General features: G+C 65.2%; 40 protein-coding genes, 2 tRNA genes and 1 rRNA gene. 28 read left to right on the top strand and 15 right to left on the bottom strand.

Features of this window, described 5'->3' with window-relative positions:
- Positions 1-184 precede the first annotated feature (184 nt).
- Positions 185-301: ribosomal RNA gene (gene rrf, locus ASG84_RS16545) — 5S ribosomal RNA — on the top strand.
- Positions 302-627: 326 nt separating this feature from the next.
- Here rrf and ASG84_RS16540 read toward each other — a convergent pair.
- The gene (locus tag ASG84_RS16540) at positions 628-2,217 is read right to left on the bottom strand and encodes an adenylate/guanylate cyclase domain-containing protein (protein WP_057478140.1); all 1,590 of its coding nucleotides are present in this window, start codon (positions 2,215-2,217) and stop codon (positions 628-630) included.
- Between the two features lie 42 nt (positions 2,218-2,259).
- Between ASG84_RS16540 and nucS the strand changes: the two genes are divergently transcribed.
- Positions 2,260-2,931 (top strand): endonuclease NucS, encoded by a 672-nt coding sequence (gene nucS / locus ASG84_RS16535; RefSeq protein ID WP_032394670.1) that lies wholly within the window; start codon positions 2,260-2,262, stop codon positions 2,929-2,931.
- A 41-nt stretch (positions 2,932-2,972) separates the two neighbouring features.
- Complete coding sequence (locus ASG84_RS28235) at positions 2,973-3,290, top strand: ATP/GTP-binding protein (protein WP_082521041.1); 318 nt, start codon at positions 2,973-2,975, stop codon at positions 3,288-3,290.
- A 27-nt stretch (positions 3,291-3,317) separates the two neighbouring features.
- On the opposite strand, the gene ASG84_RS16530 is transcribed toward ASG84_RS28235, so the two are convergent.
- The gene (locus tag ASG84_RS16530; protein WP_057478132.1) at positions 3,318-4,268 is read right to left on the bottom strand and encodes a hypothetical protein; all 951 of its coding nucleotides are present in this window, start codon (positions 4,266-4,268) and stop codon (positions 3,318-3,320) included.
- A 59-nt stretch (positions 4,269-4,327) separates the two neighbouring features.
- Complete coding sequence (gene mce, locus ASG84_RS16525) at positions 4,328-4,810, bottom strand: methylmalonyl-CoA epimerase (RefSeq protein WP_442970969.1); 483 nt, start codon at positions 4,808-4,810, stop codon at positions 4,328-4,330.
- Positions 4,811-4,914: 104 nt separating this feature from the next.
- Here mce and ASG84_RS16520 point away from each other — a divergent pair, with 104 nt between their 5' ends.
- From ASG84_RS16520 to ASG84_RS16510, 3 genes are all read left to right on the top strand, one after another.
- Positions 4,915-6,105: an acetyl-CoA C-acetyltransferase gene (locus ASG84_RS16520; RefSeq protein WP_057478131.1), complete on the top strand. Its 1,191-nt coding sequence runs from the start codon at positions 4,915-4,917 to the stop codon at positions 6,103-6,105.
- Between the two features lie 67 nt (positions 6,106-6,172).
- Complete coding sequence (locus ASG84_RS16515) at positions 6,173-6,544, top strand: DUF3817 domain-containing protein (protein WP_200936609.1); 372 nt, start codon at positions 6,173-6,175, stop codon at positions 6,542-6,544.
- Positions 6,545-6,648: 104 nt separating this feature from the next.
- On the top strand, positions 6,649-7,536 hold the full coding sequence (locus ASG84_RS16510; RefSeq protein ID WP_057478137.1) for a tetratricopeptide repeat protein: 888 nt from the start codon (positions 6,649-6,651) through the stop codon (positions 7,534-7,536).
- Between the two features lie 5 nt (positions 7,537-7,541).
- On the opposite strand, the gene ASG84_RS16505 is transcribed toward ASG84_RS16510, so the two are convergent.
- The 3 genes from ASG84_RS16505 to ASG84_RS16495 are packed head-to-tail and all read right to left on the bottom strand — an operon-like array spanning position 7,542 to position 13,210.
- Entirely contained in the window at positions 7,542-8,990 is a 1,449-nt protein-coding gene (locus ASG84_RS16505; protein WP_057478130.1) for a hypothetical protein, read from the bottom strand.
- Positions 8,991-11,192: a 1,4-alpha-glucan branching protein GlgB gene (gene glgB / locus ASG84_RS16500; RefSeq protein ID WP_032376027.1), complete on the bottom strand. Its 2,202-nt coding sequence runs from the start codon at positions 11,190-11,192 to the stop codon at positions 8,991-8,993.
- 11 nt (positions 11,193-11,203) lie between these two features.
- A complete protein-coding gene (locus tag ASG84_RS16495) occupies positions 11,204-13,210 on the bottom strand; it encodes an alpha-1,4-glucan--maltose-1-phosphate maltosyltransferase (RefSeq protein ID WP_057478129.1) in 2,007 nt (668 codons plus the stop codon).
- Positions 13,211-13,414: 204 nt separating this feature from the next.
- On the opposite strand from ASG84_RS16495, the gene glgP reads away from it, so the two are divergent.
- A complete protein-coding gene (gene glgP, locus ASG84_RS16490) occupies positions 13,415-15,937 on the top strand; it encodes an alpha-glucan family phosphorylase (protein ID WP_057478128.1) in 2,523 nt (840 codons plus the stop codon).
- Between the two features lie 11 nt (positions 15,938-15,948).
- On the opposite strand, the gene ASG84_RS16485 is transcribed toward glgP, so the two are convergent.
- Together ASG84_RS16485 and ASG84_RS16480 are read right to left on the bottom strand one after the other, a co-directional pair.
- Positions 15,949-17,997: an ATP-dependent DNA helicase gene (locus ASG84_RS16485; protein ID WP_057478127.1), complete on the bottom strand. Its 2,049-nt coding sequence runs from the start codon at positions 17,995-17,997 to the stop codon at positions 15,949-15,951.
- Between the two features lie 50 nt (positions 17,998-18,047).
- Entirely contained in the window at positions 18,048-19,304 is a 1,257-nt protein-coding gene (locus ASG84_RS16480) for a nicotinate phosphoribosyltransferase (RefSeq protein ID WP_235581696.1), read from the bottom strand.
- 151 nt (positions 19,305-19,455) lie between these two features.
- Between ASG84_RS16480 and clpS the strand changes: the two genes are divergently transcribed.
- From clpS to ASG84_RS16440, 8 genes are all read left to right on the top strand, one after another.
- The gene (gene clpS, locus ASG84_RS16475; RefSeq protein ID WP_200936608.1) at positions 19,456-19,815 is read left to right on the top strand and encodes an ATP-dependent Clp protease adapter ClpS; all 360 of its coding nucleotides are present in this window, start codon (positions 19,456-19,458) and stop codon (positions 19,813-19,815) included.
- A gap of 37 nt (positions 19,816-19,852) precedes the next feature.
- Positions 19,853-20,422, top strand: a complete 570-nt coding sequence (aosR, locus tag ASG84_RS16470) for an oxidative stress transcriptional regulator AosR (RefSeq protein ID WP_057478125.1) — start codon at positions 19,853-19,855, stop codon at positions 20,420-20,422.
- Between the two features lie 9 nt (positions 20,423-20,431).
- The gene (locus ASG84_RS16465) at positions 20,432-21,517 is read left to right on the top strand and encodes a P1 family peptidase (RefSeq protein WP_057478124.1); all 1,086 of its coding nucleotides are present in this window, start codon (positions 20,432-20,434) and stop codon (positions 21,515-21,517) included.
- A 59-nt stretch (positions 21,518-21,576) separates the two neighbouring features.
- Positions 21,577-22,206 carry a rhomboid family intramembrane serine protease gene (locus tag ASG84_RS16460; RefSeq protein ID WP_057478135.1) on the top strand — a complete coding sequence of 210 codons (630 nt, stop codon included), beginning with the start codon at positions 21,577-21,579 and terminating at the stop codon, positions 22,204-22,206.
- Positions 22,207-22,318: 112 nt separating this feature from the next.
- Complete coding sequence (locus tag ASG84_RS16455; protein WP_200936607.1) at positions 22,319-23,077, top strand: cyclic nucleotide-degrading phosphodiesterase; 759 nt, start codon at positions 22,319-22,321, stop codon at positions 23,075-23,077.
- Positions 23,078-23,098: 21 nt separating this feature from the next.
- Complete coding sequence (gene rph / locus ASG84_RS16450) at positions 23,099-23,884, top strand: ribonuclease PH (protein ID WP_057478123.1); 786 nt, start codon at positions 23,099-23,101, stop codon at positions 23,882-23,884.
- Positions 23,877-24,491 (top strand): RdgB/HAM1 family non-canonical purine NTP pyrophosphatase, encoded by a 615-nt coding sequence (gene rdgB, locus ASG84_RS16445; protein WP_057478122.1) that lies wholly within the window; start codon positions 23,877-23,879, stop codon positions 24,489-24,491. Before rph ends, rdgB begins: the two co-directional genes overlap by 8 nt.
- Positions 24,492-24,494: 3 nt before the next feature.
- Positions 24,495-25,304, top strand: a complete 810-nt coding sequence (locus ASG84_RS16440) for an esterase/lipase family protein (RefSeq protein ID WP_057478121.1) — start codon at positions 24,495-24,497, stop codon at positions 25,302-25,304.
- Between the two features lie 2 nt (positions 25,305-25,306).
- On the opposite strand, the gene ASG84_RS16435 is transcribed toward ASG84_RS16440, so the two are convergent.
- The 4 genes from ASG84_RS16435 to ASG84_RS16420 all read right to left on the bottom strand — a co-directional run bounded on the left by ASG84_RS16435 (position 25,307) and on the right by ASG84_RS16420 (position 26,951).
- Entirely contained in the window at positions 25,307-25,660 is a 354-nt protein-coding gene (locus tag ASG84_RS16435) for a DUF3817 domain-containing protein (protein WP_057478120.1), read from the bottom strand.
- A complete protein-coding gene (locus ASG84_RS16430; RefSeq protein ID WP_057478119.1) occupies positions 25,657-26,058 on the bottom strand; it encodes a hypothetical protein in 402 nt (133 codons plus the stop codon). The genes ASG84_RS16435 and ASG84_RS16430 overlap by 4 nt, the downstream gene beginning before the upstream one ends.
- 88 nt (positions 26,059-26,146) lie before the next feature.
- Positions 26,147-26,806 (bottom strand): maleylpyruvate isomerase family mycothiol-dependent enzyme, encoded by a 660-nt coding sequence (locus ASG84_RS16425; RefSeq protein ID WP_057478133.1) that lies wholly within the window; start codon positions 26,804-26,806, stop codon positions 26,147-26,149.
- Between the two features lie 63 nt (positions 26,807-26,869).
- Positions 26,870-26,951, bottom strand: a tRNA-Leu gene (locus ASG84_RS16420).
- Positions 26,952-27,034: 83 nt separating this feature from the next.
- Between ASG84_RS16420 and ASG84_RS16415 the strand changes: the two genes are divergently transcribed.
- The gene (locus ASG84_RS16415) at positions 27,035-27,823 is read left to right on the top strand and encodes a TetR/AcrR family transcriptional regulator (RefSeq protein ID WP_057478118.1); all 789 of its coding nucleotides are present in this window, start codon (positions 27,035-27,037) and stop codon (positions 27,821-27,823) included.
- Here the strand turns inward: ASG84_RS16415 and ASG84_RS16410 are convergent.
- On the bottom strand, positions 27,790-28,521 hold the full coding sequence (locus tag ASG84_RS16410; protein ID WP_156399559.1) for a hypothetical protein: 732 nt from the start codon (positions 28,519-28,521) through the stop codon (positions 27,790-27,792). The two genes, ASG84_RS16415 and ASG84_RS16410, sit on opposite strands and share 34 nt — an antisense overlap.
- Positions 28,522-28,956: 435 nt before the next feature.
- On the opposite strand from ASG84_RS16410, the gene ASG84_RS16405 reads away from it, so the two are divergent.
- Entirely contained in the window at positions 28,957-38,262 is a 9,306-nt protein-coding gene (locus tag ASG84_RS16405; protein ID WP_057478116.1) for a type I polyketide synthase, read from the top strand.
- Positions 38,262-38,654, top strand: a complete 393-nt coding sequence (gene acpS / locus ASG84_RS16400; RefSeq protein ID WP_008715184.1) for a holo-ACP synthase AcpS — start codon at positions 38,262-38,264, stop codon at positions 38,652-38,654. Before ASG84_RS16405 ends, acpS begins: the two co-directional genes overlap by 1 nt.
- A gap of 73 nt (positions 38,655-38,727) precedes the next feature.
- Here the strand turns inward: acpS and ASG84_RS16395 are convergent, their stop codons facing one another.
- A complete protein-coding gene (locus ASG84_RS16395) occupies positions 38,728-39,366 on the bottom strand; it encodes a TetR/AcrR family transcriptional regulator (protein ID WP_442970970.1) in 639 nt (212 codons plus the stop codon).
- Positions 39,367-39,714: 348 nt separating this feature from the next.
- On the opposite strand from ASG84_RS16395, the gene ASG84_RS16390 reads away from it, so the two are divergent.
- Both ASG84_RS16390 and ASG84_RS16385 read left to right on the top strand, forming a co-directional pair.
- Positions 39,715-41,046 carry a hypothetical protein gene (locus tag ASG84_RS16390; protein WP_156399558.1) on the top strand — a complete coding sequence of 444 codons (1,332 nt, stop codon included), beginning with the start codon at positions 39,715-39,717 and terminating at the stop codon, positions 41,044-41,046.
- Between the two features lie 74 nt (positions 41,047-41,120).
- Positions 41,121-42,485 (top strand): dipeptidase, encoded by a 1,365-nt coding sequence (locus ASG84_RS16385; protein ID WP_057478113.1) that lies wholly within the window; start codon positions 41,121-41,123, stop codon positions 42,483-42,485.
- On the opposite strand, the gene bcp is transcribed toward ASG84_RS16385, so the two are convergent.
- The gene (gene bcp, locus ASG84_RS16380) at positions 42,474-42,947 is read right to left on the bottom strand and encodes a thioredoxin-dependent thiol peroxidase (protein ID WP_057478112.1); all 474 of its coding nucleotides are present in this window, start codon (positions 42,945-42,947) and stop codon (positions 42,474-42,476) included. The two genes, ASG84_RS16385 and bcp, sit on opposite strands and share 12 nt — an antisense overlap.
- A 77-nt stretch (positions 42,948-43,024) precedes the next feature.
- Between bcp and ASG84_RS16375 the strand changes: the two genes are divergently transcribed.
- The 8 genes from ASG84_RS16375 (at position 43,025) to ASG84_RS16340 (ending at position 46,904) form a co-directional block, all read left to right on the top strand.
- Positions 43,025-43,246, top strand: coding sequence for a DUF3618 domain-containing protein (locus tag ASG84_RS16375; RefSeq protein WP_057478111.1), 222 nt, complete (start codon positions 43,025-43,027; stop codon positions 43,244-43,246).
- A 92-nt stretch (positions 43,247-43,338) separates the two neighbouring features.
- A tRNA-Lys gene (locus ASG84_RS16370) sits at positions 43,339-43,412 on the top strand.
- Positions 43,413-43,792: 380 nt separating this feature from the next.
- Entirely contained in the window at positions 43,793-44,005 is a 213-nt protein-coding gene (locus ASG84_RS16365) for a helix-turn-helix domain-containing protein (RefSeq protein ID WP_057478110.1), read from the top strand.
- The gene (locus tag ASG84_RS27500) at positions 44,002-44,142 is read left to right on the top strand and encodes a hypothetical protein (protein ID WP_156399557.1); all 141 of its coding nucleotides are present in this window, start codon (positions 44,002-44,004) and stop codon (positions 44,140-44,142) included. The genes ASG84_RS16365 and ASG84_RS27500 overlap by 4 nt, the downstream gene beginning before the upstream one ends.
- A complete protein-coding gene (locus ASG84_RS16360) occupies positions 44,139-44,804 on the top strand; it encodes a hypothetical protein (protein ID WP_057478109.1) in 666 nt (221 codons plus the stop codon). Before ASG84_RS27500 ends, ASG84_RS16360 begins: the two co-directional genes overlap by 4 nt.
- Before the next feature lie 114 nt (positions 44,805-44,918).
- Positions 44,919-45,254 carry a hypothetical protein gene (locus ASG84_RS16355; protein ID WP_057478108.1) on the top strand — a complete coding sequence of 112 codons (336 nt, stop codon included), beginning with the start codon at positions 44,919-44,921 and terminating at the stop codon, positions 45,252-45,254.
- Entirely contained in the window at positions 45,247-45,483 is a 237-nt protein-coding gene (locus tag ASG84_RS16350; RefSeq protein ID WP_057478107.1) for a hypothetical protein, read from the top strand. Before ASG84_RS16355 ends, ASG84_RS16350 begins: the two co-directional genes overlap by 8 nt.
- Before the next feature lie 698 nt (positions 45,484-46,181).
- Entirely contained in the window at positions 46,182-46,904 is a 723-nt protein-coding gene (locus ASG84_RS16340) for a hypothetical protein (RefSeq protein WP_156399556.1), read from the top strand.
- The last annotated feature ends 84 nt before the right edge of the window (positions 46,905-46,988 follow it).

Genomic DNA, 46,988 nt, shown 5'->3' with positions numbered 1-46,988 from the left:
TACAGCAATGTATGCAGGTGACTGGTACTAATAGGCCGAGGACTTACCACAAAGAAGCTACGCGTCCACTGTGCAATATCTGAAACAACACACGAGTTGTTCAGTAACACAACCGAATACACGAATCCGCCACCCCACCGTATGTGTGGGTGACAGGTTCGCTCGTGACACTGTTTCGCAGAGTTACGGCGGCCATAGCGGAGGGGAAACGCCCGGTCCCATTCCGAACCCGGAAGCTAAGCCCTCCAGCGCCGATGGTACTGCACTCGACAGGGTGTGGGAGAGTAGGACACCGCCGAACACAACTTGAACCGGACAACCCCCGACCATCACGGTCGGGGGTTGTCCGCATTCGAAACCAATACTGCTGCAACATTATTCGCCGTGTGGGCCGTCCGATCGTGGAGGGCGTCGAACGTCCACAGCCGACGATCCTGACTGCAGTGTCTCGAGACTGCATATCGGAGCGCACAGACCGAAACGCTGCCGGCTCACCCAGGGAACGCAATCGTCAACGCCATCGTGAGCGTCCGGCACGCGAAGCAGCCGGGCAGAGGTCGCCCCAGCCGTCGATCATCAGACCAGCGGGGGCGTGGCCTACTTGGCCGGACTCACCGACTGGGTGGATCAGGCGTGAACGGCTTCGGGCTCATCCGCCGAAACCTTGACGTCCTTCGGATTCGCGAGGATCGTCTCCGCAGATCGTCCGCGAAGGGTGACTGCATCACCGAATTCCCAACGATCGGCTTCGGCATCGGCTGCACCTTCGACGGCAGTCTTAGAGGCCAGGATGGCTCCGGGCGCGTTCTTTGCCAGTTCGGAGAGTCGAGCGGCCTCGTTCACCGGATCTCCGATGACGGTGTACTCGAATCTGGATTTTGCGCCGACATTGCCGGCAACCGCGCGTCCAGCGGCGACGCCTACAGCGGCGCTGCATTCGGGAACCTCGATCAACAACCGTCTGGCAATTGCTCTTGCCGCAGCCAGTGCGGAGCCACAGTGGTCGGTAATTTCGTTCGGGGCCCCGAATATTGCGAGCGCTGCGTCGCCCTCGAATTTGTTGATGAAGCCGCCGTGTTCGTCCACCTCGTCGACGACGACTGCAAAGAAGCGGTTGAGCAGGTCCACCACCTCGGTCGGCGGTCGAGAGGCAGCCAATTCGGTCGATCCCACCAGGTCGATGAAGAACACTGCGATGTCGCGCTCCTGGCCGCCGAGTTCACTCTCGGATTGCAGCGCCTTCTCGGCTACTTCGTGTCCGACGTGTCGACCGAACAGGTCGCGGATCTTCTCGCGATCCCGCACGCCGTCGGCCATGCGGTTGAATCCGCTCTGCAGCTCGCCGAGCTCGGTGCCGTCGTACACAGCGAGTCGGACATCCATGTTGCCCTTCTCTACCTCAGCCATACCCGCACGAACGTTGTTGATCGGGGAGGTGGTTGCGAAGCCGCCCAACACGGTCAACGCGAAGCCGAAGACGATGGTGATCCCGCCGAGGGCAAGTATGGACACTGCGAGCTGGGTGGCATCCGTCTCGGGTCGAATGAATCGGAACACCGCGATCATCATCAATCCTGTGACCGGGACGCCGGTCCCCAGCAACCACGACAGGATGGAACGTCCCATGACACCGGCGATTCGGATGCGTCGTGGGTCGCCTGCTTGTAGGGCACGAGCCGCGATGGGCCGCAGAGCGAACTCACTGAGCAGGTAACTGAACGCGCACACGACTGTGCCGCCCGCGGCAATGGTGAAAGCCACCTTGGGGATCGCCTGGGGGTCGATGATGCCGTCGATCGTCGTCAGCAGGATCAGTCCACCGGTCCACAATGCGACCTGCATGCGAGTCAGACGCCACGGCATAGCAAGGGTCGCGACCTGCTCGGACCGAGTGGGCTCGCGATCCTCGATGCCCCACCGCAGACTGCTCAGGGCGCGCGTGGTGCCCCAGACGACACCGACCAGGAACGCGAGGAAAATGTATACCGGAGCGACGATGTAGTTGACCCACCAGTACTTGTCAGGATCCAGTACGTTCGGACCCGGAACGACGACACTGATCAGAACCCCGACTATCACCGCGCCGATCAGGTTCGACAGCACCAGGAACACCGTCAGCAACAGCTGGATGCGGATCCGGCGTCGACGTGGTGATTCGGAGGTGTCGCCGAGCAGTCGGGAACCCAGGGGAGCGGCAGATCGTCTCAATTGCGGCATGGTCGTCACAGACTAACGGGGCGCCTGCCTTATGGTGGTCGAGTGCGTTTAGTTATTGCTCGTTGCCAAGTCGACTATGTCGGCCGCCTCACCGCACACCTCCCGTCGGCTCGGCGTCTGTTGCTCGTGAAGTCCGACGGATCGGTCAGTGTGCACGCCGACGACCGGGCCTACAAGCCGCTCAACTGGATGTCTCCGCCCTGCTGGACGGTCGAGACCACCGAGGGCGAGACGATCAAATGGGTCGTCACCAACAAGGCCGGCGAGGAGCTTCGCATCACGATCGACGATGTGGAGCTCGACTCGAGTCACGAGCTCGGCATAGACCCCGGTCTGGTGAAAGACGGTGTGGAGGCCCATCTTCAGGAGTTGCTGGCCGAGCACGTCAGCACCTTGGGCGACGGCTACACGCTTGTACGACGCGAATACATGACGGCCATCGGCCCGGTGGATCTGCTGTGCCGCAACGCCGATGGCGGAACTGTGGCCGTAGAGATCAAGCGACGTGGTGAAATCGACGGCGTCGAACAGCTGACTCGGTATTTGGAACTGCTCAATCGTGATCCGCTGCTGGCTCCGGTCAGCGGAGTGTTCGCTGCGCAGGTCATCAAGCCCCAGGCGAAGACGTTGGCCACCGACCGCGGCATTCGTTGTCTCACACTCGACTACGACGTCCTACGGGGAACCGACAGCACCGAGTTCCGGCTTTTCTGACGACTGTCGGCACTGACCGGCCTGTTCTCTACACTGGACGTGTGCCTCGTCGTAACCAACCCCGCCGACCGAATCGGAGCGGCCCGAGTGATCTCGGTCCGGCAACCGACTCGGTACTTAGTGGCAACCGAGTCGAGGTAGGTCCGGATGGTGACACGTACACCTCTCGGATGGTCCCGGGTGCCAAGGCCGTCAAAACGTATCGCTGCCCCGGCTGCGATCACGAGGTGCGGCCGGGCGTCGCGCATATCGTGGCGTGGCCGTCGGACGATTTCGGGGGCGCGGACAACCGCAGACATTGGCACACCGGATGTTGGAACGGCAGAAACACGCGAGGCCTCACCCGTCGTTGGTCTTGACGGGGAGGCCTCGCGTGTACTGCTGGGTCAGGACGCCGAGTCGGCCGATTCCTTCTCGTTCTCGGCCTTTGCGGCTGCCTTTTCTTCTTCCTTCTTGAGAATTGCCGTCGGGTCGGGATTGTCGAGCAGTTCACTCTCCCGGTTGACCGACGCAAGCATGGCCGGAACCGAATCGAGCTGGCCACGGATTCCGAGCAGCTGAGCGAGTACTCGGCTGCGCAGCACGCGCAACTCCTCGGCCAGTTCCTTGGAGTGCGCGATCCGCCGTTCGGCCTGTTCGCTGGCGGACTGAAGCCGTCGAGCGGCCTCGGTCGTTGCCTCTTCGATGCGGCGAGCGGCATCGGCTTTGCTCGACGCTTCGAGTTCTTCGAGCGCCGACAACACCTTGGTACGGCGCTCCGCCATCGTGATCTCGAAATCTTCCTGAACCTCGGCGCGCTTGGCCTCGGATTCCGCGGCCAGCTTGTCGCGCTCGGCCTGCGCGGCCTCGACCACGCGGGCTGCCTCGGTGCGCGCCTGAGCCATCGTCTGCTCGTGCTCGGTCTCGAGTGCCGTCCGGCGCTCTTCGAGTTCTGCCACCAGCGATTCGTGCCGTCCCCGCAGCCGCGCACTTTCTTGCTGCGCAACCGAAATCATTTCCTCGGACTCCGAGTGCGCCTTCGCGCGTACCTCTGAAGCCTCGTCCGAGGCCAACCGCAGCATGCGCGAGATGCGATCACTCATGCCCTCCGCTGTTGTGGGCGGCACCGACAGGCGATCGATGTCCTTGCGCAGCTCGTCGATCTCGTCACGCGCGTCGTCGAGTTGCTTGGCCAGATCACGAGCCTGAGCTGCGGCCGCATCACGGTCGGCGGTCGTCAGCCGGAGCTCGGCGTCGAACCGCTCGAAGTAGTTGGTGACTTCGTCGCGATCGAACCCCTTCCGGACGATGGAAAAGGGAAGTTGCACCGTAGAAGTGCGCTCATGATCGATAGCCATGGCCGTCAATTTACCGGTGAGTCAAGTAGAGAGCCATACGGCTGATGAACAGAGTTCGATCAGTGCGCGTCGGGGTTCGGTTCGACGAGTTCGATGAGCACGCCACCGGCGTCCTTGGGATGGACGAAGTTGATCCGAGAATCGGCGGTACCCCGGCGCGGGGCGTCGTACAACAGCCGAACGCCGCGGGCGCGCAACTCGGTCGAGATTTCCTCGATATCGGTCACGCGGTACGCCAACTGCTGTAGTCCCGGTCCGTTGCGGCTGATGAACTTGGCGATGGTGGAGGAGTCGTCGATCGGTGCGAGCAACTGCAGTGCAGCGGACTTCTCTCCGGCACCGGGGAAAGAGAGCATTGCCTCGCGGACGCCCTGTTCCTCGTTGACCTCCTCGTGCACGGCAATCATGCCGAGGTGGTCGGTGTACCAAGTGATGGCAGCGTCGAGATCGGGCACTGCGATCCCGACGTGGTCGATTGCCGTCACCAGGTCGGAGCGGAGCGGAGCTCCCGTGAAAGACTGCGTACTGGAGGTCATGGCCATGACGTTAGCGCCAGCTGCGTTTCGGTGCTCCGCCCGCCGGTATCGGAAGGGGGCGTCGGAGCGTTGATCTCGACAAGGCCGTCTTCACACTTTCGGAGGAAATCGTGACCACAACAGTCATCGTTGCCGGCGCTCGTACGCCCGTCGGGCGCTTCTCGGGCGCACTCAAGGACTTCTCGGGATCGGACCTCGGCGGGATCGCCATCAAGGGTGCCCTCGAGAAGGCCGGTGTTGCTCCGGATCAGGTCGACTACGTCATCATGGGCCAGGTTCTCACCGCCGGTGCCGGCCAGATCCCGGCCCGCCAGGCAGCCGTTGCTGCCGGGATCCCGATGACCGTGCCTGCACTGACGATCAACAAAGTGTGCCTGTCCGGAGTCGACGCCATCGCGCTGGCCGATCAACTCATTCGCGCCGGTGAATTCGAGATCGTCGTCGCCGGTGGCCAGGAATCGATGACCCAGGCTCCACACATGCTCGAGAAGTCGCGCGCCGGATTCAAGTACGGCGATGTCACCATGCGCGACCACCTCGCGTACGACGGTCTCTACGACATCTTCACCGATCAGGCCATGGGCGCACTGACCGAACAGCGCAACCAGAGTTCCGAGGCCATCAGCCGCGAAGAGCAGGACACCTTCGCTGCCGCGTCGCATCAGAAAGCCGCCGCCGCGTGGAAGAACGGCGTGTTCGACAACGAAGTGGTTCCAGTATCGGTCCCGCAACGCAAGGGCGATCCGATCCAGGTCACCGAAGACGAAGGCATCCGCGCCGACACCACCGTCGATTCCCTCGGCAAGCTGCGCCCCGCATTCGACAAGGCCGGAACCGTCACCGCGGGATCGGCGTCGCAGATCTCCGATGGTGCTGCCGCCGTCGTGGTGATGAGCAAGGACAAGGCCGAGTCGCTCGGTTTGACCTGGCTCGCCGAGATCGGCGCGCATGGAGTGGTGGCCGGCCCCGATTCCACGCTGCAGTCGCAGCCGGCCCGCGCCATCGCCAAGGCGTGCGAGAAGGACGGCATCGACCCGAAGGATCTCGACGTCGTCGAGATCAACGAGGCGTTCGCGGCGGTCGGAATTGCTTCGACACGCGAGCTCGGGATCGATCCGGAGATCGTGAACGTCAACGGTGGCGCAATCTCGATCGGACACCCGCTCGGCATGTCCGGTGCCCGTATCGCCTTGCACTTGGCACTCGAGCTGCAGCGACGCGGCGGCGGAGTCGGCGCAGCCGCACTGTGCGGCGGCGGTGGACAGGGCGACGCCCTCATCGTTCGAGTACCGAAGCAGTAGGGGAGCGGTGGCTCTGGTCGGGAATGAGACCAGAGCCACTACGTTCTGTCGTAGCAAACCGGGCACAATGGCTGGCATGACCAACTTCTTCAACCTGAGCAGCACGGCCACACGTTTCCGTTTCATTGCTGTGCTCGAAGCGTTCACCTGGCTGGGACTGCTGATCGGAATGGCCTTCAAGTACATTCCCGCCGATGGCAACGAAATCGGCGTGAAGATCTTCGGGCCTATTCACGGCGGCGTGTTCGTCGTGTACCTGGTCATCGCGGTGTTGACGGCAGTGAAGTTGAAGTGGGACGTCAAGGCAACGTTGCTGGCGCTCGTCGCAGCGTTCCCGCCGTTCGGCACGGTGATCTTCGAGATCTGGGCCGCGCGCACCGGACGCCTGGCCGAGCTCAGCACGGGCCGGCCGGTACCCGACGCGAAGGTGCTGTCCTGACTGCCCGCAAGTGGATGACACTTCGCGTTAGTGACAAACTGTAGGACGTGACTCGACCCGGTTCCCGTCCTCCCGTCCGCCCGTCAGCTACCGTCCCCGCCTCGATTGCCGGTGCTGTCGACCTGTCCGTTCTCAAGGACCGTCCGGCACCTGCTCCCGCGGCCGAGCCCGTCGGTGACGCCGGGGGACTGGCACCTATCGTGGATGTGACCGCGGCGTCGTTCGAGGCCGAGGTGCTGCAACGGTCGACTCAGGTCCCGGTTATCGTCGATCTCGGTTCGGCCCGATCCCCCCAATCGCAGGCGTTGACACGACAGCTCGGTCAATTGGCCGTCGAGGCCGGCGGCGCGTGGGTGCTGGCCCGCGTCGACGTCGATTCCAATCCGCAGATCGCGCAGGCGTTCGGTGTGCAGGCCATTCCCACCGTGGTCGCCGTTGCAGCCGGTCAGCCGCTGGCCGACTTTCAGGGAACGCAGTCGGACGAGCAGCTGCGTCAGTGGCTTCAGGCCGTCGAGCAGGCGACTGCGGGAAAGCTCACCGGGCCTCCCGGGGCAGCTGCTGCGGAACCGGAACCCGAGATCGAAGACCCCAGAATCGTCGCCGCCGAGGAAGCCATCGACGAGGGCGACTTCGACAAGGCGGCGGCTGCGTACCAGGCGATCATCGAGGCCGAACCGAAGAACACCGATGCCGTCGCGGCGCTGCGTCAGGTCAAGTTCCTGGCTCGGGTGCAAAACGTAGCACCGGACGCCATCGAGACCGCTGATGCAGACCCAGCCAACGTCCAGGCCCGTATCGAGGCTGCAGACGCGGAAATGGCTGCTCAGCAGCCGGAGGAAGCATTTGCTCGGTTGATCGACGGCATCAAGATCAGTGCGGGCGACGACCGGACTGCACTGCGCACCCGGTTGCTCGAATTGTTCGAGCTGTTCGACGCGGCCGACCCACTGGTGGTGTCCGCCCGGCGCAAGCTCGCGTCCGCTCTGTACTGAATTCCTCAGCTGTAGCGCGAGTCGCACAGCTGCTTGCCGCCGAGAACTCCCGAGCGGAAGGCGTCGACTCGGGAGAATCCGGACGGCAGCGTCGTTCCGTTGACGTCGCTGGCCGCCAAGCCGTCGCTCAGTAGACCGGACACGGCTTCGTCGAGATCGCCGGGGGAGAGCACGATGTCGAGACCGGTGTCACCGCTTTCGGCGCTCATCGCCGAGGTGATGACGCCCGAGAGGCACGCCGAACGCAGAGCGGTCTGCGGGTCGTCGAGAGTCTGACCTGCTTCCTTCTGCACCGCGAGCGTGTACCGCGACGCGAACAGCACGTAGGCGCTGTAATCACCGGAGACGTTGAGCGGCAGGATGTCTCCCCGCTGCGGGGTCTCGGGCTGGCCCACTTCGGCCAGGTCCTCGACGTCGACCCCGATGGTGTTCGACGACGGGCAGTACGACACCGGCGCGGTGGTTTCGGCATCGGAGCATCCGACGTCCGAACCGGAGTAGTCGACTTCTGGCGGATCGGCTACCGGCAGTACTTTCTCGAAGGATTGAGTGAACAACCCGAGAGAGTCCTCGGTGACCGGGAGCTCGCCGGAGTCGTCGGGGTCGCTGAACTTCTGCGGCAACGATGCTCGACGCGAATCGATTTCGGCCTCGTCGATGCTCGTGCAGGCGGCCGCACCATCGGTGAAGCCGATCTGTACAGCCGTCACCCGCTCGAAGGCGGAGCCGTGCACCGACTCCGGATCGTTGGGGTCCACATCGCGCACCGCGACGGTCGCGGCGAGAACGCCGTTGAGACCGTCGGAGGTGTTGATGGTGAAGTGCGGCGAATCGCCCTCTGCGACATGGCGAATGAACGCGCCGGCGAAACAGTCGGCCTGTTGCTCGGCGACGATGGTCGGCGTGTCGTCACCGACGAGTCCCGATTGATTCTGAATGGCGTGACCGTATTCGTGAGCGATCACCATCACCACCGACATCGGTCCGAATGCGTCGACCAGAGCAGGAAGCAGAATGGTGCGATCCCACCCGATCGAGTCGTCGCGCGTGCAGTAGGCGGCGTTGGGAATTCCGCCGGTTCGGTCTCCGCAGAACCTGACGCCGGATCCCTCGTCTTCCGAGGCGTCCCACGAGACGACTTTCGAGATCGGCGTGAACGAACCCTTGAAGAGGGCTGGATACTGCTCGGCCCAGAACTGCTGAATGTCGTCGATCGCGTTGGTGGCGAGGATGTCGGAGTCGGTGCCCTCGGCGTTCTCGACCTCGATCGTGGAATCTGGGACGCCCGGACGCGGCCCGCTCGGTCCACTCGTGACCGGCAGTCCGGCGACGGTGAACGGGTTCTCGTAGATGGATACGGCGTTGCCGCCGACGGACTGCGCGCACGAGGCGAGGAGGAAGAGCCCTGCAGTGGCGGCCGCGGCCAGTAGTCGGGGTGTGCGGCCGCCACTCATCTATCGCTCCAGTTTTATCCAGATCGCCCCGTTGGCGGGAAGTGCAACCTGGCCTGACGCCGGTCGACCGTGCCACGAGTGCGATGTTGCTGTCACTTCACCCAGGTTGCCCATTCCGGAGCCGCCGTATTCCGTTGCATCGGTGTTCAGGATCTCGATCCAACGGCCGGGTTCCGGTAGTCCCACACGATAGCTGCCGTGCTCCGAACCGGAGAAGTTGAAAATACACGCGATGACCGAACCGTCGGACCCGTACCGCAGAAAGCTCAGCACGTTGTTCTCGGTGTCGTTCGCGTCGATCCACGAGTACCCGCTCGGCGAGGTGTCGAGCGTCCACAGTGCCGGATGCGACTTGTACGTCGAGTTCAGATCGGAGACAAGGGATTTGACGCCATTGTGCAGCGGCTCCTCGTCGATCTGGTACCAATCGAGGCCGCGTTCCTCGGACCACTCACGGGTCTGGCCGAACTCCTGGCCCATGAACAGCAGTTGCTTGCCCGGGTGCGCCCACATGTAGGCGAGCATTCCGCGCAGCCCTGCTGCCTTGGTGTAGTCGTCACCAGGCATCCGAGTCCACAGTGTTCCCTTGCCGTGCACCACCTCGTCGTGGCTGATCGGGAGCAGGTAGTTCTCACTCCACGCATAGACGAGAGAGAAGGTGATCTCGTGATGGTGGTAGCTGCGATGGATCGGATCACGCCCCAAGAAGCCCAGGGTGTCGTGCATCCAGCCCATGTTCCACTTCATGTTGAAGCCCAGTCCGCCGACGTTCGTCGGGCGGGTGACACCGGGCCACGCCGTCGATTCCTCGGCCACGGTGACGACGCCGCGGTGCTTCTTGTGCACCGTCGCGTTCATCTCCTGCAGGAACGTGACGGCCTCGAGGTTCTCCCGGCCGCCGTAGATGTTCGGAGACCAACCGCCCTCGGGGCGTGAGTAATCCAGGTACAACATCGATGCAACGGCGTCGACGCGGAGGCCGTCGATGTGGAACTCGTCGATCCAGTACAGCGCGTTCGCGACCAGGAAGTTGCGTACCTCTCGGCGACCGAAATCGAAAACCAGTGTGCCCCAGTCGAGTTGCTCTCCACGCTGAGGGTCGCCGTGTTCGTAGAGCGGGCCGCCGTCGAAGCGGGCCAGGGCCCATTCGTCTTTGGGGAAGTGGGCAGGCACCCAGTCGACGATGACGCCGATTCCCGCGCTGTGCAGGTGGTCGACGAAGTAGCGGAAGTCGTCGGGGCTGCCGAACCGTGATGTGGGTGCGTAGTAGGACGTCACCTGGTAGCCCCACGACCCGCCGAAGGGGTGCTCGGCGACTGGGAGAAGCTCGACGTGGGTGAAGCCTGTTTCGGTGATGTACTCGGCCAGTTGCTCGGCCAGTTCGCGGTATCCGAGGCCCGGTCGCCACGACGCCAGGTGGATCTCGTAGACACTCATCGGTGCCTGTGTCGGCTCGATGCCGGCCCTGGTGTCGAGCCACTTCTCGTCGTTCCACGTGTACGACGACGCGGTGACGACCGATGCGGTCGACGGCGGAACCTCGGTGGCGAAGGCCATCGGGTCGGCCTTGTCCTTGACCGAACCGTCGGCACCGTTCACACGGAACTTGTACAGCGCACCCGGCGCGATGTCGGGCACGAACAGCTCCCACACACCGGTCGAGCCCAATACCCGCATGGGCCAGCTGCGGCCGGTCCAGCCGTCGAAATCACCGACGAGTGTCACACCCTGCGCTGCCGGGGCCCACACTGCGAACGAGGTCCCGACCACTGGACCGTCCGGTGTCGCGTACGACTGCTGATGTGCGCCGAGGATGTCCCACAGCCGCTCGTGCCGACCCTCACCGAACAGGTGCAGATCGAGCTCACCGAGGGTGGGGAGGAACCGGTAGCCGTCGGCCGATTCGGAGACGTGCCCACCGGGCCACGTCACGACGAGCCGATAGTCGATCAGGTCCTCGAACGGCAGCAGCGCCGAGAAGACCCCGTGCGCGACGTGAGTCAGCTCGTGGTCGACACCGCCGACCCGCGCGACGACCTTCTCGGCGTCGGGCTTGAGGGCTCGGATGGCCGTTCCGCCGGGAACCGGATGGGCACCGAGAACGGAATGCGGGTTGTAGTGCCGACCCGCTGCGATGAGTTCGAGATCGTTGTCGGACGGGGCTGCGACGGTGTCTTCGGGCGTCGTCGGATTCTTGGTCACGTTGAATCCACTCACTTTCGGTTGCCGCGGTAGGCCAGTTCGATTCGTGCCGGGTAGGGAATGTGGGGGAGCGTGAAGATGTGCGCCACCGACGTCCAAGGCTCGAGTCGGACGAAATTGGTGTGGCCCCAGTCGTAGTGAACGCCACTCACTTCGTCCTTGATGGTGAGGGTGTCCTGCCAATCGTGGCCCAGGGCAGGCATGTCCAGGTGGATGGTGCCTTCCTCGGCTCCGAAGGGGTTGAGGTTGATCACCACCAGAATCGAGTCACCGGTCTGCGGGTCGAACTTCGAGTACCCGATCAGCGCTTCGTTGTCGATGTTGTGGAAATGGATGTTGCGAAGCTGCTGCAGCGCCGGATGCGCACGGCGAATCGCGTTCAGTGTGGTGATCCAGGGCTCGAGCGACTCGCCTCGGGCGAGCGCCCCCTCGAAATCGCGCGGACGCAACTGGTACTTCTCCGAGTCCAGGTACTCCTCGCTGCCTTCACGCACGGCCTGATGCTCGAACAGCTCGTAGCCGGAGTAGACGCCCCACGTGGGAGCCATCGTCGCCGCGAGAGCTGCCCGCAGAGCGAACATTCCGGGCCCACCGTGCTGCAGGCTCTCGTGCAGGATGTCCGGGGTGTTGACGAACAGGTTCGGCCGCGCGTCGTCGGCGCGGCGGGCATGTTCCTCGGCGAACTCTGTCAGCTCCCACTTCGCGGTACGCCAGGTGAAGTACGTGTACGACTGGGTGAAACCGCGCTGGGCCAATCCGTACATGCGGACCGGTCTGGTGAACGCCTCCGCGAGGAAGAGCACGTCCGGGTCGGTCTTCTTGACCTCGGCGATGAGCCATTCCCAGAAGTCCGGTGGCTTGGTGTGCGGGTTGTCCACTCGGAAGACCTTGACCCCCAGCGAGATCCAGTACCGGACCACGCGTAGTACTTCTTCGTAGATGCCGCGCCGGTCGTTGTCGAAGTTGACCGGGTAGATGTCCTGGTACTTCTTGGGAGGGTTCTCGGCGTATGCGATCGTGCCGTCGGGCAACACGGTGAACCACTCGGAATGCGTTGCTGCCCAAGGGTGATCGGGAGCGGCCTGCAGGGCGAGGTCGAGCGCTACTTCGAGGCCGTGCTCCTGTGCGGCAGCGACGAAGGCACGGAAATCGTCCTCTGTTCCCAACTCGGGATGGATGGCGTCGTGCCCGCCGTCCTTGGATCCGATCGCCCACGGTGACCCGACGTCCTCGGGGCCCGGAGTCAACGTGTTGTTCGGACCCTTGCGGTTGATCGTGCCGATCGGGTGTATCGGCGGCAGATAGACGATGTCGAATCCCATCCGCGCGACTCGAGGGAGCTGCTCGATGGACGTGGCGAATGTGCCGTGCTTCGGCGATCCGTCCTCGTTCCACCCGCCGGTCGATCGAGGGAAGAACTCGTACCATGCGCCGTTCAGAGCCAGATTCCGATCGACCCAGATGTTGACCGCGCGTGAGCGGGTCACCAGCTCGCGCAACGGGTGCGCGAACAGCAGTTCGGCGACCGATGGCGCGAACGCCGACGACACTCGGGCCGGCAACGGGCGGTCGGTATCGCGCAGCGCGGCGGCGACGTCGGCCAGCATCTGCCTGTTCTCGGCAGGAACCCCGGTGGCGGCGCGCAGGAACAGCCGTGCTCCGATCTCCAGATCGTTCGCAAGTTCGTGCGCGCTCTGACCCACTCCGAGCTTGGCTTCCACGGCATGCCGCCAGGTGCTGATCGGATCGCTCCACGCCTCGATGCGGCAAATCCAGTAACCCGGCCGAGAAGGGACGAACACCGCGTCGAACGTGTCGGGTTCGCGACCCGGCGTCATCGGGATGCGTTCGAGCTTGCCTCCCGGTCCGCGCACCGACAACGTCGCGGCAACCGCGTCGTGACCCTCGCGCCACACGTCGGCGGAGACTGGAAAGGTCTCGCCCACCACGGCTTTCGCGGGGTACTTTCCGGTCGTCGTATCTGGAAGGACATTGTCGATACCAAGTCGACCTGTCACTTCACACTCCATTCTTCGCTAGAGGTATGGCTGCGCGGGCGCAACCTCTGATCGAACCGATATTGGTGTGCTTCTACTCGTCAACCGTAATGCAGCAGCGCAGATGGCGCGTGCGCCGACGCATACTGCCCACGAAGAGCGTGGCAGCTCGGATTTCGCCGAGCCGCCCATCGACACAGGTGTCCGTGGGTAGGGTTCGGTCCTGTGAAAGCCTTGCGTCGATTCACCGTCCGAGCCCACCTTCCCGCCCGTCTGAATGCCCTCGCCGAGCTCTCGACAAACCTCAGGTGGTCGTGGCACACGGCGACGCAGGATCTGTTCGAGAACGTGGACCCACTGCTGTGGACCGAACTCGAACGTGATCCCATCGCCGTGCTCGGAGCGGTGGCACCGGCCCGACTGGAGGAGCTGGCCGCCGACGAGCGGTTTCTGACCGAACTGGACGCGGTCGAGGCGGACTTGCACGACTACCTCGCCCGGCCGCTCTGGTATCAGAACGAGCTGTCGAAGGGGCGGGCTCTGCCGTCGGGCATCGGTTATTTCTCAATGGAGTTCGGCGTCACCGAAGTGCTGCCGAACTATTCCGGAGGGCTCGGGATCCTGGCCGGTGACCACCTCAAAGAGGCCTCCGACCTGGGTCTGCCGTTGATCGGCGTCGGTCTGCTCTATCGCTCGGGCTACTTCCGGCAGTCGCTGACGGCCGACGGCTGGCAGGCCGAGCGCTATCCGTCCCTCGATCCCCATGGTCTGCCGCTGCGGTTGCTCACCGACGACGGCGATTCTCCGGTGCTGATCCACGTGTCGATGCCCGGATCACGCGTTCTGCGAGCACGGGTGTGGATCGCTCAGGTCGGACGCGTCCCTCTGCTGTTGCTCGACTCCGACATCGCCGACAACGATCCGGAGCTGCGCGGAGTGACCGACCGGTTGTACGGCGGCGATCAGGACCACCGCATCAAGCAGGAGATCCTCGCCGGCATCGGCGGAGTACGAGCGATCCGGGCATACACCCGCGCACATGGACTGCCCGATCCCGAGGTGTTCCACATGAACGAGGGCCACGCGGGCTTCCTCGGCGTCGAACGCATCCGGGAGCTCGTCACCACGGGTGCACTCGACTTCGACTCGGCGCTGGCCGCCGTGCGGGCGGGGACCGTCTTCACCACCCACACCCCGGTGCCGGCAGGAATCGACCGATTCCCCGCCGATCTCGTTCGGCACTATTTCGGCAGCGAGGATGGCGGCCCGGATTCTGCATTGCTGCCAGGACTGCCGATGGACCGAATTCTCGCCCTCGGCGGCGAGACCGATGCCTCGGTGTTCAACATGGCGCACATGGGACTGCGACTCGGTCAACGCGCCAACGGGGTGTCGAAACTGCACGGCATCGTCAGTCGCGAGATGTTCAACGGTCTGTGGCCTGGATTCGATGCGTCCGAGGTGCCGATCGGTTCGGTCACGAACGGCGTGCATGCTCCGACGTGGTCCGCTCGGGAATGGGCACAGGAGGGGGAGCTGTCCTCGGAGCGCGTGTGGTCCACTCGTAACGCTCTGCGTGCGCAGTTGGTGGACGAAGTACGCCGCCGCGTGCGGCGGTCGGCCCTCGAACGCGGTTCCACGCAAGCCGAGATCAGTTGGACCGCAAATGTTTTCGATCCGAACGTGCTGACCGTCGGTTTCGCTCGACGGGTACCGACGTACAAGCGGCTGACGCTGATGCTGCGCGAACCCGAACGACTGCGGGCAATGTTGTTGGATCCGGAACGACCGGTCCAACTGGTGGTCGCAGGCAAGTCGCATCCCGCCGACGACGGTGGAAAGGCGCTCATTCAGCAGATCGTGAAGTTCGCGGATGAAGCCGACGTGCGGCACCGCATCGTGTTCCTGCCCGACTACGACATGTCCATGGCGCGCTTCCTGTACTGGGGATGCGATGTGTGGCTGAACAATCCGCTGCGACCGCTCGAAGCGTGCGGCACCTCGGGCATGAAATCCGCACTCAACGGCGGCCTCAACCTCTCGATCCGCGATGGCTGGTGGGACGAGATGTACGACGGCGAGAACGGCTGGGCCATCCCCACGGCCGACGGTGTCACCGACGACAATCGACGGGACGATCTCGAAGCAGCTGCTCTGTACGAGTTGCTGGAACAGGCTGTACTACCCAAGTTCTACGACCGCGGCGAGGACGGCGTGCCCGGTCGATGGATCGAAATGGTGCGGCACACCCTCGAGCAGCTGGGCCCGAAAGTGCTGGCGTCGAGGATGGTTCAGGACTACACGCTCGGCTACTACGCGCCGGCTGCCGAGTCCGCTCGCGCGGTGTCGGCCGACGGCCACCGCGGTGCCACGGACGTCGCGTCGTACCGCCGTCGCGTCGAAAAGGCTTGGGGCGGCGTGAAAGTCGGCAGAGTCGACAGTGAAGGTTTGCCGGACACTCCGGTGATCGGTGCGGAACTGTCGCTGCGCGCGAACGTCGACCTCGGCGGCTTGGATTCGGCGGACGTCGTGGTGCAGGCGGTGGTCGGTCGCGCCGATGACGAGGAGAACCTCACCGACATCGCGGCGACGCCCATGACACACGTGGGTACGGAGGGTGGCGAGCACATTTATGCCGGCGAGACCACGCTGCCGCACAGCGGCGCAGTGGGGTACACCGTGCGGGTGCTGCCGCACCACGATGGGCTGGCGTCGGATGCCGAGCTCGGATTGGTGTCGACTCCCTAGCAGGATCGACGCTACTTTCCTGCCAGACGGGTGAGCGCCTTGCGCACCACCTCCGGGTCCGAGGTCTCCCAGAACGGAGGCAAGGAGGCCCGGAGGTAACCGCCGTAGCGAGCAGTGGCCAGACGTGAATCGAGAACGGCGACAACGCCTTTGTCGTCCACGCTGCGGAGCAGACGGCCCACGCCCTGCGCGAGCAGCAGGGCGGCATGGTTGGCGGCGACGGCGAGAAACCCGTTGCCCCCGCGGGATTCGACGGCCTGTTGGCGCGCTACGAGCAGCGGATCGTCGGGTCGGGGAAACGGAATCCGATCCAGAATGACCAGACTGAGCGAGGGGCCCGGCACGTCGACTCCCTGCCACAGCGACAACGTCCCGAACAGGGAGGTGGCCTCGTCGTCGGCGAACTTCTGCACCAGTGCCCCGGTGGAATCGTCGCCCTGACACAGAATCGGCGTGTCGAGACGCTCGCGCATCTCCTCCGCGGCGGCCTTGGCGGCACGCATCGACGAGAAGAGTCCGAGCGTTCGGCCCCCGGCGGCGCTGACCAGAGACTCGATTTCGTCGAGATACGACTTGGAGAGGCCGTCGCGTCCGGGCGGTGAGAGGTGCTTGGCGATGTACATGATGCCGGCGCGGGCGTGGTCGAACGGCGACCCGACGTCGAGCGAATTCCAGCGGATCGACCCGGTATCGGACGGCGGTTCCACTCCCGAGGCCATCGCGGTGTCGCTGCGGGACGGCGTTTCGGCAGGCAGGCCCCAGTTGACGGCCAACCCGTCGAAAGACCCGCCGACGGTCAAGGTCGCCGACGTCAGCACCACGGTGGATTCGGCGAAGAGTCGCGCCCGCAGTAGCCCACCGACCGAGAGCGGGGCGATGCGAACCGTGCGCTTGACGTTGCCGCGGAAATCGTCGACGGCGTGCCAGACGACGTCCCGGCGCTTGGCCGGATCGGGTTCGTCGAAGGCCGTGAGAACACGCACGGCGCTGTCGTGCACCTCGTCGACCGCAACGAGAGCGGCGCTGCGAGCCGCAGCAGCCTCGGGATCACTCGCCGCCATCCCCTGCTTGTTGGGGCCGATCGCGGTGCGTACCGCCCAGGCGGCGTCGCGAATGGAGGCGAGGGCAGGACCCACGCCGTCGGGCAGCGATTGCCAGCGGCTCGGGGGTAGCTCGTCGAGAATCGCGGCCCAGTTCTCGGCTGCACCTTCGAGTTGGTCCACCGTGTCTTCTTCGATCAACTTCGCACTCCGCCGAGCGGCAGCGGTGACGGTTGCCGCCGACAGCTCCTCTGTCGCAACGCCCGTCACTCGATCGACCAGTTCGTGAGCCTCGTCGACGACCACGACGTCGTGCTCGGGCAGGATCTGGATGCCCGTGATCGCGTCGATCGCGAGCAGGGCGTGGTTGGTCACGACGACGTCGACCTGGGCGGCCTCGGTGCGGGCGCGCTCGGCGAAGCAGTCCTCGCCGACAGGGCAACGGGACTTGCCCAGGCATTCGCGCGCCGTGACGCTGACCTGACGCCAGGCCTGATCACTGACTCCGGGCACCACGTCGTCGCGGTCACCCGTCTCGGTCTCGGACGACCACTTGGTCAGCCGCACCACCTCGCGGCCCATACGCGAGACCGCGAACGGGTCGAACAACTCCGCATCCGGTGCTTCCTGCGCGGCACCGGTATGGATCTTGTTCATGCACAGGTAGTTGTTGCGACCCTTGAGGATCGCGAACTTCGGTCGTCGCCCCAGAGCCTCGGTCAGCGCGTCGGACAGACGAGGTAGGTCGCGGTCGACCAGCTGCCGCTGCAGCGCGATGGTGGCGGTGGAGACGATGACGGTCTTTCCGGATTCGACCGCGTGCCTGATGCTCGGGACCAGATAGGCGAGGGACTTTCCGGTCCCGGTGCCGGCCTGCACCGCGAGATGCTCACCGGTGTCGATCGAGTGCGCCACCGCCGAGGCCATCGTGAGCTGGTTGCTCCGTTCCTTGCCGCCCAGTGAGTGCACCGCGACCTGCAGTAGAGCGGGAACGGTGGGCAACTCGGTCTTCGACGGCACCGAAGAAGACTACTGCCGATTGCCCACCGGGTTCGGCATCGACACCGCCCCTAGCCTTCGACGAAGCGGGTGGGTATCGCCGGTTCGCCCTGAGACAACTTCAGGCCCTCCCACGGGAGGCTGACCAGGCGCCCGGCCAATAGTTCACGGCCGTCGGACAACGTCGGCAAGCCGGGGACGCGCTCGCCGCCGCGGACCAACGGCGTGGTCAACGTCTCCACCGTCATGTCGTCGTCGAAGGTCGGAGGAGAGTCGAACGGGTGCACAACCTCCTCGACGGCGGTGCCGGTGCTGCGAGCCGTTCGCACCGCGGCCTTGGTTCCCCCACGCGATTCCTTGTGGCTGCTGCGCTTGGCGACGGGGATGCCGTCGACCGTGACCAGCTTGTAGACCATGCCCGCCGTCGGGGCTCCGGAACCGGTGACCAGCGACGTGCCGACACCGTAGGAGTCGACCGGTTCGGCCCGCAGCGCGGCGATGGCGTACTCGTCGAGGTCACCGGACACGACGACCCTGGTCTTCGGCGCACCCAGAGCGTCCAGCTGATCGCGAACCTGTCGCGCAAGTACTCCGAGGTCGCCGGAGTCGATGCGCACCCCACCGAGTTCGGGCCCGGCCACCTCGATGGCGTTGGCGACGCCCTGGGTGATGTCGTAGGTGTCGACGAGCAGTGTCGTTCCCACCCCGAGTGCTCGGACCTGCGCGGCAAAGGCTGCCTTCTCGTCGGGGCCGTCGGCTGTGGTGTGCAGCAGGGTGAACGCGTGAGCCGACGTGCCTGCACCGGGAACGCCGTGCCGGCGGACGGCTTCCAGGTTGGACGTCGCGGTGAACCCGGCGAGGTACGCCGCCCGCGATGCGGCGACGGCCGCTTCCTCGTGGGTTCGGCGCGATCCCATCTCGATGATCGGCCTGGACTTCGCGGAGGCCACCATTCGTGCCGCCGCCGATGCGATCGCACTGTCGTGATTGAGGATGGACAGCACCAGGGTCTCGAGGACGACACACTCGGCGAAGGTTCCGCGGACCGTCAGTACGGGGGAGCCGGGAAAGTACAGCTCCCCTTCGCGGTAGCCGTCGATATCGCCGGTGAATCGGTAGTTGCGCAGCCACTCGACGGTGTCGGCGTCGAGAAATTCTGCGACGATGCGTAGCTCGTCCGGGCCGAAACGAAAGCGCGCGACGGCGTCGAGGATGCGGCCGGTGCCCGCGACCACTCCGTATCGGCGGCCGGCGGGCAGCCTTCGTGCGAAGACCTCGAAGCTGCAGGCACGATCTGCGTTACCGCTGGCCAGAGCAGCCGACAGCATCGTGTACTCGTACTGATCGGTCAGCAGCGCGGTACTGACGTCGTCGGTGAAAATCGCGTGATCTGTGGTCGCGTCGTTGCTCACCACGCCCACACTACGAGCGCAGGGGCGAGCGTGTGACGCTGGCCCGACACGCCGTACCCTATGGGACATGCCTTGGTTGACGGTGGATGGAACGCTTCTGCCCGTGGACGGCGTCTCGGCAGGTGACGTTGTCGCCGCGTCACCGCAAGCGGTCCCGGAGCAGACCGAGGCCGTGGCCGCCGACGAGTCACACGACACTCCATGGGTCACGATCGTGTGGGACGACCCGGTGAACCTGATGCACTACGTGACCTACGTGTTCCAGAAGCTGTTCGGTTACAGCAAGGCCAAGGCCACCGAGCTGATGATGCAGGTGCACTCCGAGGGCAAAGCCGTCGTGTCGAGCGGCGAGCGCGACGCGATGGAAAACGATGTTCGACGCCTGCATGCGGCCGGTCTGTGGGCCACGATGCAGCAGGACAAGTAGTTCTCTACCTCTACTTCAGAGAAGGACATCAGCAACAGTGCGCACGTGGACGAGACGGAACTCGCTGTCCGGAGTCAAGATCAAATCCGAGATCGACGCGCGTGAGGCGGCGGTGCTTCGCTCTCTCGTCGGCTCGGTACTGGGACTGCTGCGCGACCGATCCGCCGCCGCACCCACCGACGAGCTGGCCGCGCTGACCGGTCTGCGTACCGGCCACAACACTCCGCCCGACGATGCCGCGCTGGCACGGCTGCTTCCGGACTTCCACCGCGCCGATCCCAGCCGCGACGAGCAGGATCCGACGGACCTCAACGGCGCTCTGCGTGGTCTCCACGAGCCCGAGATCATCGACGAGAAGTTGGCGGCCGGATCGATGATTCTGTCCACCCTTCCCGAAGCCGGTGGCAAGATCGTGCTGACCCAGGAGCAAGCGGATGCATGGTTGACCGGCCTCAACGACGTGAGGCTGGCGCTCGGCACGACGCTGGGGATCAGTGCGGACACACCTGACGTTCTCGACGAGGGTGATCCTCGCGCTCCGCATCTCGATGTGTACCACTGGCTGACCTGGATGCAGGATTCGCTCGTACAGGTCCTCATTCCCTAGGACGCGCGTGTGACCGCAGCCTTCTCCAACCCCGGACCGCGGGACTCCTTGACCGACGTGGCCGGTCTGCTGGTCGGCCACCACCACGAACTCGACGACGACGCCGCGATGGGGTCCGGTTCGGCCACCGGCTGCACCGTGGTGCGTGCCCTCGGTGGTGCAACGGCGGCCGTAGACGTGCGGGGCGGCGGACCGGGAACGCGCGAGACCGATCTGCTCGATCCGAGCCATTCCGTGCAGCACGTCAACGCGATCCTGCTGACTGCGGGAAGTGCGTACGGGTTGGCTGCCGCAGACGGCGTCATGCAATGGCTGGAAGAGCACGGTCAGGGCATTCCGATGGGCAGTCCTGATCACGTCGTTCCGATCGTGCCGGCCGCGGTGATCTTCGATCTTCCGGTCGGTGAGTGGACGGCGCGTCCGACGGCGGAGTTCGGCTATCTTGCTTCGGCCGCAGCGGCGGCCGAATTCGCGACGGGATCGGTCGGAGCAGGAGTCGGTGCTCGCGCCGGAGTGCTCAAGGGCGGTGTGGGCACCGCGAGCACAGTCATCGAAGGCGGTCCGGCCGACGGGGTGACGGTTGCGGCGTTGATGGTCGCCAATCCGGTGGGTGCGGTGTTCGACCCCCGCACCGGATCGTTATGGGGCACCGGCACACTGGGGCCCGCAGCGTTCGGCATGCGCACGCCCGACGTGAACGAGGTGTGGACCGCGCTGGCGCTCGAACCCAAGGGCACTGCCCTGAACACCACGATCGGGGTTGTCGCCACCGATGCTGCGTTGTCCACGGCGTCGTGCAAGAGGATTGCCGTCGCGGGTCACGACGGTCTTGCTCGGGCCATCCGGCCCGCCCACTCGCCCCTCGACGGCGACACGATCTTTGCCCTGTCCACCGGCACCAGAGCCGTCACTACGGAGTCCTCGGTCCCCGCCGCGTTCTCGGCGGAGCTGCCGGTGCTCGCGGCGGTCACCGAGGCGGCGGCGATCGTCGTCGAGCGGGCCATCGTGCGTGCGTTGCTCGACGCCACCTCGGTGGCGGGCATTCCCACCTACCGCCAGATCTTCCCGTCGGCGTTCGCTGCGTCGCGCACCTGAGGGCCGGTCTCGACCCGTCCCTGACCGGTACCGTGGAGGGACCGAATCCGGAGGCGATCATGAGCGAGATCAGTAACCGTCCAGCCCAGCGTGAGCGGCCGGTCTGGATGCGGGCCGCCATCCTGGTGGGAGCATTCACCGTGCTGCTGTGGGTCATCGAGTTCATCGATGTGGCCAGTGGGTCCAGGCTCGAACGCAACGGAATTCAGGCCCGCTCGGTCGAGGGGTTGTGGGGCATTCTGTTCGCGCCCGTGCTGCACGACGACTGGCAGCACCTGATTGCGAACTCTGTGCCGATCCTCGTACTCGGGTTTCTGGTGTTGCTCTCCGGGCTGGCGCGCGGTCTGGCCGCAACCGGGATCATCTGGGTGGTCGGCGGCTTCGGTACCTGGCTCACCGCTGGTTCGTACACGAACACGATCGGCGCGTCGATCCTGATCTTCGGGTTCATCGCATACCTGTTGGTGCGCGGCTTCTTCACGCGCAAGCTCGGGCAACTCGCTATCGGTGTGGTGGTGTTCGTGCTGTACGGCAGTGCGTTGTGGGGCGTGCTCCCGAGTGATCCGAACATCTCGTGGCAGGGCCATCTGTTCGGTGCGGTGGGCGGAGTGATTGCGGCTCGACTGTTGTCGGCCGATGCGCGAGCCGAGAGGGCGCGCGCGAAATCGCTCGATCGGCTCACTCCCTAGGTGCGAGGTAACTGCAGACACACCTGTGGTCACCGGTGAATTTCGCCGACTCGCGCTGTGAATACTGCCCGAACGTTTCTGGTGATGCGCTCGGCGTGGCAGCATGGCGTGCATGCGAATTACCGTCCTGGGATGTTCGGGCAGTGTGTCCGGACCCGATTCACCCGCGTCGGGCTACTTGTTGGAAGAAGAGGAGACCGCTCCGGTCGTTCTCGACTTCGGTCCCGGCATTCTCGGGGCGTTGCAGCGTTACGCCGACCCGGGAGATGTGAGCGTTCTGCTCTCGCATCTGCACGCCGATCACTGCCTCGATGTGCCGGGTCTGCTGGTGTGGCGTCGCTACCATCCGAATCCGCCGGACGGTCGAGCGATCGTCTACGGCCCCAAGGACACCGCGTTCCGCCTCGGGGTTGCCTCGGCCGAGTGCGGTGGGCAGATCGACGACATGTCCGACACGATCGACCTGCGACGCTGGGTGGACGGTCGCACCGTGGAGTTCGGCAAGCTGTCGATTCTGACGCGGCAGGTGTTCCATCCGCCGGAGTCGTACGGCATGCGGATCACCACCGCGGAAGGCCGCACCTTCACGTACAGCGGCGACACAGGAATGTGTCAGGCGGTGCGGGATCTGGCACACGAAGCCGATGTGTTCCTGTGCGAGGCATCGTGGACCGACAGTCCCGAACGGCCGGAGGGCGTGCACCTGTCCGGAACCGAGGCAGGCCGAATCGCTCGTGAGGCCGGGGTCGGGGAATTGCTGCTCACCCACATTCCGCCGTGGACGTCTCGCGAGGACGTCATCGCCGAGGCCAAAGCGGAGTTCAGTGGACCGGTGCACGCCGTTCTTCCGGGGGACGTATTCACCGTCTGAGGACGCGCTAGGCTTCGAGTCGTGTCCAGACGAGAAGACGGCAGGGCGGACGACGAGCTCCGCAACATCAAGATCACCCGTGGATTCACCAGCCATCCAGCAGGTTCGGTGCTGGTCGAATTCGGCAACACCAGGGTGATGTGCACGGCCAGCGTCGAGGAGGGCGTGCCGCGTTGGCGAAAGGGATCCGGCCTCGGTTGGCTCACCGCCGAATACGCGATGCTTCCGGCGGCAACGCATACCCGCAACGGCCGTGAGTCCGTCAAGGGCAAGGTCGGCGGGCGCACCCAGGAAATCTCTCGCCTGGTGGGACGTTCACTGCGTGCCTGCATCGATCTGGCCGCCATCGGTGAGAACACCATCGCACTCGACTGCGATGTACTCCAGGCGGACGGCGGCACTCGAACTGCTGCCGTCACCGGAGCGTTCGTGGCGCTCAACGACGCCGTCACCTACCTGCGGGCAGCGGGACGCCTTGCCGATCCGCAGCCGATCTCGTGCATGATCGCCGCGGTCAGCGTCGGCGTCGTCGACGGACGGGTACGTCTCGATCTGCCGTACGAAGAGGACTCGCGCGCCGAGGTCGACATGAACGTGGTCGCCACCGACACCGGCACCTTGGTGGAGATCCAGGGCACCGGAGAAGGCGCGACCTTCCCACGCACCACACTCGACAAGTTGCTCGACTCCGCATTCGTCGGCATCGAGAAGTTGTTCGAGGTTCAGAAGGAAGCACTGGCGCTGCCGTACCCGGGCGATCTGCCCGAACCGGCTACCGCGGGATCGAAGAAGAAGTTCGGTGCCTGATTCCAAGCTCCTGGTCGCGAGTCGCAACGCCAAGAAGCTGCGTGAATTGCGGCGGGTGCTCGACGCCGCCGGCCTCGCCGGCATCGAATTGATCGGTCTCGACGAGGTGCCGCCGTTCCCCGAGGCACCCGAGACCGGTGCGACCTTCGAGGACAACGCGCTGGCCAAGGCTCGCGACGGAGCCGCGGCAACTGGATTGCCTTGTGTTGCAGACGATTCCGGAATCGAGATCGATGCCTTGAATGCGATGCCCGGGGTGCTCTCGGCTCGCTGGTCCGGTACCCACGGGCAGGACGAGGCCAACACCGCGCTGGTGCTGGCACAGTTGACGGACACGCCCGACGAGCGCCGTGGGGCGGCATTCGTGTCGGCGTGCGCGTTGGTGGTGCCGGGTGGAGCCGAAACCGTGGTCCGCGGAGAATGGCGGGGAGTCGTTGGACGAGAGCCGTTGGGCGAGAACGGATTCGGCTACGACCCGATCTTCGTTCCCGAGGGCGACGGCCGTAGTGCCGCGCAACTGAGCCCGGACGAGAAGGACGCAGCCTCGCATCGTGGCCGCGCGCTACGCAAGCTCGTTCCCGCACTCGAAGAACTGACGGGGCGGTAGGTCGTGCGGGCGCGCGCAGTGCTGGGGCGTACGGCGGTCGCGCTCGCTGCCGCCGCGGTGTTTCTGACGGGAATCCCGGCCTCGGCCACGCCTACGGCAGGCTCGTTTGCCGAGGCTCTCGCATATTCGATCGCACACCCCGGAGCGACGCCTGCCGGCGCGAACGACTACTCGTGCGTCCCCAGTGCCCAGCACCCGGAACCGGTGGTGCTGGTGCACGGCTTCCTGGAGAACTCGTACGACAACTGGGCATCTTTGTCGCCGAAATTGGCCGATGCCGGCTACTGCGTGTTTGCGATCGACTACGGCAACACCGGGCCGGTACGCGCGTTCGGAGCGCTCGGGTCCATCCCCGAGAGTGCTGCGGAACTGTCGACCTTCGTCGATTCAGTCCTCGCGGCGACAGGAGCCGAAAAGGTGTCCATCGTCGGCCACTCGAAGGGAGGCACGGTGCCCCGCTACTACGCACGCTTCCTCGGCGGGGATGCCGCGGTGGCTCGGATAGTCGCATTGTCCCCACCGAACTATCCGACTGCGGGCCCGCCGGTGCAGGACGACGTGCTGCAGAGACTGAACGAGGGGAGCGACACCGTCTCGGGAATCGCGTACACGACGATCGTCACCCGCTACGACCAGATCGTCGTTCCGTACACCGCGTCGCTACTGACCGGCGCGGGAAACACGAACATCGTGCTGCAGGACGTGTGCCCGGCGAACGTCGTCGAGCACACGGGAATTTCCTACGATCCGCTCGCCCAGCAGTTGGTGCACAACGCACTGGATCCGGAGAACGCGCAGCCGATCGGCTGCTGACGTCACACGGCGAAGTCGGCTTTGACCTGCTTGGTGCGCTTGTGTTCGATGTAGAACGACAGGAATGGGACGGTGCCGGCGAGCAGTGTTCCGATGGTGCGGCCGGCAGGCCAGCGCACCTTGATCGCGAGGTCGATCGTGAGGATCAGGTACACGAGGTAGACCCAACCGTGTACGACGGCAATCCAGTTCGGCACGTTCTCGACCTTGAATACGTACTTCGCGACCATTTCGGTCACGAGGACCAGCAACCAGATGCCGGTGGCGTAGGCCAGAACGCGATAACGCAACAGCGCGGACGCGATCTTCTGAGTCTTGTTCGCAGACGCCTGCGCCTTTTCCGGTGCCGAACTCACGTGGTGCTCCTGTCGGTCCCGCGGGATTCGTTCAGCTCCGCGAGGTAGCTGTTGTACTCGAGTAGTTGCCGAGCCTCGGGATCGTCGAGGTCGCTGGAGTCTGCCGCCGGGGCATGACGTTGGGGAAGCAGGTCCAGGGGCACTTCGGTGGGACCGTCGGGACGCGCAGCCGCGGCTTCGTCCGGATCTTCGTCTTCGAGACGAACGAACTTGCGGTAGGCGTAGACCACGAACGCTGCGAACAACGGCCATTGGAACGCGTACCCGAGATTCTGGCCGTTGCCGCCGACGGCCTCGAAGCGCTCCCACTGCCACCATCCGAGGCCGAGGCAGACGGCCGCTGCCACCACGACCAGTGCGATCAACGCAGGTCGACGGTTCGGGCGGGAGGAGGTCACGCTTCGACGGTACCGGAGGTACTACTACCGGAGGTAGTCGCGTGGTGCACGTTCGCGGTGATTCGCGCCATGAGCGGCCCTGGTCTCTCTACGATCGTCGTCGACTCGCCCGCGCCGCCGCGAGTCGGTCTGCACCTGGGCCGGTGACGTCGGCGAGTGCGCTGCTGCGTCCGGTCAGAACCAGTGCCATCGTGCCCGCCGACCCTTCGATGATCGGGCCGTCGCCGCGGGTCCAGTCGAGATCGGTTGCGCGCCACTGCAGTCGAAGCTCAGGTCCTTTGAACGGTGCCGCACCGGTCGCGGGCACCAGGAAATCGAGCATCGTGATCATGCGGTGGTCGGGAACGTGGTGCTCGATGCCCAGCGGCCGACACATGTCCAGTCCGTGCACGATGACGTCGGACAGGGGAGCCATCGGCCCGTGTCCCGGCGGGGTGAATTTCTTGTCCGCGTGCGCTGTGAGGAGCTCGGGTAGTTCGTCGCCGTGCTTGCGCCTCACACGCTGGGTCATCAGTTGATTGGCCCGGTCGAAGTTGCCCCGGGTACGTGCCATCGCGAGGCCGAATTGCCAGAGCGGGACGATCAACGGGACCACCAGGTGGGCGGCGACGTCGCGCACGGTCCAGGCGTCGCACAGCGACGGGGTGTCCCATTGTTCCGGGGTGAAGGTCTCGAGAGTGCGCGCGATGGAGCGTCGTTCGTCGGAAATCTCGGCGAAGATTGCGTCGTTGTCGAGATCGCTGGACATACGAGCCACCTTCACGCGTCGGAACCTGGGAGTCTGGGGAGAAGCCGGGTCGAACGACCGTTGTGCGCGAGGGGGGACTTGAACCCCCACGTCCTGAGACACTGGAACCTAAATCCAGCGCGTCTGCCAATTCCGCCACTCGCGCGTGCCGGTGAAGTCTACAACCGATGCTCCGGTGCGTGCGACGCGGTTCTTCGAGCCGGGTCGACGTCCGATTAGGCTCGGCGGGTGGCGAAGAAGGAAAACTCGTTCGACCCAGGGCGGATCCTCGAGTTGCTGTGGCGAGTGGGGGCGAAGCCGAGCCGGACAGGGCTGAGCGTGGACGCGATCGTCGGTGCCGCGATCGAACTGGCCGATGGACACGGACTCGAGTACGTGTCGATGCGCAACGTGGCCGAACATCTCGGTGTCGGTGCGATGTCGCTCTATACCCACGTTCCCGGTCGCGAGGAGCTGGCCGATCTGATGATCGACGAATCTCTCGCCGGTCTCTATTCACATGTCGACGAGCCGTCCTCCGTCCCCGGCGGGTGGCGTCCTGCGCTGCGGTTCGTAGCCGAGCGCAATTGGCTTCTGTATCAACGTCATTCGTGGCTGCTCGACGCGGAGGGCGCGCGGCCGGTGTTGGGTCCGCACACCAACGACAAGTACGAGGCCGAGTTGCGGACCTTGGTCGATACGGGCCTGAGTGATGTCGAGATCGACTCCGTCCTCACCCTCGTACTCACACACGTCTCCGGTACCGCGCGTGCCCTCGCCGGCGTCGCGCGGGTGAGAGAACAGTCGGGAATGACCGACGCCCAATGGTGGTCGGCCACTGCGCCGATCATCGAACGGGTGATGGACCGTGAGCGTTTTCCGGTGTCGTCTCGGGTCGGAACGGCCGCGGCGGCGTCGTACGACGCCGCCAGCGACCCGGTGCACGCCTACCGGTTCGGGTTGGAGTGCATTCTCGACGGCGTGGAGGCGCTGATGTCTCGCGGTCAGCCCGCCGATCGCAGCCCCGCTTCGGATTGACGCTGCTTCGCCCGGCGTGATGTGTGCTGATATCGCCACAGGGCATGCTCGAGTGAGGCGAGTTCGGTGCCGAGTGCGTTCGCCGCCGCGGTCAGGATCACCGGGGAGCGTTCTTCGGCAATTCCAGCAGCCAGGTTCTGGTGGAGGGGCTCGAGAGCGTCGGCGACGAACGAGTTCAGATGTCCGGTCGCCTTGTCGGTGCGCACCCCGAGATGCAGAAGCATGCATTCCCAGGTGGTCTCGCCGAGACCCGGGATCGCGCGGAAAGCGTCGAACTGTTCCTTCGTGTGCTGCTCGAAGTCAGTCGAACAGCTCAACCCCACCGAGATCAACGTGTGCGCCGCCACGGCTGCGGCCGCCGCCTTCGTTCGACTGTTGCCCGGAACGAACTGACGGTTGGACAGAATTTCGACGAGTTCATCCGGATCCGAAGTCAGTTCTGCGAGTGTTGTCAAGTCGTCGAGTCGGTTATCGCCACGGTGCGATCGCCAGCGCGCGATGACTGCGCGGACCCCGGTGGTCGGTCCGCCGTACGGGGCGCGGGCGGAGAAGATCGCATCGAGTAGCGCGACCTCGCTCTCACCCCGCCATCCGGGTGTCCAGTGCGGTGAACGTGATTGTGACGCAAACGATTCGATGTGCAGTAACACTGCGTCGAGTTCGCTCGGCGTGCAGATGTCTGTTACCGATGAGTACATGAATTCCCCCCGAATTCTGTCGACCACCCTCGAGAGTGGTGGTTCGAGTGACGAAGCTAGAGGACGCCACCGACAGGGTTGCCCGGAGCGTGTCTGTGCTCGAGATCACATCACGAAAATATAACGAAAAATGCGAGGGTTTCCTCATGTTCTGTACGCCCGGGCGATCCTCTCGCCAGCGTGAATGTGGGTTACCGACGAGTTGGGTAAACAAAAAGTAATACCGCTCGACGGGGCGTACTCGCTGGTAGCACTCGGACGTCCGAGCAAACCTGAGGATTTCCTCATGATTTTGTGTCAGTCTTGGTCAGCGCGGAGAGACCTGTCGACGACGACCGGCTCACTGCTTCTGCCGCGAAAGCCCACGACGCACTCGGGCAGCCATCACAGCGAGCGCCCCGACCCCCGAGGCGCCCACGAGAGGAATCTTCAGCCTTGACGATCAACGAGAGCACACCATCACACGGACGCGGCACGCGAAGCAACGGCAACGCAGGCAAATCCCCTAAAAGCAATGGCGGCTCTCGGACTCTGGCAGATCGTTTCGCCGCGGGCGAGCCCTATGCACTGGCATTCGGTGGTCAGGGCGCACCGTGGCTCAGCTCCCTCGAAGAGCTGGCCCGCGATTCTGCACTCGAGCCCGAACTCACCGATCTCGTCAACGAGGCTGCAGCCGTACTCGCGCCCGTCTCCGACGAGCTACTGGTCGTTCGCTCCGTGGGATTCGACCCCATCGGCTGGATGCTCGAGCAGGATCTCGCCGACGACGACACCGTCGGCTCGTACGGACCGTCCGAGGCTGCGCTGACCTCCGCCGCGGTGTCACTTCCCGGGGTGTTCCTCACCCAGGTCGCAGCGTTGCGCGCGTTGAAGCTGCAGGGACTCGATCCCTCCCAGACGCCGCCCGTCAAGGTGGTCGGACACTCGCAGGGACTCATCGCTGCCGAGTCCGTCGCCGCGGACGGCGCGCAGGATGCGAACTTCCTCGCGATCGCTCAGCTAGTGGGTGCCGCAGCCGGTCTGGTCGGCCGCCGCCGCGGCATCATCGGTGCCGGCGACCGCGCGCCGATGGTGTCGGTCGCCAACGTTGCGCCCGAACGCCTGCAGGCCATCATCACCGACCTCGAGATCGTCGGAGCGCCGGAGCGATCCGCTGCACTCGCCATCCGCAACGGCCGCCGCCGCGTCGTACTCTCGGGACCGCCGGCGCAGCTGGCTCGCGTTCAGGAGAAGTGCGAGCAGATCGCTGCCGAGGAAGAGCGTGAGCGCGACGCCAAGAAGCGCGGCGGTGCCGTGTTCGCCCCGGTCTTCGAGCAGCTCCCGGTCGAGATCGGCTTCCACCACCCCGCTCTCGAAGACGCCGTCGAACTCGTCAGCGCCTGGGCGCAGCGCTGTGGACTCGACGTCGAGCTCGCTCGCGGCCTCGCGCAGAAGATCCTGGTCGACTCCGTGGACTGGGTCGACGCCATCGACGGCGTTGTCGACGCCGGTGCCGATTGGATCCTCGATCTCGGTCCGGGCGACCTCCTCACCCGCATGACCACTCCGGCACTGCGCGGACAGGGCGTCGGCATCATCGCCGCGTCGTCCCGCGGCGGCCACCGCAATCTGCTCACCCCCGGAGCTGCACCCGAGGTGCAGCCCGCATGGTCTGCCTTTGCACCGAAGCCGGTAACCCTGCCCGACGGCCGCGTCGTGGTCGAGACTTCCTTCACCAAGATGACCGGTCGTTCGCCGATCCTGCTCGCCGGTATGACGCCGACGACGGTCGACGCGAAGATCGTCGCCGCAGCTGCCAACGCAGGCCACTGGGCCGAGCTCGCCGGTGGCGGCCAGGTCACCGAGGACATCTTCACCGATCGCGTCGCCGAGCTCTCCACTTTGCTGGAGCCCGGCCGCGCCATCCAGTTCAACTCGCTGTTCCTCGATCCCTACCTGTGGAAGCTTCAGCTCGGCGGACGCCGCATCGTGCAGCGCGCACGTGCAGCAGGTGCCGCCATCGACGGCGTCGTCGTCACGGCAGGCATTCCCGAACTCGACGAGGCAGTCGCCCTCATCGAAGAGCTGTCCGAGGCCGGCATCAGCTACGTCTCGTTCAAGCCCGGCACCGTCGCGCAGATTCGCGCCGTCATCCGTATCGCCAACGAGGTCCCGTCCTACCAGGTCAACGTCCACATCGAAGGTGGCCGCGCAGGTGGACACCACTCGTGGGAGGACCTCGACGACCTGCTGCTGACCACCTACGCAGAACTGCGGTCGCGGCCCAACCTCGTCATCTGTGTCGGCGGCGGCATCGGAACCCCCGAGCGCGCAGCGGAATACCTCACGGGCACCTGGTCGGCCGTGTACGGCTACCCCAAGATGCCGCTCGACGGAATCCTCGTCGGCACCGCTGCCATGGCCACCCTCGAAGCCACCACGGCACCCGAGGTCAAGCAGCTTCTCGTCGACACACCGGGAACTCCCGATTGGGTCGGGGCCGGAACCGCCAACGGCGGAATGGCTTCGGGTCGTAGCCAGCTCGGTGCCGACATCCACGAAATCGACAACGCGGCTTCGCGTTGCGGCCGACTGCTCGACGAGGTCGCCGGCAACGCCGACGCCGTGGCCGAGCGACGCGACGAGATCATCGCCGCACTCGACGGCACCGCAAAGCCGTTCTTCGGTGACGTCGCCGAGATGACCTACCAGCAGTGGCTCGCTCGCTACCTGGATCTGGCCATCGGCACCGACTCGCGCAGCGACTTCGATTGCGGCGGTGAGTTCACCGATGCCGTGACCGAGGCACGCGAATCGGTGTGGCTCGACATCACCTGGCGCACCCGCTTCCTGGAGATGCTGCAGCGCGCCGAGGCTCGTCTGCACCCGGTCGATCGCGGACCCATCCCCACCCTGTTCGCCGACGCCGAGGTTCTCGAACGTCCGCGTGCAGCGCTGAAGTCGCTGCTCGCACAGTTCCCCGACGCCGCCGACGTGGTGCTGCACCCGGCCGACATCACCTTCTTCACCTCGCTGTGCCGCATGCCCGGCAAGCCGGTCAACTTCGTCCCTGTCGTCGACGGCGACGTGCGTCGCTGGTGGCGCAGTGACTCGCTGTGGCAGGCACACGATGCTCGCTACTCCGCCGATCAGGTCTGCATCATCCCCGGAACCGTTGCCGTCGCCGGCATCACTCGCGTGGACGAGCCGGTCGGCGAACTGCTGAACCGTTTCGAGAAGGCCACTGCGGACCAGCTTCTCGCCGAGGGTGTCGAGCCGGCGGCCATCGCCAGCCGTCGCCACGCCGAGATCGCGCCCGGACTGCTGGGCATCGTGCTGGCAGCTCCCGACGTCACCTGGGCCTCGCGGATGACGCAGAACCCCGTTGCACGCCTCGGTGATCCGGCCGACTGGACCGTCGATTCCGATTCGGTCGCCTCGCATCCGCAGACCGGCTCCTCGCTGACCGTGCTCGATGCCGAGCATGTGGAGCTGCTGGTTCCTCTCGCTCCCGGTAAGGAAGTACGCATCCGTTTGACGGTGCCCGCCTCCACGATCGACGGCGGCGCTCCCGTCGTCACCGCACAGGACGCCCAGCAGGCCATGTCGGCACTGCTGGGAGTTGCTGCAGGCCAGGAGCTTCCGGCCGTCAAGGGTGGCGTCGCACGACTGAATATCGCGTGGATCCCCGATCTGATCGCCGACCACGCAGGCGTCACCGGATCCGGACTCCCGGACACACTCACCGTCAGCGGCAAGGCCGTTCCCGACGTCCTCGTCGGCGCCTGCTGGCCGGCCGTCTTCGCCGTCCTGGGTGCTACCCGCAACGCTGAGGGCATCGACGTCATCGAGGGCATGCTCGACCTGGTGCACCTCGATCACAGCGTGAACCTCGTCGGCGAATTGCCCACCGACACATCGATTCTCGTGGTCAAGGCCGCAGCCGGAGAGGTGCTCGACACCGATCTCGGCCGCGTCGTCGAGGTCACCGTCGAGATCGGCGCCATGCTCGGCGAGGGTCTCGATGCCCCTTCCGTCGCAACCCTGGTGGAGCGCTTCGCAATTCGTGGACGCACCGGCAAGGGCGAGCTGACCGATCCGGCTCGCGCAGGCGGATCCCTCAGCGCCGACGCCAAGGACACCCCGCGTCGTCGTCGCCGTCAGGCCACCATCGTGGCCCCGCGCAACATGGCCGCATTCGCTCAGGTCTCGGGTGACCACAACCCGATTCACACCTCGGATGCCGCCGCACTGCTCGCCGGTCTCGGCAGCCCGATCGTGCACGGCATGTGGCTCTCCGCAGCTGCCCAGCAGACGGTCACCGCAGTCGATCACGCGGACACCAAGACTCCGCCGCGTCGTCTCACCGCATGGACTGCACGCTTCCTCGGCATGGTTCGCCCCGGAGCCGAGATCGACGTTCGCGTCGACCGCACCGGATTCGACCAGGGTGCCGAGCTCGTCGAGGTGTCCTGCCGTGTCGCAGGCGAACTCGTCATGGTCGCCACTGCTCGCACCGCTGCGCCGAAGACCGTCTACGCATTCCCCGGCCAGGGCATCCAGCGCCCGGGTATGGGACTGGACGCACGGGCTCGGTCGAAGGCCGCTCGTGAGGTGTGGGAGCGTGCCGACAAGCACACCCGCAGCGCACTCGGATTCTCGATTCTCGCTGTGGTGCGCGACAACCCGACCACGCTCAAGGCGCGCGGCGTCACGCACAAGCATCCCGACGGTGTGCTGCACCTGACCCAGTTCACCCAGGTCGCGATGGCCGTTCTCGGTGTCGCACAGGTTGCCGAACTGCGTGAATCCGGTGCGTTCGTGGAGAACTCCATCCTCGCCGGCCACTCGGTGGGTGAGTACAACGCCTTGGCAGCCGTCGCCGGGGTGCTTCCGCTCGAAGCCGTCCTCGAGGTCGTCTTCCAGCGCGGCTCGGCCATGCACGCACTCGTTCCTCGTGACGAGAACGGCCGAAGCGACTACCGCATGGCAGCCATTCGCCCGTCCCAGATCGGCCTGGCCGACGCGGACGTGCAGGGCTTCGTCGCCGGTGTCGCAGCAGAGTCCGGTGAGTTCCTCGAAATCGTCAACCTCAACCTGCGCGGTTCGCAGTACGCCATCGCGGGCACCGTTGCCGGCCTCGGCGAGCTCGAGAAGAAGATCGCAGTTCGCCGCGCAGAGTTCGGTGGCAAGGCCGCCTACATCATGGTTCCGGGCATCGACGTGCCGTTCCACTCGACGGTGCTGCGCGGCGGAGTCGACGACTTCCGCAGCCGCCTCGAGACCCTGCTGCCCGAGCAGCTCGATCCGGCGATCCTGGTGGGGCGCTACATCCCGAACCTGGTTCCCAAGCCGTTCTCGCTCGATCGCGAGTTCGCTCAGGAGATCGCCGATCTCGTGCCGTCCGAGCCGCTGAACACCGTTCTCGCGGACTTCGATTCGTGGGCCGCACGGCCGAGCGATCTGTGCCGCGTGATTCTGACCGAGCTGCTCGCCTGGCAGTTCGCCAGCCCGGTTCGATGGATCGAGACGCAGGACTTGTTGTTCGCGGACGAGTCCGACGGCGGCATGGGCGTCGAGCGCTTCGTCGAGATCGGTCTCGGTGCAACACCGACCGTGGCCAACCTCGCCTCGCAGACCCTCAAGCTGCCCGGCCGCTTCGGTCACCCGGTCGAGGTGCTCAACCTCGAACGTGAAGCCGCGATCGTCTACGGCACCGACACCGACCCGGCTCCGGCCGACGAGGACGAAGCAACTCCGGCTCCCGAGACGGCTGCTCCTGCAGCAGCAGCGGCGGCTCCGGCCGCAGCACCCGCTCCGGCCGCAGCACCGTCGGGCGGACCTCGCCCCGACGACATCGCGTTCGTCGCCGCCGATGCGACCAAGATCCTCATCGGCCTGTGGACCAAACTGCAGCTCGACCAGATCGGACCTGCCGACACCATCGAGGCACTGTGCGACGGCGTGTCCTCACGTCGTAACCAGCTGCTCGTCGACCTCGGCTCCGAGCTCTCGCTCGGTGCGATCGACGGCGCAGCCGATGCCGACATGGGCGCGCTCTCGGGCACGGTCAACAAGCTGGCTCGTACCTACAAGCCCTTCGGCCCGGTACTCAGCGATTCGATCAACGATCACCTCCGCAAGGTCTTCGGCCCCTCGGGTCGACGCCCGGCCTCGATCGCCGATCGCGTCAAGAAGACCTGGGAACTGGGCGACGGTTGGGCGCATCACGTCACCGCCGAGGTCGCTCTCGGCACCCGTGACGGTGCCTCGGTCCGCGGCGGTGCACTCGGCGGCCTGGCCGACGGCGCACTCGCCGACGGCAACGCTGTGGACAACGTCATCGATGCGGCAGTAGCTGCGGTGGCCGCACGTCGCGGCGTCGCAGTCTCGATGCCGCAGGCAGGTGGTGGAGCCGGCGGAACCGTCGACGCTGCTGCTCTGGGTGAGTTCACCGAGCACATCACCGGCCGCGACGGCGTTCTCGCCTCCGCAGCCCGGTTGGTTCTCGAACAGCTCGGACTGGCCGATGCCCCCAACTCGCTGCTGGCCGAGGATCCCGACGCCGCTCTGGTCGAGCTGGTCTCGGCCGAACTCGGATCGGACTGGCCTCGCCTGGTCGCTCCCGCGTTCGACGCCAAGCGCGCCGTGCTGATCGACGACCGGTGGGCCACTGCCCGTGAGGATCTGGCCCGGTTGTGGCTCGGTACCGCAGGCGACGTCGCTGTCGAGTCCTTCGCCGGTGCAGGCAATGCCGTTGCAGCACAGGCACAGTGGTGGAAGGCCAAGGCCGACTACGAGAACAGGACAGTGCTCGCCGAGACCTTCGGACGCATCGCGGACGTCGCGGTCGCAGCTGAGAACAAGGGCCAGTGGGCCGACGAGGTCGCAGTCGTCACCGGTGGCAGCAAGGGATCCATCGCAGCAGCGGTGACCGCCAAGCTGCTGGCCGGGGGAGCGACGGTCTTCGTCACCACGTCCAGGCTCGACGACGAGCGGCTCGGCTTCTACCGCTCGCTCTACCGCGACAACGCACGCAGCGGCGCGTCGCTCTGGGTGGTTCCGGCCAACATCGCGTCGTACACCGACGTCGATGCACTCATCGAGTGGATCGGCAGCGACTTCATCGACACTGCCGGTGGCGCAAAGACTCTGGTCAAGGCCGCCACGACGCCGACGATGCTGTTCCCGTTCGCCGCACCTCGGGTCATGGGCGAGATGTCCGACGCCGGAGCTCGCGCCGAGATGGAAATGCGTGTGCTGCTCTGGTCGGTCGAGCGTCTGATCACCGGACTTGCGAAGGTCGGCTACGACACCGACATCGACACGCACCTGCACGTGGTGCTGCCGGGATCGCCGAACCGCGGAATGTTCGGTGGCGACGGTGCTTACGGCGAATCGAAGGCCGCACTCGACGCTGTTGTCGCCAAGTGGGGCTCGGAGAAGAACTGGGCCGAGCGGGTGTCCATCGCCCACGCTCACATCGGGTGGGTGCGCGGCACCGGCCTGATGGGTGGCAACGATCCCATCGTCGAGGCGGTCGAGGCCGAGGGTGTGCGCACCTGGTCGACCGAGGAGATGGCGACCGAGCTACTCGAACTGTGCACGCCTGCCGCTCGTCGTCAGGCTGCGCAGGAACCGATCACCGCCGATCTCACGGGCGGCTTGGCCAACACCAAGCTCAACCTGGTCGAGCTCGCTCGGGACGCAGCTGCGGCCGCGGCCGAGAAGACCGAAGAGACAGTGGACAACTCGGTCATCGCGGCACTGCCCGCACCGCCGCGGCTGTCGACGTCGACCACCGCTCCGGCGTGGCCGAGCTTGGACGTCGACCCGAAGGACCTGATCGTGATCGTCGGTGCAGGTGAGCTCGGACCCTATGGTTCGGCGCGTACCCGCTTCGAGATGGAGGTCGACGAGCAGCTTTCTGCCGCAGGCGTTCTCGAACTCGCGTGGAACACCGGCCTGATTGCCTGGGAGAACGATCCCAAGCCGGGTTGGTACGACATCGAGTCAGGCGACCTGGTGCCCGAGGAGGACATCGCCGACAAGTATCACGACATCGTGGTCGAGAAGTGCGGTATCCGCACCTACGGCGACGACGGCGCGATGGTCGGCAACACCGCTCCGCTGATGACCTCGATCTTCCTCGACAACGACCTCACCTTCGTGGTCGGAACCGAGATCGATGCCCGGTCGTTCGCAGCAGCGGATCCCGAGCACACGCTGATCACACCGGTCCCGGATTCGAGCGACTGGCAGGTCACCCGCAAGGCGGGCACCGAGATTCGCGTTCCGCGCAAGATGAAGCTCACCCGCACCGTGGGTGGACAGATTCCGACCGGATTCGATCCCACCAAGTGGGGCATCTCGCCCGACATGGCCAGCTCGGTCGACCGAGTTGCGCTGTGGAACATCGTCACCACGGTCGACGCGTTCATCTCCTCGGGCTTCAACCCGTCGGAACTGATGCGCTGGGTGCACCCGACGCTGGTCGCCAACACGCAGGGCACCGGCATGGGCGGCATGGAGTCCATGCGCTCGCTGTACATCGACACCTTGCTCGGTGATGCTCGTGCAAACGACATCCTGCAGGAAGCTCTGCCGAACGTCGTTGCGGCTCACGTGGTTCAGTCGTACATCGGTAGCTACGGCGCAATGGTTCACCCTGTTGCCGCCTGCGCCACCGCTGCAGTGTCGGTCGAGGAAGGTGTCGACAAGATCAAGCTGGGCAAGGCTCAGCTGGTGGTCGCCGGCGGATTCGACGACCTGAGCAGCGAAGGCATCATCGGCTTCGGTGACATGTCGGCCACCGCGGACTCGGCGGCGATGTCCGCCAAGGGAATCAGCGATCGACGGTTCTCCCGGGCCAACGACCGTAGGCGCGGAGGATTCGTCGAATCGCACGGCGGCGGAACGATCCTGCTTGCTCGCGGCGATCTGGCCCTCGAGATGGGTCTACCAGTCCTCGGAGTGGTTGCCTACGCACAGTCGTACGGCGACGGAGTGCACACCTCCATCCCGGCTCCGGGGCTCGGTGCACTCAGTGCCGGTCGCGGCGGCAAGGATTCGGCACTGGCGCTCTCGCTCAATGCACTCGGCGTCAGTGCGGACGATGTTGCCGTGATCTCGAAGCACGACACGTCCACTGCAGCCAACGATCCGAACGAGGCGGAACTGCACACTCGCCTCGCCAAGGCCATCGGCCGCTCGGACGGCGCTCCGCTGTTCGTCGTCTCGCAGAAGAGCCTCACCGGACACTCGAAGGGTGGAGCGGCTGCCTGGCAGCTCATCGGCCTGTGCCAGGTGCTGGCCAACGGCGTCATCCCGCCGAACCGCAGTCTCGATTGCGTCGACGACAAGATGACCGGTTTCGAGCATCTGGTGTGGGCTCGGGAGCCGCTGCGCTTCGGTGACTCGGTTCCGCTCAAGGCGGGTCTGCTCACCTCGCTCGGGTTCGGGCACGTGTCCGGTCTCATCGCGCTGGTGCATCCGCAGGCGTTCATCGAGGCCGTTCCGGCCGAGCGACGGGCGGAATACATCGCCAAGGCGAACGAGCGACGCATCGCCGGTCAGCGCAGGCTGATCTCGGCCATGGTCGGTGGCGACTCGCTCTACGAACGGCCCGACGATCGACGACTGGGACACGACGGGACGCCGGCCAAGGCGTCGCGCGAACTGGAGGCACACGTGTTGCTCAACGAGTCCGCTCGCCTCGGCGAGGACGATGTCTACTCCTCCGGTCTGCCGGGTGCCATCTGATGGCGATTCTGGGAGTGGGTTTCGACCTGGTGACGGTGTCCGACTTCGCCGAGCAGATGGAGAAGGTCGGCACGACGATGATTCGCGACAGCTTCACCGCGGGTGAGCGTCGCCATGCCGCGACGAAGAGTTCCGATCCGACCCGCCACTACGCAGCACGGTGGGCGGCCAAGGAAGCAGTGCTGAAGGCATGGGCGACATCGCGTTTCGCTCGGCCGCCGCAGATCGGCGACAACCCGTACCCGTTGATCGAGGTCGTCAACGATGCGTGGGGCCGGCCGTCCATCAAGCTGCACGGGATGGCGCAGGAGTTCCTGCCGACGGTGAAGATTCACCTGTCGCTCACGCACGACGGCGATATCGCTGCCGCGGTGGCGATCCTGGAGGAGTGAGTCCGTCCTGAAACGAGTGAGGCCCGTCCGATCCACGAGATCGGGCGGGCCTCTTTCTATGGTTTTGGGAGACTCAGGCTTCGCTCTCGACGGTGGATCCGCCGGAGCGTCGGCTCTCCTTCTCGGCAACGAGTAGGTAGGCCATCATGATTCGCTTGAGTTCGGCTACGGCGTCCTCGTGGCTCTGGCCGTCCTGCACCGAGAAATTCAGCATCGAGTAGACGATGTGCACCAGCACCTGAGCCATGAGGTTGCGGCGGTGTCGCGGTGTGCGCGGGGTCAACGGTCCGAGCATGCGTGAGACCTGATCGGCGAACTCGCGCTCGTGGATGACTCCGGTCGCCCGCGTCGAAGGCGTCGACTGCATGGCGAGCCACACCTCACGGCGCGACGGGTCGGTCATCCACATGCCCGCCATGTGGTCGACGAAATTGTTGAGGAACCGCACCCAGTCCAGGGACGGGACCTCGCCGTCGAATTCGGCGAGCTCCTGTTGGACTCCGACGAGGTCCTGGCGATTGAGTTCGCAGACGATGACGTACTTGTTGGCAAAGAACTGGTAGAGCGTGCCGATCGGCAGTTCGGCGCGCGAGGCAACTTCTTCGCAGGTGAACGACTCGAACCCCACGTCGCTGAGCAGTTCACGCGAGGCCTGGAGCAGCGCGTCGAATTTGCGTTGGCTGCGTTCCTGGGTGGGTCGACGGCGCGGCATCAGTTCTTGCGTCTGTGCCGTCGACTCGAGCGCGGCGTCGAGACGGCGCGAGGACTGAGCACGAGCAGAGGATTCCACCCGGTCAGGCTATCCGGCGGACGTACCCGGTAGCCACACCTGGTCCGATACCTGCGGATCGTCGGCCGAGACCTCGAACGAACATGGATCCGGCAACAACGGCCGGTTCCAATTCCTGTGACAAACTCCAAGACCGATCTGAGCCAATTTAACCGTCAACAGGTATGGTTCAGGTAACAGAAGCAAATTCCGTGCAGGGTGATCGTCGTTCGGGTCCGCTGGATGACGTTCATGGTCGGGTGCCTCCACCCTGAGCACAGGGAGACTGCCATGGCAACCATTGGTATAGCGATCGAATCTGGCTCGATGCAGACAATTCTTGTCGAGCCGACCTCAGGCGAGGTACTCGCCGACCGGACGACGCCACTCGACCCCGACGCGGCCACCGTACTGACCGAAGCGATCGAGATCATGCGCGCCGAGGCGGCGAGTCTCGATACCGACGTCGACGCAGTAGGGGTGGTGTATCGATCCGAGGCCGAACGCTCCGACTTCATCGGCGCTCTCGACGACGAATCCGTGACGTTGTGTTCCGCGTCCGAGTCGTTCCTGAGCTGGCTGGCCCAGTCGAAGGAACTCGCCGACGCGAAGACGGTACTGCTGTATTACATGGGCGAGGCAGGCGTCTCCATCTCTCTCGCGGACGCGGCAGAGGCGTCGTTCACGCCCACGAAGACCGCCGAGCTCGATTCGATGTCACCCGAGCGCATCGGTAGCACCATTCCACTGGCGTGGGACGTAGTGGATCATGCCGGCAAGAAGCCCGAGTTCGTGGCCCTGTTCGGCGACTCGTCGAGCAATCGGGACCTCGTCGACATCTTGGCTCTCGGGCTCGGCGTGCCTGTGGTGCGGGTGGGGGATGCCGATCAGATCGCCGCACGCGGAGCTGCGCTGCTGGCCCTCGAGGATGGATCCGCTCCGGCGGAGGACGCAGCCGCGAAGACGAGCGTTGTGCCTGCAGAGCCGTCATCCGACGAGTCGGAGCCGCGCGACGCCGCCCTGCTCGAGGTGGTCGAACCAGCGTCCGACGCTGTTGCCGAGCCTCTTCCCGTGACCGTTATTTCTGCGCCCGACACGCCGCCTGCGGTGGACGCCACACCGTCACGAGCGGGGAGTTCCGGACGCAAGCTCGTGTTCGCAGCCGTGCTGCTGGCCGGCGTCTTGTCCGCAGGTGTCGCGGTTGCCGCGACGTTGCCAGGTGACTCGAAATCCACCGCTGAGCAGAGCGTCGAGCAACGCGATACCGACGCAGATCTTGCCGGGGCAACCCGCCCGGTGGAACCGGTGACGACCGACCCGGCTGCGCTGGTGGCTCAGGCACCGGTGATGGCACCGCCGGTCGCGACGATTCCTCCGAGTGTGGATCCGGAAGTGGTTGTCGCGCCCGAACCGACAACGGATGCGTGGGTCACGCAGGATGCGCCGCGGCCGGCCGTGGTCGCTCCCCAGCCTGCTCCGGCGACGGTCGACCCTCCGCAGTTCACGGTTCCGGCCGTTGTCCCCGAGCCGGGAAAATCGCCCGCACAGCTCGAACAGGAAGCATGGGACCGGCACTGGCAGCAAACCGATGCGTGGATTCATCAGGAGTTGTCCGGGGGCTGACAGTGGACGCTCCGCGGTACGGGTGATGACAGACTGGCGAGAGCCCGTCTGTCATTTTCTCGTTTGGAGGACTCATGCCTGCCGATGCACCACCCGCGGACGTTCGATCCCACATCGAAGCAGCGATGCCTCGAGCGAAAGAGGAATTGGCAGAGCTGGTTCGGTTCACGTCGGTGCACGATCCCCGTCAGTTTCCGGTCGAGGAGTGCATCGGTGCGGCGCGCTGGGTGCAACAAGCTTTTCTGGATGCGGGTATCCCCGACGTCCAGTCGATCGAGACGGTCGACGGCTCCCTGGCCGTTGTCGGCTCGCGTCCGGCACCCGCGGGAGCGCCGACTGTTCTGTTGTACTCGCACTACGACGTTCAGCCTCCAGGGGATCGAAATATTTGGGACAGTGAACCTTTCGAGCTGACAGAACGCGACGGTCGTTGGTACGGGCGGGGTTCGGCCGACTGCAAGGGCAACGTGATCATGCATCTGCTGGCGCTACGGGCGCTGGGGGAGTCCCTCGGCGTCGGGGTTCGGATCGTCTGTGAGGGTTCGGAAGAGATGGGCACGGGTGGCCTCGAAGCGCTCGTGGAGCAGCGACCCGAATTGTTCACCGCGGATGTGGTCGTCATCGGTGACACCGGGAACGCGAGGGTCGGTCTGCCGACGGTGACGACCACGCTTCGCGGTATCGCCAACGTGGTGGTTAATGTGGAAACACTTGCGGGAGAGGTTCATTCCGGCATGTACGGTGGTCCAGCGCCCGATGCGCTCGCCGCGTTGGTGCGGATGCTGTCGACGTTGCGCAACGAGCGGGGCGATACCGTGGTCGACGGTCTCGATGCCACTCAGACATGGGACGGCGTCGAGTACGACACCGAGCAGTTCCGCTCCGATGCCGGGGTGCTCGACGGCGTTGGGCTGGCGGGCTCGGGCACTGTGGCCGATGCGGTGTGGGCGCGGCCTGCTTTGACAATTCTGGGGATAGATTGCCCGCCCGTGGTGGGGTCTGCTGCGGCAATTTCACCGCGTGCGTCCGCGCGGCTCAATCTGCGCGTGCCGCCGGGAATGGATCCGTCGGCGGCTCAGGATGCTCTGGTGGCTCACCTCGAGGCGCACACGCCGTGGAATGCGCGCGTTACCGTCGAGCGTGAGGCCGTCGGATCGCCCTTCCGGGCCAAGACCGACGGGCCGGGCTACGCGGCGCTGTCCGGGGCGCTCGAGGAGGCGTTCGGGCATCCGATGGGGACCGCCGGGCAGGGTGGGTCGATTCCGCTGTGCAACGCGTTGGCTCAGGTGCTGCCGGACGCCGAAATCGTCCTGATGGGCGTCGAGGAACCTCGGTGCCGGATCCACGCTCCCAACGAGAGCGTGGACCCGACGGAAATCGAGAAGATGGCCGTCGCCGAGGCGCTGTTCCTGCAGCGACTGGCCGTCTCAGACAGCTAGATCGCGGCGGAGCTTGGCGACGTGGCCGGTGGCGCGGACGTTGTACTGCGCCACCTCGATCTTGCCGGCCTCGTCGACGAGGAACGTGGAGCGGATGACGCCTTCGTAGACCTTGCCGTAGTTCTTCTTCTCCCCGAATGCGCCCCACGCCTGCAGCGTCGTCTTCTCCTCGTCGGAGAGCAGCGGGAACGTCAGTTCCTCCTTGTCGCGGAACTTGGCGAGCTTGGCCGGCTTGTCGGGGGAGATGCCGATGACTTCGAGTCCTTCGCCGTTGAGCTCGGAGAGACTGTCGCGGAAGTCGCAGGCCTGCTTGGTGCAGCCAGGCGTGCTCGCGGCGGGGTAGAAGTACACGATCACCTTCTTGCCTGCGTAGTCGGCGAGAGAGACGTCGTTGCCGTCGGCATCGGGGAGGGTGAACGCCGGAGCGGTGTCGCCCGGTTCGAGCTTGCTGTATTCGGTCACCGCACGAGAGTATCGAAATATCGTCGTGCTCTAGGCTCGACTTCGACCGAGACTATTTGCAACAAGCTGGAGGACACGTGGCCAAGGACACCGACCGAATCGAGCGCGAGATCGAGGCCGCTCGCAATCAGCTCGCCAGCACGCTGGACGAGCTGAGCGTCCGTGCCAGCCCCAAGAACATCGTCGCCAACACCAAGCAGTCCGTGGTGGCCAAGATCAACGAGCCGGCAGTGAAGTTCACTCTGCTCGGAGTCGGCGCAGTGGTGGCAGTTCTCGTGGTTCGCAGGATCTTCAACTGACTCAACAGGTGCTTCGACCAGCCGATTTCACAACTGGCCGCATCTGCTGTTAATGTTTCTCCCGCACCGCAGAGAACACGCGGTGCGGATCGGCGCCATTAGCTCAGTTGGTTAGAGCAGCTGACTCTTAATCAGCGGGTCCGGGGTTCGAATCCCTGATGGCGCACGCTCACCCCCGTCCGGATCATCATCCGGGCGGGGGTTTTCGCCGTCTATAAGCCAGCGAGCAGACACCCCGCACATGACGGCGATCTCGTTCAGGACGAACTTCTTCGGCGGCGTACCGACGCCCCGGCACCACTTGCTAGCGGTTCCGCGGCTGATCTCGAACTTCTCCATGAGGTCGGTCTGCTTGAGATCCGCGAAATCCAGCGCCATCTGAATTCGCCAGCCGAGTGTCACCGGCGGCACTGCCCTACGGAGTGGTTCTTCGCTCATGGACCAATTATGTGGCATATGTCAGACACGCGTCAACTGGTAACGATCACGAACTGATGTTGATCGTGTCACTTGACAGACAATGTGCAATGCACACATGATGTGCGTATGCCAGAAGATGACGAGTTTCTCACGAGCACTCAGGCAGGCCAGCTCTTCGGCAAGAGCAGTCGCACCGTTCTTCGTCTGATGGAAGCGGGAACGCTGCCGACTGCAGGAAAGCTCTCCGGCATCAACGGTCCATACCTCTTCCGCCGTCGCGACGTCGAGCGCTACGTCGAATCGATACCTGCTCCTGCTGGCGGGGCGGGTGCGTCATGATTGCCATGCAGCGCAACAGATCTCCGCGCAGTCTCGCGCTGTGGCTGTTCGCGATCTGCGCGGCCGGTGCGGCATCGTGGGTGCTCATCCTGTGGGTGTTCATGCTCGTGGGATCTGCATTGAAGGTGTGGCTGTGAGCGCGCCGGAGCGCGCCGGCCAGCGATTCCTGCTGTCTCCGGAGAAGCGCCGGGGCGCGTTGCCAGGGATCGACCCCCGCGTCGAGAGAGCCAAAGAGCAGCAGCGTGCACAGGATGTTCGTGACGCTGCTCGTCTGGCGACGTTGTGGATGCGCGACGCGATCCGCGCGATCGAGGACCTGGACTACGTCGATCGAGTCGGATTCCTCTCGGAAGGTGCCGATCGTCTCGATGCTGTTGCAGCAGAACTGAACCAGCGGATCGTGCGGTTGCAGTCAAATCTCCGATTGGTACTCGAATCGGCAGCGCCGCCGCCTCACCTTGGCACCCTTCAGGGACGCGAGTGCTCGAAGCAGGGCAGCGTTGATCCACTGGTCGTCGCAGCGCTGGCGTCCGCAGCGAATACAGCGCACGAAATGCCGCCGATGGAGCGTGGCGAATCTGCCAGACGCAAAATCTTCGAGGTCACGCAACACGTCAATCAGGCCCTCGGTCATCTTTCCGGCAACGACGCGTTGCGCGCGACGTTCGACGTTCCGAAGCCTGGCCAGCATCTCAAGAGCCGCCCGTCGGGGAAACCTGCCGGGCCGTCTGACCGTCACGGTGGCGCGCTGAATCCCACTGCGGCCCCTGACGGTTCAGGCCCCGGTGGTGGCGGCTGACCGGCCCCCCGGGTCGCCGCCACCACCGGTTTCCACCTACCTCGACCGACAAGTAACGGGCCCCGCATTGCCCGCGAGGCCCGTCTACTCACCAGAAGAATCGAGTGAATCCTGATGAGCACCAGCAACAATACCCCCGACGATCTGTCCGGCCCTGCGTTCGCCGCGCAGCTCGCTTACGACCGGTACATCCCGGCCGCCGCGACACCATCTGACCGGCCCGACGGTGTCGAACTCCTCGTCCCGCACCTCAACGAGGACGGCAAGACCATCTACACGGTGTACCCCTGCCGGGTCGTGTACCGCGGGGAGCTCGACGGGATGCACCTGTGGCAGGCCGTCAACGACCGGTGGATGAAGCCCGGAGACAAACTCCGCGTCGCGTACCTGCCTCCGCACTCGCAGGTCACCGGTCCTCCGATCGCAGCGCCGGCGGTGGCTCATGGCTGACACCGCATGCGTCGGCGTCATCAACGGCCGCCGCGCCGTTCGCATGGTCCGTGAAGCGAAGCGCGCGCAGCTGATCGACAACGCCGAACTGATCCGCCGCGCCGCTAAGGCCGCTCTCGATCAGCTCGCCGAGACCGATGTCTCGCGTAACCAGCATCAGCTCATCGTTCAGATCGGCTACCAACTCAGCCTGCTCGAGGGTGTCCTCGAAAACGTAGCGGAGGCATGACATGTCCGACATGAAAGTGATTGTGTCCGAGGTAGACACGAAACGCGGCCTGCTCTCCGAGCGGTACACGATTCAAATCGAGGCCATCAGTCCACGGATGCCGGACCCGCTACACCTGCGCTCCGACAATCCGGAGACCGGGGAGCGGGCTTTGACCGACGTGTCATCCGCTGCGATCCCCAAGCATGTACGCGACGCCCTGTACTTGTGGNCACCTGCGCTCCGACAATCCGGAGACCGGGGAGCGGGCTTTGACCGACGTGTCATCCGCTGCGATCCCCAAGCATGTACGCGACGCCCTGTACTTGTGGCTGGCATCGGTCGAGGTGACCGCGTGATGACCTCCGAACGCTTTGCCTACGTCCTGATCGCGGCTGCCGCCGTTTGTGGTTACCTCGCGATGCGTCTGATCTGCACGCTAGTGATCGCGGCCGGGTGGTACGTCTCATGAACGACCGCCTCCCGCCGCCGGTGCGCTGCCGCCTCCGCTTCTACATGATGTTCATCGTCGGTCTTGTCGGCATCATCGTGGTTGCGTCCCTGCTTCCGCTGGTCGGTGCGCGATGACCACGACCGGCGGTGTGAAGCCGACTTGCAAGACCGAGGGATGCAAGCGCTCAACGCGATCTCGCGGACTGTGCCGAGCTTGCTACGAGCGGTTCCGACTTCGCCAGCAGGCGTACGGCCGGTTCGAGTCGATGTACGTCGATGCCGGACCAGTCCGTGAACACGTCACCCAGCTTATTGAGGCGGGGCTCTCGCGTAGACGTATCGCTGAACTGGCGGGGCTGAACCGCAAGTCCATGGAGTACCTGTTGGTCGGTCGGAAGGATCGCGGACACGGCCCGTACAAGCGGATCACCGCCGAGAATGCGCGCAAGTTTCTCGCGGTGTCGATGCCGCCCTCCCTCGCGGCCATCGCTCCGGACGCTGCGGTGGTCGACGCCACCGGCACGATCAGACGGGTCCGCGCCCTCGTGGCCTTCGGGTACACCGCTGAAGGTCTGACTGTCGAACTCGCAGGGCAGGTATCTGCGTGCACAGTCCACGAACTGGTCCGCGGCTACCGCACACAATGCCTTGCCCGTGTCGCCCGGTCGATCAAGCGGCTGTTCGACCGACTGCAGCTGATCCCTGGAACATCTCAACGGTCCCGGAACCATGCAGTGAAACGTCGCTGGGCTCTGCCGTTCCAGTGGGACGAGGACACGATCGACAATCCCGCCGCCAAGCCCGAACCTGTCCGCCTACCTCGGAGCCGGTCCCCGAAACCACAGTCCCCTGAGGTCAAGTCGCTCCGAGTGCAGAAGGTGGCCGAGCTCACCCGAACGAATCTCTCGGCCAACGAGATCGCCACGCGGCTGAACATCTCATCCCGCCAGGTCGTGCGTGACCGCTCGGCGCTGGCGCGTACCGGCTGAACGAGAGGAAGGAGGAACGCGGGCTGTGGCGAGCGAATGCAAGGACTGTCACGCACCGGTGCATTGGTGCAAGTCGATGTCGCG

The organism is Rhodococcus sp. Leaf278, from assembly GCF_001426085.1.
Lineage (GTDB): Bacteria > Actinomycetota > Actinomycetes > Mycobacteriales > Mycobacteriaceae > Rhodococcoides.
This window is presented reverse-complemented; position numbering and strand designations above follow the sequence as displayed.

What these genes read in the sequence shown, in the direction of transcription:
- ASG84_RS16540 (WP_057478140.1), bottom strand. Translation starts at nt 2,217, where the DNA reads ATGCCGCAATTGAGACGATCTGCCGCTCCCCTGGGTTCCCGACTGCTC.
- ASG84_RS16530 (WP_057478132.1), bottom strand. Translation starts at nt 4,268, where the DNA reads ATGGCTATCGATCATGAGCGCACTTCTACGGTGCAACTTCCCTTTTCC.
- mce (WP_442970969.1), bottom strand. Translation starts at nt 4,810, where the DNA reads ATGGCCATGACCTCCAGTACGCAGTCTTTCACGGGAGCTCCGCTCCGC.
- ASG84_RS16515 (WP_200936609.1), top strand. Translation starts at nt 6,173, where the DNA reads ATGGCTGGCATGACCAACTTCTTCAACCTGAGCAGCACGGCCACACGT.
- ASG84_RS16505 (WP_057478130.1), bottom strand. Translation starts at nt 8,990, where the DNA reads ATGAGTGGCGGCCGCACACCCCGACTACTGGCCGCGGCCGCCACTGCA.
- ASG84_RS16480 (WP_235581696.1), bottom strand. Translation starts at nt 19,304, where the DNA reads ATGCTGTCGGCTGCTCTGGCCAGCGGTAACGCAGATCGTGCCTGCAGC.
- clpS (WP_200936608.1), top strand. Translation starts at nt 19,456, where the DNA reads ATGCCTTGGTTGACGGTGGATGGAACGCTTCTGCCCGTGGACGGCGTC.
- ASG84_RS16460 (WP_057478135.1), top strand. Translation starts at nt 21,577, where the DNA reads ATGAGCGAGATCAGTAACCGTCCAGCCCAGCGTGAGCGGCCGGTCTGG.
- ASG84_RS16455 (WP_200936607.1), top strand. Translation starts at nt 22,319, where the DNA reads ATGCGAATTACCGTCCTGGGATGTTCGGGCAGTGTGTCCGGACCCGAT.
- ASG84_RS16425 (WP_057478133.1), bottom strand. Translation starts at nt 26,806, where the DNA reads ATGTCCAGCGATCTCGACAACGACGCAATCTTCGCCGAGATTTCCGAC.
- ASG84_RS16410 (WP_156399559.1), bottom strand. Translation starts at nt 28,521, where the DNA reads ATGTACTCATCGGTAACAGACATCTGCACGCCGAGCGAACTCGACGCA.
- acpS (WP_008715184.1), top strand. Translation starts at nt 38,262, where the DNA reads ATGGCGATTCTGGGAGTGGGTTTCGACCTGGTGACGGTGTCCGACTTC.
- ASG84_RS16395 (WP_442970970.1), bottom strand. Translation starts at nt 39,366, where the DNA reads ATGCCGCGCCGTCGACCCACCCAGGAACGCAGCCAACGCAAATTCGAC.
- ASG84_RS16390 (WP_156399558.1), top strand. Translation starts at nt 39,715, where the DNA reads ATGGCAACCATTGGTATAGCGATCGAATCTGGCTCGATGCAGACAATT.
- ASG84_RS16385 (WP_057478113.1), top strand. Translation starts at nt 41,121, where the DNA reads ATGCCTGCCGATGCACCACCCGCGGACGTTCGATCCCACATCGAAGCA.
- ASG84_RS16365 (WP_057478110.1), top strand. Translation starts at nt 43,793, where the DNA reads ATGCCAGAAGATGACGAGTTTCTCACGAGCACTCAGGCAGGCCAGCTC.
- ASG84_RS27500 (WP_156399557.1), top strand. Translation starts at nt 44,002, where the DNA reads ATGATTGCCATGCAGCGCAACAGATCTCCGCGCAGTCTCGCGCTGTGG.
- ASG84_RS16355 (WP_057478108.1), top strand. Translation starts at nt 44,919, where the DNA reads ATGAGCACCAGCAACAATACCCCCGACGATCTGTCCGGCCCTGCGTTC.
- ASG84_RS16350 (WP_057478107.1), top strand. Translation starts at nt 45,247, where the DNA reads ATGGCTGACACCGCATGCGTCGGCGTCATCAACGGCCGCCGCGCCGTT.
- ASG84_RS16340 (WP_156399556.1), top strand. Translation starts at nt 46,182, where the DNA reads ATGTACGTCGATGCCGGACCAGTCCGTGAACACGTCACCCAGCTTATT.